General features: G+C 55.7%; 41 protein-coding genes and 1 pseudogene. 22 read left to right on the forward strand and 20 right to left on the reverse strand.

Going from position 1 to position 42,905, the window contains the following annotated elements; all coding sequences use genetic code 11:
• Positions 1-416 precede the first annotated feature (416 nt).
• The 4 genes from C466_RS15560 to C466_RS00005 all read left to right on the forward strand — a co-directional run bounded on the left by C466_RS15560 (position 417) and on the right by C466_RS00005 (position 5,692).
• The gene (locus tag C466_RS15560; protein WP_004595458.1) at positions 417-776 is read left to right on the forward strand and encodes a uracil-DNA glycosylase family protein; all 360 of its coding nucleotides are present in this window, start codon (positions 417-419) and stop codon (positions 774-776) included.
• A gap of 192 nt (positions 777-968) precedes the next feature.
• Positions 969-1,370 carry a hypothetical protein gene (locus tag C466_RS16300; RefSeq protein WP_152418540.1) on the forward strand — a complete coding sequence of 134 codons (402 nt, stop codon included), beginning with the start codon at positions 969-971 and terminating at the stop codon, positions 1,368-1,370.
• Complete coding sequence (locus C466_RS15565) at positions 1,367-3,031, forward strand: hypothetical protein (RefSeq protein ID WP_080510524.1); 1,665 nt, start codon at positions 1,367-1,369, stop codon at positions 3,029-3,031. Before C466_RS16300 ends, C466_RS15565 begins: the two co-directional genes overlap by 4 nt.
• Positions 3,032-4,345: 1,314 nt before the next feature.
• Positions 4,346-5,692 (forward strand): RNA-guided endonuclease InsQ/TnpB family protein, encoded by a 1,347-nt coding sequence (locus C466_RS00005; RefSeq protein ID WP_049911493.1) that lies wholly within the window; start codon positions 4,346-4,348, stop codon positions 5,690-5,692.
• A gap of 61 nt (positions 5,693-5,753) precedes the next feature.
• On the opposite strand, the gene C466_RS16835 is transcribed toward C466_RS00005, so the two are convergent.
• Entirely contained in the window at positions 5,754-5,927 is a 174-nt protein-coding gene (locus C466_RS16835) for a hypothetical protein (RefSeq protein WP_167320819.1), read from the reverse strand.
• 401 nt (positions 5,928-6,328) lie between these two features.
• Here C466_RS16835 and C466_RS00010 point away from each other — a divergent pair, with 401 nt between their 5' ends.
• From C466_RS00010 to C466_RS00025, 4 genes are all read left to right on the forward strand, one after another.
• On the forward strand, positions 6,329-8,005 hold the full coding sequence (locus C466_RS00010) for a hypothetical protein (RefSeq protein WP_004595455.1): 1,677 nt from the start codon (positions 6,329-6,331) through the stop codon (positions 8,003-8,005).
• A 245-nt stretch (positions 8,006-8,250) separates the two neighbouring features.
• Positions 8,251-9,381, forward strand: a complete 1,131-nt coding sequence (locus tag C466_RS00015) for a hypothetical protein (RefSeq protein WP_049908313.1) — start codon at positions 8,251-8,253, stop codon at positions 9,379-9,381.
• Between the two features lie 151 nt (positions 9,382-9,532).
• A complete protein-coding gene (locus C466_RS00020) occupies positions 9,533-10,639 on the forward strand; it encodes a S49 family peptidase (protein WP_049908312.1) in 1,107 nt (368 codons plus the stop codon).
• Positions 10,636-11,715, forward strand: coding sequence for a hypothetical protein (locus tag C466_RS00025; protein WP_004595452.1), 1,080 nt, complete (start codon positions 10,636-10,638; stop codon positions 11,713-11,715). Before C466_RS00020 ends, C466_RS00025 begins: the two co-directional genes overlap by 4 nt.
• Before the next feature lie 630 nt (positions 11,716-12,345).
• On the opposite strand, the gene C466_RS00030 is transcribed toward C466_RS00025, so the two are convergent.
• Positions 12,346-12,603 (reverse strand): PIN domain-containing protein, encoded by a 258-nt coding sequence (locus C466_RS00030; protein ID WP_004599420.1) that lies wholly within the window; start codon positions 12,601-12,603, stop codon positions 12,346-12,348.
• Between the two features lie 28 nt (positions 12,604-12,631).
• On the opposite strand from C466_RS00030, the gene C466_RS00035 reads away from it, so the two are divergent.
• A complete protein-coding gene (locus C466_RS00035; RefSeq protein ID WP_004595450.1) occupies positions 12,632-12,889 on the forward strand; it encodes a hypothetical protein in 258 nt (85 codons plus the stop codon).
• A 327-nt stretch (positions 12,890-13,216) separates the two neighbouring features.
• Positions 13,217-13,972: a glucose 1-dehydrogenase gene (locus C466_RS00040; protein ID WP_049908311.1), complete on the forward strand. Its 756-nt coding sequence runs from the start codon at positions 13,217-13,219 to the stop codon at positions 13,970-13,972.
• 465 nt (positions 13,973-14,437) lie between these two features.
• On the opposite strand, the gene C466_RS00045 is transcribed toward C466_RS00040, so the two are convergent.
• Positions 14,438-14,692: a type II toxin-antitoxin system HicA family toxin gene (locus C466_RS00045; RefSeq protein WP_004599423.1), complete on the reverse strand. Its 255-nt coding sequence runs from the start codon at positions 14,690-14,692 to the stop codon at positions 14,438-14,440.
• 4 nt (positions 14,693-14,696) lie between these two features.
• Positions 14,697-14,981 carry a type II toxin-antitoxin system HicB family antitoxin gene (locus tag C466_RS00050; protein ID WP_004595447.1) on the reverse strand — a complete coding sequence of 95 codons (285 nt, stop codon included), beginning with the start codon at positions 14,979-14,981 and terminating at the stop codon, positions 14,697-14,699.
• 504 nt (positions 14,982-15,485) lie between these two features.
• Here C466_RS00050 and C466_RS00055 point away from each other — a divergent pair.
• Positions 15,486-17,984, forward strand: coding sequence for a PAS domain S-box protein (locus C466_RS00055; RefSeq protein WP_004595446.1), 2,499 nt, complete (start codon positions 15,486-15,488; stop codon positions 17,982-17,984).
• A gap of 185 nt (positions 17,985-18,169) precedes the next feature.
• On the opposite strand, the gene C466_RS00060 is transcribed toward C466_RS00055, so the two are convergent.
• Both C466_RS00060 and C466_RS17530 read right to left on the reverse strand, forming a co-directional pair.
• A complete protein-coding gene (locus tag C466_RS00060) occupies positions 18,170-18,904 on the reverse strand; it encodes a CBS domain-containing protein (RefSeq protein WP_049908307.1) in 735 nt (244 codons plus the stop codon).
• A gap of 252 nt (positions 18,905-19,156) precedes the next feature.
• The gene (locus tag C466_RS17530) at positions 19,157-20,389 is read right to left on the reverse strand and encodes an AI-2E family transporter (protein WP_049911494.1); all 1,233 of its coding nucleotides are present in this window, start codon (positions 20,387-20,389) and stop codon (positions 19,157-19,159) included.
• A 317-nt stretch (positions 20,390-20,706) separates the two neighbouring features.
• On the opposite strand from C466_RS17530, the gene C466_RS00070 reads away from it, so the two are divergent.
• Positions 20,707-21,408, forward strand: a complete 702-nt coding sequence (locus C466_RS00070; RefSeq protein ID WP_193366031.1) for a hypothetical protein — start codon at positions 20,707-20,709, stop codon at positions 21,406-21,408.
• On the forward strand, positions 21,405-22,058 hold the full coding sequence (locus tag C466_RS00075; RefSeq protein ID WP_004595442.1) for a hypothetical protein: 654 nt from the start codon (positions 21,405-21,407) through the stop codon (positions 22,056-22,058). The genes C466_RS00070 and C466_RS00075 overlap by 4 nt, the downstream gene beginning before the upstream one ends.
• A 185-nt stretch (positions 22,059-22,243) precedes the next feature.
• Here the strand turns inward: C466_RS00075 and C466_RS17195 are convergent.
• Positions 22,244-22,401, reverse strand: a pseudogene (locus C466_RS17195) (RNA-guided endonuclease InsQ/TnpB family protein); the annotation flags it as partial.
• A 101-nt stretch (positions 22,402-22,502) separates the two neighbouring features.
• On the opposite strand from C466_RS17195, the gene C466_RS00080 reads away from it, so the two are divergent.
• On the forward strand, positions 22,503-23,012 hold the full coding sequence (locus tag C466_RS00080; RefSeq protein ID WP_004599428.1) for a hypothetical protein: 510 nt from the start codon (positions 22,503-22,505) through the stop codon (positions 23,010-23,012).
• A gap of 169 nt (positions 23,013-23,181) precedes the next feature.
• Here the strand turns inward: C466_RS00080 and C466_RS15585 are convergent, their stop codons facing one another.
• From C466_RS15585 to C466_RS00090, 3 genes are read right to left on the reverse strand one after another with little or no spacing between them, the layout of a single operon-like run.
• Entirely contained in the window at positions 23,182-23,979 is a 798-nt protein-coding gene (locus C466_RS15585; protein ID WP_050022934.1) for a polyprenyl synthetase, read from the reverse strand.
• 5 nt (positions 23,980-23,984) lie between these two features.
• Entirely contained in the window at positions 23,985-25,484 is a 1,500-nt protein-coding gene (locus C466_RS00085; protein ID WP_004595441.1) for an MATE family efflux transporter, read from the reverse strand.
• The gene (locus tag C466_RS00090) at positions 25,484-26,083 is read right to left on the reverse strand and encodes a TetR/AcrR family transcriptional regulator (RefSeq protein WP_004595440.1); all 600 of its coding nucleotides are present in this window, start codon (positions 26,081-26,083) and stop codon (positions 25,484-25,486) included. The genes C466_RS00085 and C466_RS00090 overlap by 1 nt, the downstream gene beginning before the upstream one ends.
• Before the next feature lie 172 nt (positions 26,084-26,255).
• On the opposite strand from C466_RS00090, the gene C466_RS00095 reads away from it, so the two are divergent.
• Positions 26,256-26,873: a TetR/AcrR family transcriptional regulator gene (locus C466_RS00095; protein ID WP_004595439.1), complete on the forward strand. Its 618-nt coding sequence runs from the start codon at positions 26,256-26,258 to the stop codon at positions 26,871-26,873.
• A 28-nt stretch (positions 26,874-26,901) separates the two neighbouring features.
• Here the strand turns inward: C466_RS00095 and C466_RS00100 are convergent, their stop codons facing one another.
• The 5 genes from C466_RS00100 to C466_RS00115 form a co-directional block, all read right to left on the reverse strand.
• The gene (locus C466_RS00100; RefSeq protein WP_004595438.1) at positions 26,902-28,143 is read right to left on the reverse strand and encodes an RNA-guided endonuclease InsQ/TnpB family protein; all 1,242 of its coding nucleotides are present in this window, start codon (positions 28,141-28,143) and stop codon (positions 26,902-26,904) included.
• 6 nt (positions 28,144-28,149) lie between these two features.
• Positions 28,150-28,554, reverse strand: coding sequence for an IS200/IS605 family transposase (tnpA, locus tag C466_RS00105; RefSeq protein WP_004595437.1), 405 nt, complete (start codon positions 28,552-28,554; stop codon positions 28,150-28,152).
• A 169-nt stretch (positions 28,555-28,723) separates the two neighbouring features.
• A complete protein-coding gene (locus tag C466_RS15590; protein WP_004595436.1) occupies positions 28,724-29,362 on the reverse strand; it encodes an IS6 family transposase in 639 nt (212 codons plus the stop codon).
• 1,133 nt (positions 29,363-30,495) lie between these two features.
• Complete coding sequence (locus tag C466_RS00110; protein WP_004599432.1) at positions 30,496-31,548, reverse strand: phytoene/squalene synthase family protein; 1,053 nt, start codon at positions 31,546-31,548, stop codon at positions 30,496-30,498.
• Between the two features lie 9 nt (positions 31,549-31,557).
• The gene (locus C466_RS00115) at positions 31,558-31,806 is read right to left on the reverse strand and encodes a hypothetical protein (RefSeq protein WP_159369607.1); all 249 of its coding nucleotides are present in this window, start codon (positions 31,804-31,806) and stop codon (positions 31,558-31,560) included.
• Positions 31,807-31,961: 155 nt separating this feature from the next.
• Between C466_RS00115 and C466_RS00120 the strand changes: the two genes are divergently transcribed.
• Complete coding sequence (locus C466_RS00120; protein WP_004595433.1) at positions 31,962-33,098, forward strand: mechanosensitive ion channel family protein; 1,137 nt, start codon at positions 31,962-31,964, stop codon at positions 33,096-33,098.
• Positions 33,099-33,206: 108 nt separating this feature from the next.
• Here the strand turns inward: C466_RS00120 and C466_RS00125 are convergent, their stop codons facing one another.
• Together C466_RS00125 and C466_RS15595 are read right to left on the reverse strand one after the other, a co-directional pair.
• The gene (locus C466_RS00125; protein WP_004595432.1) at positions 33,207-33,815 is read right to left on the reverse strand and encodes a TetR/AcrR family transcriptional regulator; all 609 of its coding nucleotides are present in this window, start codon (positions 33,813-33,815) and stop codon (positions 33,207-33,209) included.
• Positions 33,816-33,817: 2 nt separating this feature from the next.
• Complete coding sequence (locus C466_RS15595) at positions 33,818-34,270, reverse strand: zinc ribbon domain-containing protein (RefSeq protein ID WP_004595431.1); 453 nt, start codon at positions 34,268-34,270, stop codon at positions 33,818-33,820.
• Between the two features lie 225 nt (positions 34,271-34,495).
• Between C466_RS15595 and C466_RS15600 the strand changes: the two genes are divergently transcribed.
• The 3 genes from C466_RS15600 (at position 34,496) to C466_RS00135 (ending at position 37,097) form a co-directional block, all read left to right on the forward strand.
• Complete coding sequence (locus tag C466_RS15600) at positions 34,496-34,852, forward strand: HalOD1 output domain-containing protein (RefSeq protein WP_235271273.1); 357 nt, start codon at positions 34,496-34,498, stop codon at positions 34,850-34,852.
• Between the two features lie 189 nt (positions 34,853-35,041).
• On the forward strand, positions 35,042-35,923 hold the full coding sequence (locus tag C466_RS00130; protein ID WP_004595430.1) for a M48 family metallopeptidase: 882 nt from the start codon (positions 35,042-35,044) through the stop codon (positions 35,921-35,923).
• Between the two features lie 715 nt (positions 35,924-36,638).
• Entirely contained in the window at positions 36,639-37,097 is a 459-nt protein-coding gene (locus tag C466_RS00135) for a site-specific integrase (RefSeq protein WP_004595429.1), read from the forward strand.
• A 96-nt stretch (positions 37,098-37,193) separates the two neighbouring features.
• Here C466_RS00135 and C466_RS00140 read toward each other — a convergent pair whose 3' ends face one another.
• Positions 37,194-37,595, reverse strand: a complete 402-nt coding sequence (locus tag C466_RS00140; protein ID WP_239641152.1) for a hypothetical protein — start codon at positions 37,593-37,595, stop codon at positions 37,194-37,196.
• A 459-nt stretch (positions 37,596-38,054) separates the two neighbouring features.
• Here C466_RS00140 and C466_RS00145 point away from each other — a divergent pair, with 459 nt between their 5' ends.
• The gene (locus C466_RS00145) at positions 38,055-38,411 is read left to right on the forward strand and encodes a hypothetical protein (RefSeq protein WP_004595427.1); all 357 of its coding nucleotides are present in this window, start codon (positions 38,055-38,057) and stop codon (positions 38,409-38,411) included.
• Between the two features lie 78 nt (positions 38,412-38,489).
• Here C466_RS00145 and C466_RS00150 read toward each other — a convergent pair whose 3' ends face one another.
• Complete coding sequence (locus C466_RS00150) at positions 38,490-39,311, reverse strand: recombinase family protein (protein ID WP_193366032.1); 822 nt, start codon at positions 39,309-39,311, stop codon at positions 38,490-38,492.
• Positions 39,312-39,743: 432 nt separating this feature from the next.
• On the opposite strand from C466_RS00150, the gene C466_RS15610 reads away from it, so the two are divergent.
• Both C466_RS15610 and C466_RS15615 read left to right on the forward strand, forming a co-directional pair.
• The gene (locus C466_RS15610; protein ID WP_455428777.1) at positions 39,744-40,544 is read left to right on the forward strand and encodes a glycoside hydrolase family 16 protein; all 801 of its coding nucleotides are present in this window, start codon (positions 39,744-39,746) and stop codon (positions 40,542-40,544) included.
• A 780-nt stretch (positions 40,545-41,324) separates the two neighbouring features.
• Entirely contained in the window at positions 41,325-42,221 is an 897-nt protein-coding gene (locus tag C466_RS15615) for a glycosyltransferase family 2 protein (protein WP_239641153.1), read from the forward strand.
• A 187-nt stretch (positions 42,222-42,408) separates the two neighbouring features.
• Here the strand turns inward: C466_RS15615 and C466_RS00155 are convergent, their stop codons facing one another.
• On the reverse strand, positions 42,409-42,735 hold the full coding sequence (locus C466_RS00155; protein WP_004595424.1) for a uracil-DNA glycosylase family protein: 327 nt from the start codon (positions 42,733-42,735) through the stop codon (positions 42,409-42,411).
• Positions 42,736-42,905: the final 170 nt, after the last annotated feature.

Genomic DNA, 42,905 nt, shown 5'->3' on the forward strand with positions numbered 1-42,905 from the left:
GTGTCGGACACCGCTGACGCGGTGTCCTTGTCCTCTTCGACTCGACAGCAGCAGCTCAGCAGTATCAACAATCTCCTACAGAAGAGCGATAGGACACTTCACAGAGGAAGTGGAATGAGTACAACTGCTGAGTTGTACTGAGCTTCTGTCTCTTCGATTTGGACAACGACAGGGATACGTGATCGTCACCAATGCTAACGGTGAGCGTACCTCAGTTGGTACTAGGCGTCGGCCAGTCGGATGTAATACCGACCAGCTCGGCACTCATTTCCCAGAGCCGCCGTCGCACCGCCTGGTTCATCGCCTCGGGTGCGGGATCTGCGGGGCCATCGCTGCCAATATATTGCCCACTCACAGAGCCGTACGTCGGCTCCACCAGAAGCGTTTGGAGGCGTTCGGCGGCCGCCTGCTTTGAGGTGGCGACACCCGGAACCAGTCCGGCGATCCGAACCAGCAGCCGCGTTGGGAGCGACGCCTCGTATCAACACCTCCTCGAACGGGAACTCCGAGCGTTGGATCCGGATCTTGTGATCACCTTCGGCGGAAACGCGTGGCCGGCACTCCGACGCTCGACTGCGCCCGAACTCGTCGTGGATACCGACGCCGACCCGGAGAGCATTATGTCCATCCATGGGACACTCCACCGGATCTCCGATCCGATCGACACCCACGTACTCCCGCTAGCTCACATGAGTGGACAGGTCTGGTGGCGGTTTCCACCCGACGAGTACATCTCACGACTTAGCGAGGCGCTTGAACTTCTCGAACGCCAGTAGCGAAAACGACGGAGCGTGACACGCATCGTCTCAATATGGGATAGCGACTCAACTGATTGTGGGCAGTCACGTGTTTGGGCGGACTACATGTCGAGATAGGGGCCGCAAGCCCGAAATCTGGCACTGTAGCCGATTATCACGGACGTCAAATCTCAGTACCAGATTTAAATGCTTAGCAAATAGTGACTTGGTATGGCTGAAGTTCAAGCAATCTTTCTTGCTCTCTGTTTCCCGGTTCTTGCGGTGGGACTCCACGAACTGACCCACCTCGCAGTTGCCCGGATTGCCTGCCCGATTTCGATTGAACAGACTTCATGGGTCCCGTTCCGACTTCGTCTGGATTTTGAGAGGCTGCCAGCAAAGGCCACACTTCGGATGATTGCACTTGCCCCTCTATTTGTCGGCAGCGTGGCTGCTGCCATTGCTATGCAAACTGGAATTTGGCAACAGATTAAAATCGCCGATCCGTATTATCTCCATTATCTTATGACAGCGTACTGGTTCCTCTATATCATTCCCAGCCCTGCAGATATTCGACTAGCCATTTGGCCGTCGGTAGAAGATACACAACGTGTTCAGGTGAGTCCACAATGAGTGACCACCCAATCGGCACATCAGCGATAGACGACAATCGTGCTGTGTCGTCAGTCATCGGGGTCGTTATTTTGTTTGGGTTTTTGATTATCGCGCTTTCACTGTACCAGGTAGAAGTCGTTCCACAGCAGAACGCGGAGACTGAGTTCCAACACTCTGGGGAGGTCCGTAATGACCTCGTTGAGCTAAGAGCAGGGATTCTACAAGCAGGGAGCATCGATCAGCCACAGTATCAGACGGTTCAACTGGGTACTGTCTATTCAACCCGTGTATTCAGTATAAATCCTCCTGCGCCGGCTGGGACAATACGAACCAGCAAATCATATCCGATCACAATCGCATACGAATCTAACGGAACGGTGATCGAGACCATCCCAACACGATTTATTGAGTACCAACCAAGATACAATGAACTCGATCGCTCCCCGACTTGGTATGATGCGTCCGTGCTCTACCTTGATGCTCGTGACGAGGGCGGTGGAATCGCAGTAATTGAAGATCAGAACCTTGTCGATAGCGACGGTGAGGTACAAATTACGGCTCTCCAAAATGAGTTTCGCCGAAGCGGGACCGGCCAAGTCACTCTCGAACTCCGTCCAGCTGAAAGTGTTATTGGCGACATTCCCGAAACTGAGCTAAATGTTACTGTTCCAACGCGGTTGAGCAATGGAGAGTACTGGAACAGTACAGACATTTCAAATAATAAGTATAGCGTTACAGACGACGCAAACGACGACGGGATCCACAACCTAACGCTTGAGACAACCACCAGCAGTCTAACTATCGATACTGTCGGCGTACAGGAAGTACCTGAAGAGCCAGTTCAGAACAGCAATGCACGTATTGGTGGGCCACCCGGCGAGAACAAGCCCCCGGTGGTTGAAGAGCTAATCTACCAGAACGATGCCGTGGCCTACGACGGCAACGATCTCGATGCTGTCGCTGGTGGGGTAAACTTCTCGGTCACGAACCGCGTTGGCGAAGATGTCACGATCACTGATGTCAGAGTAGCACCGAGGGACAGCACCATTAGTGACCTCAGCGACGACGGATTACCGAATGGCGAACCCGTGACGAGTGAGGTATACGTTGCCGCGGACTTGGCCGATGCCTACGTTGATTACAATGATGGAACCGCCCTTCCGAAAACTGTCGATCTAGACACCGACGGGTTCACTAATAACGGGAACGCACAACTTTCGGACGGCGCAACGGCCACGTTCTACCTCTATGAGTTCACTAACGGCTTTTCATCTGTCGACATGAGCGGTGAGGACGTGGAAATCACGATTACGTACCAGCCAGCGAGCGGCGGAACCGAGACGAAGACGTTTACTATCACGCCAAACAGCGAGGGCGGCGGCAGTGGGGGTTCCGACCCAGTTATAAATAGTCTTAGTACTCAATCTCCCGGGGGATCCGGACAATATAAAGTGACGTACGATGTGTCGGACCCCGATTCTGATTTAGCTCAGATAGAATTCTCGTTGCGGGATTCTTCGAATAATGAACTTGATTCAATATCAGATTCGGGAATCTCTGGTGGAGCAGCAGCTGGCGAAACTGACAATCTCAACCCCGGTGGTAGTACTGCTGATTACGTTCGTGTTACTGTGACTGATGAAGCAGGTAACACAGCACAACAAGATGTTGATATATAACTGCTCATACTCTAGGATCTTGTGATTTACTTTATACAATTAGTGATTCCCAATCATTAAGTAGTGAATTTTTACAACATATTCTATCGAAGTGAAATCGCAACTAGTGTCGTTGGGGGGCTCTGTTGAAATCCCATTCGTCAGATAGACCTTCACCTGAAACAGCCGGTCGATAAATTCTCTGTACTGAGCGATTCCCGCTTGAGTGTGAGAGACCTTTGTTGACATCAACTCCGCCTGAAAGTGGGGGGATCCCGAGCGCTGGGATATTTGGGCTTGTAGTCTCCCTTTTTTTCGGTATCCGTCCGCTCTCGAAGATTGGCCTCGGTTCGCACTACATTCACGCTCTGTGTTCAGGATGTTTCCAAGAACATATCACTAATCGAGGATCCCAACAGGGCCGTTCAGATCAGAATGCGATGCCGGGGATGGCAACCCGGATCGCGTTGATCTACCCTTGGATTCGCGGGCAGGCGATTGGATGGGGGAGGGCAGATCGAACGAGAGCGGAGGGAGCAACCTCGCTCTCATCAGGGACCAATTGTCCCTACTGAGCCATAGTGGACAAACTCTTGAAATAATTTTTGATCTTGACTGAGACTCATCGTCCGCACAAGGAGCACGAGTCATCGAAGATTGCGGAGCCGGGCATGTCAACCGGCCCCGTGTTGCGCCGCCCTCACGTCGGGGTTGGGTGGGCCGACGGGTATGGATAGAGAGCGGCGTTTCTGAGAGCCGACCCGTGATGTGGGCGGAATGGGTCCGCTCTCGTCAGGGACCTATGGTCCCACTCGTCAGATTGTGAGTCGGTATTGAATAATTTGTGATTCATCCCGAGTAAGTTGGCGCATCACGACGAACTACCGATGAAAATTCGTGCTTATCAGGGTGATAGCTATTGGAAGTGTAGCTAGCTTCTTTCTCCCAACATATCTCCTCAAGATGAGGATGAGTCTGGCCTCGTTGAACCCCGTTTTGAGCCTCATCTCATCGAGTGTTAATGAACTACTCTCAATCGTGTTGACAAGCGCCTACGCACATATCTACACCCAAGGAATCGTGTCGTGAATCGGGCTTATGTCGGTGATTCAATTTTTTTGAATCGCATCGATAACGATCGCCGCGATCACGACTGGCTCCGTCGGTATCGAACTCGTATCGGTAAGAGGCTCTGTTGAAATCCTCAACTGAAGCGGTAGCGCGGAGTCCCCTTCCTCAAGGAGCGACCGGAGGGAACGAGTAGGGAGGGGAGGAGCGCGTTTGTGTTGGTCGCAAACACCAACCTATAAGTAGCCTATTGATCACATTGAACACGTGGCAGACGACTACGTGCGTCGGACGGCAATCACTCGTCTTGAAGTGACAGACGAGCAACGCGACCTCCTCGAAGACACAATCTCCGAGTGGAAGCGTGGATGCCAACTCGCCACGGACATGGCGTGGGGCAAATACAACGCGAAAAGCGACGTACAGCCCCTCGCATACGACGACGTGCGCGAACACACCGACCTCGGAAGTCAGCACGCGATTCTCGCCACCCATCAAGCCGCACAAGCCATCACCGGCTGTATCGAACGGAAGGCGAAGGACAAGAAGGTGAGTAAGCCCACCTTCACCGCACCCACGGTGAAATACGATACCCGGACCATGACGGTATTTGATGATGATATGGTGTCGCTCTCCACCANGAGTAAGCCCACCTTCACCGCACCCACGGTGAAATACGATACCCGGACCATGACGGTATTTGATGATGATATGGTGTCGCTCTCCACCACAGAGAGTCGCGTCCGGTGCGACCTCGCCCTTCCCGACGCCGACGATGGCTACCAACGGCAGTATCTCGACTCCGACCACTGGAGCGTCACGGAAAGCACGCTCACCGTCCGTGACGGCGACTACCTCTTGCACATCGGCTTTCGCCGACCGAAGACCGACACCGAACGGAACACCGCCGAGGACGGGACGGTCCTCGGGGTCGACCTCGGTATCGAAAACCTCGCCGTCACAAGCACTGCCTATTTCTTCAGCGGGCGGGAGTTGGCTCACAACCTCCGCGAGTTCGAGAAGATACGCGCCGGACTCCAACAGACCGGGACGAGGAGTGCCCACCGGACGCTCGAACGATCGAGCGGCCGTGGACTTCGCTACGTTCGGGATGTACTCCACCGAGCATCCAACGCTATCGTCTCGGAAGCGCTCCGGTACGAGTGCGACGTGATCGCGTTCGAGGACCTAACCAATATCCGCGACCGTACGAGAGCGTCGTGGGGACACAAGTGGGCGTTCCGAACGCTGTACGAGCAAGTGGAGTACAAAGCCGAAGCAGTCGGTATCTCGGTGAAGCAAGTTGGGTCAGCGTACACGTCGCAACGGTGCGCCGAATGTGGATTCACGGCAGACGAGAATCGCCGAACTCGCAACGACTTTCGATGTGTGAAGTGTGAGTCGGAAGCGAACGCAGACTACAACGCGGCGAAGAACATCGGGATGCGGTATGTCCGTCGAGGCCAACAGTCGTCTCGGCGGACGGGCGACAGTCAACTCGCCCTGAAGTCTGGAACGGTGACGCCAAGTGGCGGATTCACCGCCCACCCGGACGGGTTCGAGGCCGAGTTCATGGACAAGCCCCACCCTCAACGAGCGAAGTCAGTAGACTGAGCGAAGTAGGGTGGGGTAGTTGACTTGTGGCGGATATCCACTCGGCGGCGAGTAGGTTAAGCTACGCTGCGCGTTTCAGTATCTGTGGGACCACAACAACCTCGAGACCGGCGAGTGCGAGTGCGAACAGACGCGCTACGCCACTAAACACGGTAAACCCGATTACAGCGATAATCGCGGCGTTGATGAACGGAATTCCGTAGTGAAACACCGGTCGTTCGAGTACAGAGGGCATCAGTTTAATCTGTAACAGATCACAAATAAATGTTTATAAGAAGCAACGAGGGTAACTGCGGCGTCGGATCTGTCTCTTACGGGAGTACAAGGAGAAAGCCTCGCGCTTCAGCGCGAGGCGGATGTCAATCGTGACTCCTATCGCTGTAGTTTGTCGTGAAGGCGGTCCAGATACAGTCCTCAGCTACCAGCTGTTTCAGCCTATCTTCTGTTAGAAGGATGAGATTCCAACGAAGTCAGTTGTACAATATTTATTTGCTGGTAGAAATCACTCCATCTTGTGGTTCCATTAGGTTCCCTCTCTCAATCGGCGAGTTGCCCTGATTACTTGCGGATTCGAGTTGAGTAACTCATGGCTCCACACATACACGTTTCAGAGCCATAACCTCACGATCCAGATCAATGTCAACACGCCCTCCATCCGACGATCCAGACGAACAGTCATCCGATGATGAGCTCACCGACTGGCCACCAGACGACTCGGATCAGCACGAGTCGTCCCCACCGTGGATTCCGCTTGGTATTGTTGGAATCGTTGCTGTTGCCATAGGGTGGTTCTTCCGACCGTGGCTCCATGGACTCATCTACGCGGTATACACGACGCCGCTACTGCTGTTTGGTATCGTTACCGGTAGCATCGCTGCGTGGGCCACCGCACGGGCGGGTGGTGGCGTTGAGACGGTCGTCAACGCGCTCACCAGCAATGACCACACGATTACCCCACTTCGTGTCGGGGTAGTCGTCCTCGTGATCACTGCGTTTGCGCTGATGCCCATCGCCAACGCAGTTGCCGGCGTCACATTGAGCGACCAGACAATGAGTCAGGCAGCCACCGTTGAGCGACTCGACGATGTTGATGCCGATAATCCACGTATCGTCACGCGAGCGGTTGCCGATCGGTACGCATCGAACACGCTCAATCGGCCGCAGTACCGCGTCGGTGACACAGACATTAGCGTGGTGAACGGGACTCCCTACTGGGCGGCACCGCTCGCTCCGGATGGCCTCTTTAATACGATTACCAAACGACAGGCCGGGACCGTCCTCGTCGATATGACAACCCAGCAGGCGAATGTACGGTCCGTTGATGGCGAGCTCGAAACCGGCGTCGGAACGATCTTCCACCGAAACTACCGGTGGGAACTCCTCAAATCGCAGCCATATCTCGTTGACTACGGTGACCCCAAGATGGTCATTCACAACGATACCCAATATATCGCCGTCCCGTACTCGGAACCAACATTCCACCTGACGCCGCTTCCGCACTCTACACCACAGTGGGGAGGCGTCGCCATCATCGATCCAAGCGGGTCGATCGAAACGCTCTCTCCCTCCGAGGCTACAGCCAGCCCAATTCTCGACAATCAGCAGCTGTACCCTGAGAATTTGGCGCTTCAGTCGGTCGCTGCGACGAAGTACCGCAACGGAATTCTCAACACCTACACCAGTCACGAAGACGAAATCGAGATCGCACCGCTCCCCGGAGACGAAAATGACCAGCCGTTCTTTATCCTCTCTGAGTCAGGTCCGCAATACGTTGTCGCCGTCGAACCGTACGGCAACGCACAGGGACTTCAGGAACTGTGGACGATCGACGGCCAAAGCGGAGCCTTCGAACGCTACGTACCGGACGACTCGTTGTTCGGCCCACAGCGAGCAGCGGACCTCGTGAGACAATCAGCGCCACAGACAGACTGGGACCGCTTTACGCCGGCCGAGCCGATCCTCACAGTCATCGACGATCGAGAGTACTGGCAAGTACGCGTCGTCCCCGAGGACAACAGCGGGATCGCATACGTCGCGTTTGTCGACGCACGGTCCGGTGATGTGGATTCGTTTGAACAGACTGACGCAATCACTCAGTTCCTCAGAGGGGAGACCCCAGTTGAGACACCCACAGAGACGGACCCAACTGACACGACTGCGGGGACGCCGACAGTCATCGTCCAGCGAGTTGCTGAGAACGGCACTGTGATCGAGACAATGACAGTGTACGACGACGAATCGGTCGAGATCCGGACACCAACAAACAGCACTGCTGGCACAGAGAACGCGACCGCTAGAGCGCTAGGAAGCTAGACACAGTTGCGCATACGGAACTTCGAGGCGAAAGCCTCGCCTTCACGGCGGGGACGAAGCCGATAACAGGGCAACAACCGCCGAAATTAAGCCACAGCGCATGTCGAGTTGACATCATCCTCGCGCTAAAGCGCGAGGCTTCTCTTTATCAGCGGTCAAGGCGAATACCACGGGGATTGACCCCGAGGCGATTCACCGCGTTGCCACTCGGTAGTATTATTACTTGTCAGCAGTCACCTGAAATGATGCCCTCCAAACGGACGTTCGCGAAGCGCGTAGCCGCGCTCGCAGCGACTGGGTTTGGAATCGGTGGACAGATCGACGCTCTGACCTCCGAACCGCCGCCCGACTCGTCCCTCGCGGTTGGCTCGACCGAGGCCACCGTCGAGTCGGACGGAGAGACGCAGAGCGACCAGGCCGGCCTGGGATCCGATAGGCCACGCTCCGCGGTCGCCGCCGGAAGCTACGACCCGGCAGCAACCACGTCAAGTGCCGTCGACACCGTCGTGACGGGCCGGATCGATCCGGCAGTCCTGACAGCGACCGGGCTCCCAAGTGGGATCGGGGCTCGAGTTAAACGCCTCCTCGATCGGTACGAGAGCGTGTCGCTTGACGGCGTGCGACAGGCGGCCGGAAGCGCGGCGCTCACCGAGAAAGGACCAGAGGGGTGCGCGGTCGCTGTCGGTGACATCAACGCGTCGGAGCTCGCTGGGGAACTCGACGCTGACCCCGATGTGGCCCGCGAGGTGAAAGACGACTCCGGGTTCGCCCGGTTCCGAGCGCAGAACCAGGGGTCGGCGGTCGCCGTTGCGGCGGATGAACTCGTGGTGGCGTACGGCCCAACGCCTGCGGTTGCCGCGACACACCGCGACGCTGGACTCGACGGTGGCCGCGGGCGTCGGGCAGGAACGACTGCGAGCTTCGGGTCGCTTCCGCCCCTGCTCGACGGCGACGCGACAGTGTGTGTCGATCTGGGAGCGGACGCCCGGGAATATCTCAGGAGTCTGCTGGCCGACGCGCCGGTCGAGCTCCGAACCGCGGTCGACGCGTCGGCCGCAGTTGGAGCGTCACTCCGTGTGACCGACAAGGGGTCCGAAAGCGGCGGCGCGCCCGGAGACGGTGGCGGCGGCTCAGACGGTCCGAGCGTCGCGTTGCGGTACGGCGCGGTTGCGGACCCTCGTCGACTTGACAGGGAGACAGCTGAGGCGATCGCAAGGGCGGCCCGCGAGGGAGAGACTTCGCTGTCGGACGCGGCCGTCACCCGACACGGGCGGACCGTGATCGTCGACGCCGCCGCCGAGAGCGAGCTGTTCGCGTCCCACGCGTCGCTGCTCGACGCAGCCGTGGGCGACCCGATCGAGGTGACCGACGCGTGAGCGGCGGCGACGACCGCGGCGGCGTCTACCACGACACCGCCGATCGCGATAGAGGTACAGACGTATCGACGGACAAACGCGCATGCGAATCCACGATGACGACGATACAGCACACGACGCCGCGACCGCGGCACCGAACGAGGACGAATCGATGAGTTCCGACGACTCGCCGTCGAGAACACCGGACGACACCGACGACGCGAACGCCGCGGCGGACGATCGGTCGACCGACGCGCGCTCGCCGCCGACCGCCGAGCGATCGGCCTCCGGAGACACGAGCGCGACGGGGTTCGATCGGATCAAGACGCGACACGCGGTCGGCGTCGCGGTAATCCTCGCGGTGGCCGCGGGGCTGCTGGTCGCACCTGGCGTGTACGGCGCCGTGACGGGTCCCGACGGAACGGTTGCTGTGGTCGAAATCGACGGGACGATCGATTCAGCGACGGCCCAACACGTTGAGGACAACCTCCGCGACGCCCGCACGAACGACTCAATCGAAGCGGTTGTCCTTGAGGTTGACAGCGGAGGCGGCCTCCCCGCACAGAGCGAACGGATGTACGCCGCGGTCGACCGCACCGCGTCGGTGATGCCCGTCTACGCCGCCGTCGACACGCTCGGCGCGTCGGGCGCCTACCTCGCGATCGCGCCGGCCGACCGCATCTACGTTGCGCCCTCAGCGCAGGCGGTTGGCAGCGTCGGCGTCGCCGGCACCGCACCGGCCCCAAGCGGACCCAACGCCGGAACGACCGGGCCGGACAAACGCGGGAGCGACCCGAACACCCAACGCGAGCGCCGACAGACGCTCGCGAACCTCTTCTTGGAGAACGTGCTCGAACAGCGCGGGGAGGAGATCGAACTCGACCGCGAGGCGATCGCCCACGCCGACGCGTACCTCGGCACCGAGGCAGTTGAGAATGGCTTCGCCGACCGGTTTGGGTTCGTCGACGGCGCGGTCGCCGACGCTGCGAGCGAGGCGGGACTCGACGACTACGCGGTCGACACCCGCCGCACCGAGAGCCGCATCTCCGGCGGCATTCCGCTGTTGGAACAAGACGACGGTACGGTCGTCGTCGTCGACGGCTCCGAAAAGCAATTCGGCGACGGGCTGATACTCGCAGTCGCGCCGCAGGCATGGGACGAAACAGTCGGCGACGACGTGATCATGACGAGCTACACCGGACAGGTACCTGCAGACGGCGACGCAGCGGACGCGATGATCGACGACACGGCCACGGTCAACGGGGGTGACGGCGAATGAACGTCGACCTGCGAACGACGGTCGGCGCGTTCGCGCTGGTCTTCCTCGCGGTAGTCGGCGTCGCCGCCGTCGGCGGCGTCGTCCTCGACGGCGGATCGCCCGAGACCGACGCCGTCGTAGACGACCACTGGCAGTTGGACACGGTCGAGCCGGAGACCGTCAGCGAGGGCGGCGAGGTCGAAATGGAGAGCTCCGAACCGTCAAACACCGTTGTCGTTCACCTCAGCAGCGGAGCGAGCGGACTCGGCGGCGGCACGTCGATCCTCCCAATCGAAGACGGCGACGCGCCCACGGAAGCGGACATCGGGTCCCTCGGCGGCGTCCGGCGCGGTGTCGCACCGCTGACCGCAGCGCTCGTCGAGAACGGCCATGAGGTCCGGTTCTACGGTGGGGCCTTCGGCGCGGAACCGCTGCCATCGCTGCTCTCGGACGCGGACGCGTTCGTCACCACGAGTCCCAGCGCGCTGTCGGCGACCGACGCCGACGCGGTCGAGTCGTTCGTCGAAGCCGGCGGTCGGACGCTTGTGACGAGCGATCCGGGCGGCACCGGCGCGCTTACCGACTTCGGCTCGCCGTTTGGCGTCTACGGTAAGGCGGGGTACGTATACGACATGGAGCACAACGACGCGAACTACCTCAGCGTACTCGGCGAGCCGACCGGCTCGGGGTCGCTGACGGAAGGCGTTGAGGAGGCAGTCTTCCGCGGCGCCGCGCCGATCGGCGTGGCCGGTGGATCGACAACGTTCACCACCGCGAAGACGTCACAACTGTCAACGACTCGTGAGACCGGCTCCTACGGTGTCGCAGTCCGTAGCGACTCACTCGCAGTGTTCGGGGACTCGAGCTTCCTCGAACCGGAGAATGCCGGCCGCGCCGACAACAGCGTGCTGATCGGCAACATCGCGGACTTCCTCGTGACCGGACCGAACCCCGACGTGTCATTTGGACCGGGAGCCGGTCCGGGTGGGGCAGTTCCGCCGGGGGCAACGGTCCCACCGGGCGGGACGACGCCGCCACCTGAACCACCGGAGCCGTCGGGCAACGAGACTGACCCATCCGGCAACGCGACCGCGTAGTCAACGCCGATCCGTAACGCCGCGGTCGAGTTGATTTTGCCGTGAGTTTTGATGAACCGCCTCGGGGTCAAGCCTCAGGACACTCGCCTTGTTCATATTGTAGAAACAGTACCGCCATACTAAAACGCGATTCAGTGAAAAGCGCTACTGAGACCCCTACCAACACCCGGTACACCGAAACGCTCCATAACCTCTAATAGAACAGGAAACCGCCGAGCCGGCGCAGGAGGACGCTGATGATTTCCTTCAATCTTCGGACCCGTCGGGGAGCGGACCGAAATACGAGGCGCGTGGGGAGACCGTGCTGGCGTTCTACGAGTATCTATGCGACCACCTAGGTGAGCGCGTGTCGAAAAGCGACCTGGAAGACCTTCGAGGAACGCGACCTCGACGTCGCCTACCCGTCGTTCGGGGCATTCTGTGAGAATTGGGTGAAAAAAAAAAAAAAACAAGTCGCAAGGCCGTGACTCCAACACGCCCACGCAGCTGCCCGGCGTGGAGATGGGCAGCGACGACTGCCTCTACANAAAAAAAAAAAAACAAGTCGCAAGGCCGTGACTCCAACACGCCCACGCAGCTGCCCGGCGTGGAGATGGGCAGCGACGACTGCCTCTACATGTGCGAGAACAGCTACTCAAGATCCCTCAGGTCGATACTCTCCACTTCGGGGATATTAGGATAGAGCGTGTCTGTGGAGACGATAGGATCATCAAGTGTCTGGGCGGTTCCGAAATGGACGCCGTCAAAGATGTTCAACGAGTCGTACTGCGACCGCAGTTTGGCGGCGGCATCTAACGCATCGCCCCCGAGCGGGATCATCTCAATTCCCAAGTCGGCGATCTCCTGATAAGCGCGCACGACCCGATCACGTGGCCATTCGTCTTCCATCACGTACTGGAGTTCGATGCCGGTAGCGATGGACGTTTTCGGGGTATCTATCGTCTCCAGATCGGCCTCGCTGGCGAGTCAGTCGTCCTCCTTCAGTTCGGCGAGAATGACATTCAGATCAAGACACACGTTTGCGCTCCAGCCGCTCCTTGAGATCTTCATGAGCGCGCTCCACAGGCTGGTCGTGGACTCGCTTCAGGCGCTCCTCCCGAACAACCAGTCGAGCGCCGTACCGCAGCGCTTCGGACCGAGAGCCGAAGACGCCATCCTCAACAAGAGCGCCTAGGCGTTCTACCAACTCCGACGGGAGTGAAACTGGCACAGATTTTTTTCACTGCTCATATTTATACGCACTCTATACTATTGTCTAAATTCATCGCGTAGAGTAAGTTCTCAACAGCAGCCAGCGCACTTCGATCACTCTCCCTCACCGCTGAGGGCGTACTTGGTCTTCACTTGGCCACTGCTGTAGGTCTCGACACTGCACAGTCGCCAGTTGGTGTTCGTTAATGTTGATATACAGCCAATGCTGAATAAACTCTTACAGATAAGTATATTATAATTGTTTGTTAATAACTAACACTCCACGTGAAACAACGTGGTGGGAGACATTATGAACGGAATACAAGACGGAGTTGCGGTCGTCACTGGTGGTGGATCGGGAATTGGTCGACAGTCATCACTTCGGTTTGCCGAAGCAGGAGCAAACGTCGTTGTCGCCGATATCGACGAGGAGGGTGGCCACGAGACGGTTGAGATGATCACGAGTGACGGCGGCGAAGCGACGTTCGTCAAGACAAACGTCACCGACTCTGACGATGTTGACGCGATGGTACAGACGGCGCTTGACGAGTACGGCGGGCTTGACTTCGCACACAACAACGCCGGCATCGCAGATGAGGGTACCCGCCTTGCTGAATACGACGAAGCACAGTGGGATCGGATGATCGACGTGAATCTGAAAGGCGTTTGGCGATGTCTGAAAGCCGAGATCACAGAGATGGTTGAACGAGGTGGTGGCGCCATCGTCAACACTTCCTCGGTCGCTGGTGTGAGTGCGAACGGAAGCGCACACTACGCGGCCAGCAAACACGGTGTTATTGGACTGACTCGGCGGGCAACAGTTGATTACGCTAAAGATGGAATCCGGTTCAACGCTGTCTGTCCGGGTGTTATCGACACACCAATGGTCAAACAGGCGGGAGAGGACAACAGCGAAGAGATGGACCGCATTACTGCGGGTATCCCAGCAGGGCGCCTCGGTGAGCCAGAAGAGATAGCCGATACAGTCGTTTGGCTCTGTTCTGAGGATTCCTCCTACGTGATGGGACAGCCAATTATTGTCGACGGAGGGTTGCTTGCTCAGTAGCTGAACAAATATCGCAGCGGTGGCTTTCGTTACGGCGGCACCGTGGGGGGTGTTTTTTCATACTATACACCAGTTCCCGGGAGTTTCACACAATAGAAATAGCGATTTAATTCGACTTTGAAGCCCGTATACGGCTATTTACGGCGGCACTACGGTGTCTTCCCACCCCGCATTGCCGCCACAACATTCGTCTTTAGCTAAGACTGATAGTAATATTCAAAGCTCAGAATATAACTAAAGGTGTTGGGAAGGACAATTCCAGCCGGTGAGACGCTGTTCATCGTGAAAACAAGCGATTAGAAACGCTAAGATTGGTGTTTTCGGCATTTTGTCGAGGTGTACGAGCGAAATTCGACCGCAGATCACGGCTAGATAGTATTACTGTGAGTATTAGCTAAAGACGGATGGCCGCCACAATTACAATTCAGCAGTCGGTCATCACTGGACCGAAGAGGTCGGTATGAGCTACCTGTTACGCTTGATCCACGCACAGAATTCGTCGAAATCCTTTGCGCCGGCCTGCTCGGCGATGCTCCGCAACGTTCCCATATTGACCTCGTCGTGTAGAGGGACCGGAACAGTACGCGCGTCCGAATCGTGGTCTGCAGGCGGTTCCCAGCGGAGTATCGCATGGTCACCGTTCGTTCGGTCCCACTCGTAGATACCGCTGTTCACCATCACCTTCACGATCTCTTTGCCCGAAAACGTTCCTTTTGCCATACAGTCACTGGAACACGTCAGACTCGTCCAGTGACCCAGAGTTGTTCTGTTCCGGGTTAATCCCCATCGTACGGAGTTCCTCGTCGCTCGGCGACTCTCCAGCACCGTGATAGCCGGCGACGGCCTCGTCGAGGTTTTCGAGCGCAGCCTCCCGGGTCTTTCCTTGCGACGTGACACCGGTGTCTTCGTCACGAGCAATCCACACGTCTCCGCTCTCGCCAACAGACAGTGAAATGTTGACCGGCAGTATGGGCTCCTCATCGCCGGGGTCGTCGATGTGTGTACTCATGACTCTAGAGAGGCTTGGGAGTCGAATAAATCTGGTGTGTGTAGTGGATCGTGTTGTATTCGCTCTCTGTATTCGGCATGAGCTTGACGAACTACTAGCGGCCGAGGATTTCAACAGATCTGCCCCTAGATGTGTTAGAATCCTACTACTATGGATCTCAAATCCTGTTTGAAACGTTCAAGAATCCCCCGTTTTCTGTACGGTCGCTCTTCTGTAGGAGATTGTAGATTGTTGGTACAGTCGTCGCTAGTTGAGCGGGGGAACTAATCGACCTTCTAAGCATCTCTACCGTGAACTCCCAATTTGATTCACACACCGCAAACCGAAAGACCGCAGTCCATCAACAATGTGCTACGCAAAGGCTAACGGAGTCAGCGAGTGTCAGCTGTGCCGTCGAGTTTCCACCGCTATCCCAGTGAAACGCCGCGTGTCAGCGACCCTCCGAATTTCTGTCTTGAGAAATGCTTGAATAGTGTTATTATCCAGCCATGGTTGTATTGGTTCATGAACAGTGAAGCAAGCATCCACGTGCTTCATGTCGACGATGAACCAGACTTCGCTGAGTTAACTGCGGAGTTTCTGAAACGCGAGGATGATAACTTCACCGTCACGACAGCGACGAGCGCCAGTGAGGGGCTAGAACACCTTTCTTGTGGCGACTTTGACTGTATCGTCTCTGATTATGATATGCCTTCACAGAACGGTATTGAGTTTCTCAAATCTGTCCGAGAGAACTCCCCTGACCTGCCATTCGTGCTGTTTACGGGCAAGGGTTCTGAGGAGATTGCTGGTGAAGCTATCTCCGCTGGCGTGACTGACTATCTCCAGAAAAAGCGTGTGGCTGACCAGTATACTGTATTGGCGAACCGACTACGAAACGCCGTCGAACGATATCGTGCAGAGAAAGAGCGCAAACGGCAGCGCAAAGCCATTGAAACGGCGCAAGAAGGAATCAGCATCCTTAATGAGAACGATGAGTATATTTACGTCAATCAGGCCTACGCAGACATCTACGGATATGACCCCGACGAGATGGAGGGGGAACACTGGGAACTGGTCTACCCCGACAGCGACACAGCGATCGTACGGGACGTTATCCTGCCGACGGTTGCCGAGGACGGCTACTGGAGCGGAGAGACGACTGGGCTCCGGGCCGATGAGACGACCTTCGTCGAGGATCATACCGTTGCCCAGACGGACGCCAGTGAGCTAGTCTGTTCGGTACGGGATCGCTCTGTGGAACAGGAACAGGAGATGGCACTCACTCAATTTCGAACACTCGTCGAGACTCTCAACGACCCGGTCTACGTACTTGATGAAACAGGACACTTCGAATACGTGAACGACGCGTTCATCGAACTGGTTGGGTACGAGCGTGAGGAAATTATTGGAGCGTCACCAACACTAATCAAATCATCGGAGGTGGTCGACCGCTCGAAAAATCACCTTGGGCGGATTCTCTCGTCGGACGGTCCCGACAGCATACAGTTTGAGATCGAGATTCTGCCCAATCAAGGTGAGCCAATTCCCTGTGAGGATCACATGGGCGTCTTACCCTACGAAGGGGAGTCTTTCGAGGGGTCAGTTGGGATTTTGCGTGATATCAGCGAGCGTAAAGAGCGCAAACAAGAGCTTGAGCAGACAAATACTGTTCTTCGCACAATCGTCGAAAATCTGCCGATGGGCGTACTCGTTGAAGACGCTGAACGTGACGTACTCATGGCAAACGGCCAGTTGGGCGAAACACTTGGCGTTCCGATCGACAGTGAGGAAGTAATTGGACGCGACTGCGCCACAGCAGCTGAAGAATTTAAATCCCGATTCACCGACCCAGAGGCGTTCATCGAAGTGATTTCCGAGCGACTTGAACACCGGGAGCTGGTTCAAAACGAGGAACTCCAACTCACAGATGGCCGCGTGGTAGAGCGTGACTACGTGCCGTACACCCTACCCGAAGGTGAAGCGAACATATGGTTATATCGTGATGTCACGACTCGTAAGCAGCAAAATCAAGAACTTGAGCAGGCCAACGAGTTCCTTTCACAGACCCAGACCGTCGCAGACGTCGGTGGCTGGGAGCTTGACCGCCGAACAGAGTCACTCCGATGGACCGATGAAGTCTACCAGATTCACGGCGTCAACATGGACTTCGAACCAACAGTCGAGAACACAGTCGAGTTCTATCATCCCGAAGATCAGACAACGATTCAGGATGCCGTCGAGCGAGTGTTAACTGACGGGGAACCATGCGACTTGGAGTTACGCATCGTCACAGCTGACGATGAGGTGCGATGGGTTCGTACCCGTGGCGAGCCTTGGCGTGAGGATGGCAAAATCGTTGGTGTGCGCGGCACGTTTCAAGATATTACTCAGCGGATAGAACGCCAACAGAGACTAGAAGAGTTCGCCAGCGTTGTGTCACACGATCTTCGGAACCCGCTGAACGTTGCTACCGGACATCTTGACTTGGTGGCCGACGAGTGTGACAACGACCATCTCGACAGTGTCCGCCGAGCACTAGAGCGGATGGAGGCGCTGATTGAAGATCTTCTCATTTTGGCTCGGGATAATAAAGAGGTGAGTGACACTCAGCCGGTTGATCTCGCGACGATAGCTGACAGGTGCCAGGAGAACGTTCAGATGGAGCAGGGACGCGTAATTACTACCGTCGATCGAACCGTGTGGGCAGATAGCAGTCGTCTCAAGCAAGTATTTGAGAACCTGTTTCGAAACGCGGTTGAACACGGTGGGCCAGAAGTGACAGTGACGGTCGGAGAACTAACCGACGGGTTCTATGTTGAAGACGATGGGGCAGGCATTCCGACCGACGAACGCAACGCTGTCTTTGAGCTCGGCTACTCGCAGTCGGCAAATGGAACTGGGTTCGGACTGAATATTGTCAAACAGATTGTCGATGCTCACGACTGGCAGATTCGCGTTACGGACGGGACGGACGGTGGAGCACGGTTTGAGATCACGAACGTTAATTTCGTGAATAAATAGACGTTAAACTCTTGTGTAACACATTGCTGATGGACTGTAGTCTGGCGATTTGCGGGTGCGTGAATCAAATTGGGGGTCCACCAGTAGTTGAGACTGGCTCTTTCAATACATAGAGCCCAAGCCAGTTGCTCGATTTGCCGACAAGCCGTATGATACTCAGGACCCCCCGCGCACGAACTCAGAAGTCACACGGAGGAAAAGTACGACTGACCGAAGCGGAGCAGGTCTCGGTCAAATTCGTCCGGGTCGTCGACTCGAAAGTGGAAGAGCTGATTTCGCATATCCCCGATTTCAAGCACTAACTCGCGGATCACGTCCTGTTGATCATCAAAGAGCGACTCAAATTCCCCCCAATGAATCGAGATGAATTGGGCATAGTGTGCGTAACTGCAATGCTCGATCGACGCTGGCGTTGGCAGTGGGTGTTCCTCGTCGAACGTTTCGGCTAGCTGCTCCGACAGCGCATCACCGAACACTCGCGTGAAAATCTTGCGCAACTGCATCTCGATGGACTCGATCAACAGAAACGGCTCAAGCATCTGTTTCAGTCGTGTCAGGAGGTCGTAGTCGGTTAGAATCCGCCACTCGTCGTCTCGATCGACCACGATGTACGTGTATTCTGCGAGTGCATCGAATATGGCCAGAAGGTTCTCATCCTCGCTGATGGTGTGTGCATCTTCGACTGCTGCGCCGACCGAAATCTTATCGAGCGTTTTGTGTCCGACCTCCAGTTGATGGAATGCAAGGAGAGTCCGGACGACTGATCTGTAGGTGACAATCCCGACCAACTCGCCGTCGCGTTCGACACCGATCTGTGTGTAGCTGTGATCAGACATCTGACGGAGTGCCGATTCGAGCCCGAGATCGTATTCAACCGTCTGGAGTGTATTCCCGATAGGTAGGTCAGCGATTGTGTACACGGATGCTTAGAAGGTTGGCCCGTAGCTAACTATGTGTTTCCGTCTGTATCCAAATGACCGCTGTGTCCACGTAGTATTTGATGTCTCTAGGTGTTGGTCGGTAAGATGCGTCTCGGCTTCTGTTCACAGATATGGAGACAAACATTGCTATTAGCGGGCTATTCAGTAGTCCGAGAGACTTGATTGTTCATGTGGCTGTCNCTCGGCTTCTGTTCACAGATATGGAGACAAACATTGCTATTAGCGGGCTATTCAGTAGTCCGAGAGACTTGATTGTTCATGTGGCTGTCTGCCGGTGAGAACGTACGATGCAATAGTTCTAAAGAACTCTGCGAGGAGGACAAGCAGTATTGGGCCAAGAAAAATCCCGTAGAACCCGAACGCGATCGGTCCGAGAATATAGGCAAACATCAGTAGGCCCACATGTGTCCGGTTGCCGCTCACATACGGGCGGATTAGAAAGTCAGGAATCGTATCAACGACTACGAACGCCAAAACGAGAAACAGGATCACGAAGCCGAACGCGCTTGCCTGACCACTGGTGACAGCAGCTATCGCGAGAATTGCTCCGACAGGGAGGTACACAATTTTCATTCCCACAACTGGTATTAAACTTCCTGCTCCTGTGAGTGCGCCGACTAGGGGCGCAAATGGAACGTTTACTGCTCCTGGTGCAACGAGATTATATCCAGAAAAGACAAGAATTCCGATGATACCGGTCACAAATGCGTTTAAGATATTACCGAAGAGGATGGAAGACAGTTCATCATCAACAGCTACCGCGTATGACCCGACAACACCTGATTCATCAAAATTGTCGAGAAACCAGTCTACAAGTCGTGAGCCGTCAGTAAGCATATAATATGTCCCGGCCAGAAGAATGAATCCATGGAGTGCTGCGTTTGCGATGAACCCGACTGAACCGGTCAGCGTAGCAACCATTTGTTCGACCCATGTCTGAACTGCGGGGTCGTTGAGGATTGCTACGACTTCCTCAGGACTCAGCACAAGTATGTCACTGATTTCTAGCCCTACGAGTGGACCCGGAAGTCCACTTCCTTGTGCCGACTGTAGTGCAGACAGATATGCTACACCAGGNAGTGGACCCGGAAGTCCACTTCCTTGTGCCGACTGTAGTGCAGACAGATATGCTACACCAGGACCATCCCCGCCAGCGAGCCGTTGGATTTCGGGTACTACCAGTACAAGGGTGTATGTGAGCAAAAAGAGAAACGGCAGTAGGAAAATAGCAATTGTAACCATGGCAAGAACTTGACGGCGATAGGGAACGCGATGGCCTTGGAGTCGCGACGGAAGCGAGAGGCTCTTGAGTTTACGATAAATTGGGCGGCTTGCGTAGTAAAGAAAGATTGCAAATATGAGCGTTGCCTGAAACTGGATTAAAACAAAAACGACCGCAGCTACTAATCCTAACCCTCCAATTCCAAAGAGAATCCGCCGTCGTAGTCCTGAGCTATATTCCATTTACTTACTAATTGCCACATTACAAGAAAGGTATGTTGGTGTGGGGTGGGTGACTTTTTGTTCGGCAGGACTCAAGATTCTATTCCTCTAGCAAGTCCTATGTTGAAATTCCCCTAGGCGATATACTCTGATCAGATGTCGATTAGTACTGAGGTCATACCAAGCGAATCGGTGGCGAATTTTTTCAGCAATCAAGCGTGTGAATATTCACTAGCGTCGATAATTCATGGCTGAAAGATAGACGTGACGGGCAAAAGTGCGCCTGTCTGGCGTGTTGTAAAGGCAATCCATATCTGAGGGGCGGACCGAATATGAGTATGAATTCCGACGAATCCGCTTCGGAAGCCACAGATGGAAACTCTGGGGCTGAGATTGACGGAGTCGATCCGTCTGATTCCGAACTTGACGTTCTGGAAGGGGACGCTATCGGGGGTCGGCTGGGGCGGTTGCTCCGTAGCGGGCGGACGAACGCGTTGGTCGCGTGGGCGATGGTGACGGTGCTCGCGGGAGTGTTCGTTGAGAGCCTGTTCGACTTCGACCTCCTCCCGATGGCTATCATCGCCGCGATGATCATTGTTGTGGCCGCACCGGCGGTCGCGGCGCGAGACCCGAAAGTGATGCTCCCATGGGAGGTGCTCGGGCTCGCGCTGTTGCCGGTTCTGGTGCGTGCGCTCTTCGGGGGAGAAATGGGAACGTTCGCAGCGTATCTCGCGATCGCCGCGTTCGCGCTGATCATTACTGTGGAACTTCAGATGTTCACCACGCTACGCGTGACACACTGGTTCGCCGTGGTTTTCGTCGTGATGACGACGCTAGCAACGGCGGCGGCGTGGACGGTCCTACGATGGAACGCCGATCGGATGCTCGGTACCAACTTGCTGACGACCAACGAGGCGCTGATGATCGAGTGGCTCTACGTTACGCTGGCCGGGCTCGTCGCCGGGATCCTCTTCGACGCGTACTTCCGGCGGCGCGAAGCATATCTTCGCCGAGCGATAGGGTGGGTGGTGCGCCGATGAGTGTTCAGGGCACCCCCCGGGATCACTCGTCGCTTCGGACGCAGCGGCGGATTACGAGGGTGATGCAGGTTCTCTTGGTCGCTATCGTCGGCTACGGCGTGGTGTTCGGCCAGCCGAAGGCGATCACCAATGGTGGGATCGGTCTGTTCGTCACGTTCATTCCGGCGCTGCTTGAACGCAACTACAACATTCCTCCCAACCCATGGCTTGGCGTGTGGATTACGTCGGCGGTGTTCCTCCACACGCTTGGATCGGCATGGTTCTATGCGCTGATCCCGTGGTGGGATCACCTCACGCACGCTCTCTCGGCGTCGCTGGTCGCCGGCGCAGGATACACGACGCTACGAGCGATTGACCTCCACAGCGATAAAGTCGAGATCCCAGCGCGTTTCGCGTTTGTGTTCATCTTTGTGGTGGTACTCGCGTTCGGCGTCGTCTGGGAACTGTTCGAGTTCGCACTTGACATTGTCGCCGCCAAGACCGGGATCTCGATGCCGCTCGCTCAGCATGGGCTAGATGACACAGTTCTCGACCAGATGTACAATTCTGTAGGGGCGTTGATCGTGGCGACATTCGGACAGGCGCACCTCACTGGAGTCGCGGCGCGGATCCAAAAAGGTCTCTACGGGGCGTTAGACGAGGATTCGTGAACTACCTCGGGGACAAGCATCGAGGCATCACCGTTTTGAGTTCGCATTGCCACTAGTAGGTGAATTTAATTTCATCTGTCTTTCCCCAATTGAGGTCGGCTGGAATTGACACCCGAAACACTCGCTGTGTCCGTGGAGGTCGGTCGTTCTACCACGGCCCGACAACCCCCGTCGCACCGCAGATAGATTCCGGGGTCAACATTGGTCACCTCGTCGCTAGTGGTTCTGGATCGATGGTGGTGGGAGTGACAAATTGTAATCGCTACTCATCACGCCTGTATACCGCACGAACCTGTTGAATGTCCCACTCAGCCAAGTCAACGTCAGGGCGAGTCTGATACTCATACGATCGAACGCGTGTGAGTGATATTACGGAAGAGGTGGGAATCAGTACTAGTACGTTCTACCAGTTTTTTTGATTCGAGAGAGCAACTGTATCTTGTTGTGCTGGTCTCTGAGTGCGATCAGTTATTTGAAGATATTGAAGCAGCAGTCGGTGAGGTGGAGACGTCACAGGCGGAAGCTGAAATGATCCTGCGGACGACGCTTGAGCAAGTCCGATCGAACCCTCTTATCAGACGTCTGTTTGTGGAGGGTAAGATCCGACGGATCGACGAGTTGTTGAATGGAACAAACTACGATGATGCTACGGACACAGGAGACGGCAATAACACGGGCACGATTAGTGAAGGCGATAGCGACAACACACCCGACACAGGTGTCGAAGCAGATTTCCGCGTGTTACCGCAGCCGGAGGCATGGGTTGCGCGCGATGATGTCCGGATAGACGATCCGGACATCGTACGAGGACTCCTACGGTCGCTGCTGTTCGTCACGCAAGCCCGGGACACACCTGTCGTCCTGAACGAAACCTATGATGAGGTTGAGGAGGCACTAATCGACACGGTTATCACTGGATTGTTCGCAGATGAATCGATGTCTTCTACTGTCTGATTCGGAAATTCGGGTGAGTGAACGGTGAGTATTCGCCTACCGCTCTCAGCGGTTATAAAGGAATCTCACGCTGAATGCCACGCATTTCAGGGCGTGGTAGATTACAGTGTGGATCTGTCAGATGTCTATATAGTTAATTGAGTGCGTCGTAATTAGTAGCTCAGCTCTGTTAGTCGTGTCTCGTTACAGTCACATCGGCCAACGCTCGCAGACGCGTTACATCGACGGTCTCTGACAGGGTGTCGAGAGCCAGAGCAGCCTCATCTCGCCGCTGTTCTGCATACTGACGGAATTGTGACTCATCGAACGTGGGCGGGACAACCATCGCCTCGGTTGGATCCATATCGAGCACGTAGTTGATCTGTCGGGCGGTACTGAGCCCGCGACCGAGTCGTTCGCAGTGTCGGCGAACCGGTTCGTCGACACCAGCCAGTGTCGCTCCAAGGGCCGCCGCACCTTCACCGAGACTCCCCGCAGTGTCATCGAGAAATTTCGCTTGGTTGTGGTCTGTGAATCCGGCCGCGGTGTAGGTGCGCGCAAATGCCTCCGTGACGGTTTCGAGAGCTGTCGTCAGTATCTCGAAACACTCACTCGACGAAGAGTCGGGTCTTGAACCGAGTGACGAAAATGCCGCTGTATACAGGTAATCCCCGGCCAGCAGTGCTGCTGTCGGATCCGGCGTAAGCGAATACGCGTGTTTATCAGTGAGAGTGAGGAGTAGCCGATTTCGGAGACGAACGTATCCCCGGAGTAATTCGACCGCGGCGGCGTAAGGAAGGACATCCGCAAGGTCCTGGTGATCTGACAATGAATCGTATACGGTCACCACCAACTGTCCGTACCATCTGTCGGGGCTATCGTCTAGTACATCGTGAACGAGCGGAAGATTGGCCTCGTCCCCGGTGCTGAGCACCTGTTCAAAGTGGCGCTCGATCTGTGAGGGGTGAACAGGCTCTGTGTCAGTCATCGGTTTCAGTCATCACCTGCTGCTGTCTCGACACTGGTCTCGTCGAGGTCGACTTTGGATTCGGTCAAGTCACTCTCGCGCCACGTGCCGCGCCGGTACCATGAATAGGCGATGATCGCTCCAACGACGTTCGAAATCGCGAACGACAGCCAGATTCCGCGCTCACCGAGCGGTCCAGAGGCGATCCATGCAATCGGGAACCGGATAATCCCGAGCATCAGCACGGAGATCCCCGCCGCGGTGAGCGTCTTGCCGGCACCGCGGAAGCTGCCCGTATAGGCTCGCATAACCCCGATGAACCCGAAGGTCAACGCGACGTAGCGAAGGAACTGCGCGGCGATGTCGACGACCTCGGGGTCGGTCGTGAACACGTCGGCGATAGGTGCCGCGACGAAGAAGACAACGACCCCCGCGACTGTGAGGACGGTGAAGAGCACTTTCGACGCCAGCCCCGCCGCTTTTTCGACACGGTCCGGCTTGTCCGCACCCATATTTTGGCCGGTCATTGTCTCTACTCCCCGAGCAACCGCGATGGCGGGGAGGAAGATAACCGAGAAGACCCGCGTGCCGATACCGTAAGCAGCGACGACCGCGTCCGGAAAGAACGCGACAATGAACAGGAGCAGGTTCATCGACAGCGCTCGACCCATCCCCTCAATCGAAGCAGGTAACCCGATCCGGACGAGGCGTCGCAGATAGGAGAGGTTCGGAACCATATCACGGATGTGGATCTGGACGCCGCGTGTCCCACGGAACATGACTGCAAGGCCGACGACCAGCGCGAGCCCGCGGGAAAAGACAGTTGCAAGTGCCGCACCAGTAATACCGGAACCTTTGTAGCCGGTTACGGCGAATAGCGTGGATTCGAGACCACCAAGTCCGAACATCCCGAAAACGGGGTTGTTCTCGAACCCGAAGATTAGGAATGGGTCGATGACGATATTCAGGACGACCGACCCGAACATCACCAGCATCGGGGTGATGGTATCACCGTACCCTCGCATTAACGCGATGAACACCGCGAAACCGAACATAAACAGCAGCCCCAGTGAGATGACCTCCATGTAACTCGTCGCTAGCGGCAGGACGTCCTGTGACGCGCCCATTACTGCGAGGAAGTCTTCGATGGCGAAGTATCCGATGACGCCGAGGATCACCGACGCGATGACTGCGAAGGTCACGGTTTGAGACGCCGCGTACTCGGCTTCCCGCTCCTCGTCAGCGCCCGTGAACTGGGCGACGAGGACGCTTCCTGCGACTGAAATCCCCATTCCCAGTGAGATAAGCAGGAACACCATCGGGAACGCAAAACTGATCGCCGCTAGTGCATCGGTGCTGTACTGGCCCAGCCAAAACGTGTCCGCCAAATTGTACGCGGTCTGGAAGAGGTTCGTGACGACGATCGGCATCGAGAGAAAAAACAGTGGTTTCGCGATTCCACCCGATGTGAGGTCGAACTCTTCTGGGCCCTTGAAGAGCGAACCAATACGGCTGAACAACCCCATTACCGTCCAACCTCCGGTTGCTCGTCGGCGAGGAGATGTCGCTCGATGTATCTGGTCATCGTATCGTAGAGCTGGTCAGAGGACTGGTTGATTGTGACATGGCGAGTCTGTGCGCCGGTGATTGTCGTTGCGAGGAATTCTGCGTCGCGGGCCGGCTCGATGTCGTCGGCGAACTCACCGTCGTCCATGCCAGCCGCGAGTATTTCTCGCAACTGTTCGATCAGGAACTCATCGAAGTCGGTGAGACGTTCCTGTAGAGTCGAATTGTACGGGGCCTGTGCCTTCAGTTCGAGCATTGCGGTTCGGAACTCTCTCAGAGGCGGCTCAGCGTCGGTAGTCAGTAGAACCTGAAGGAGCTCTTCAAGCTGTTCGTTGGGCGTATCTCCCTCGGGAGAGTCCACTCGGTCGGTAAATCGCTCGTACAGGTCGTCGAGGAAGGCAACGAACAACTGGTCTTTTGAATCGTAGTGGTAGTGGATGGACGACTTGCTGGCGTCTGCTTCGGCAGCGATATCCTGGAGTGTAATATTTGCGTAGCCATGCTCGCAGAGGGCACGATACGTGGCGTCCAGGATCTCGGTGGCTGGGTCGTTTGCCATGTAGTCGATATCATACTTACTAATCGGTTAGTCAAAAGACTTCGGGAGTACAAAACTCAACCGGGAGCTATCGATACTTCCGTCCAACCTAACCGCTACGGGAGGATATCGAGCCAACGGTTCTGACGAGTGTGTCAAAACTGTTATTGGGAGCACGACGAATATTCTACTAATGGCCGACCCGCCGGACCGGACTTCGTCAGATTCTGACGAGGAGATTATGCGTGCGACCTATCGCGCGCTTCGCGACCACGGATACGCAGATCTCACGATCAAACGTATTGCCGAGGAGTATGGCAAATCGACCGCTGCCGTTCATTACCACTACGACACGAAAGATGACCTCCTTGTCGCGTTTCTGGATTATGTCCTTGACCAATTCGGCGAGACGATACATGAGGTTCAGACAACCGCCCCCGAACAGCGATTAGAACTTCTACTCGACAAACTGCTCGTTGCTCCGGAGGACCACCACGACTTGTTGATCGCAATGCTGGAGATGCGGAGTCAAGCGCCGTACAAGGAAGCGTTCGCCGACCGATTCCAGCAGAACGACGAGTACGTCCAGTACCTGCTTAGGACCGTGATTGATCACGGCATTAGTGAAGACATATTCACTGACGTTGACTCCGAACACGTAGCACGGGCACTCATGACCATCGTCGACGGGGGGCGCACTCGAGCAGTCGTTCTGGACGAGACTGAAACGCTCGCAACGGCCAGACGAACCGCGGACGAATACGTGAACGCAGTCCTCAGAGCTGACACAGGCGGAAGCGAAGATACATAGAACAGAGAGGCAGGTGAACTACCCTACCCTACTCGCTCACGGTTGACGCCGTTCGCTCCTTGAGGGTAGGGCTTCCTGCTTCCACGACGCGCTTTGCAGATACAGGCGTGTCCACAGGGAGCGCAGTCTCCACAGGCGTTGATTCGGAGTATCCCACTCCTACGTCTTCGAGGCCGCGAGAAAGGATGTTCCACGCCGCGTTCGCATCTCTGTCCGCCTCAAACCCGCAGGCGGGACAGGAGTGTTCACGGACCCACAACGGCTTGTCGGTCGAAACGCCGCACGACGCGCACGCCTTGGTCGTCCCTCTCGGGTTGACCGCGACGAAGTGCGTCCCTTCTCGCTCACACTTGTATTCGAGCAACGAGAGGAACGTTCGCCACGCGGCAGACGCAGTATTACGGCTGTTCGACGGAGTTTCCATCATCTCCTTCACATTCAGGTCTTCGACCGCCACGAGGTCGTATTCCCGAGCGTAGTACGCCGAGAGCTTGTGCAAGAAGTCACGGCGCTTCCGTCGGAGGTCGGCGTGACACTCCGCGACTCGACGCCGTTGCTTCTCGTAGTTGTTCGACCCGTGCTGTTTGCGCGAGAGCTTCCGTTTCTCGCGCTCCAAGCGGTCGCGTTCGTCTGAGAGGTCGAGCGACCCGACAGCCGTGCCGTCGGTGTCGTGGGCGTACTTGAGAATCCCCACGTCAATACCGACGCACTTCTCGGGGTTCTCAGACGGTTCGGGCGGTTCGCGGTCCATTTCGACGCCGAACGTGGCGAACCACTCGCCTGTCGGTTCTTTCTTGATTGTGACCTGTTTGAGGTTCGCGTCGTCGGGGATGGCGCGGTGAAGCCGAATCGGTATGTCCGCGAGTTTCGAGAGTGACAGCACAGTCTGACCGCCCTTCTTGTCGAGCTTGAAGCCAGACTGACTGTACGTGAAACTGCGGAACTCCCGTGGCGGCTTCCACTTGAGTTGACCGACGGCGTAGCCGTTCTCCTTGAGTTTGGAGAGGCCTTTGAGGTTGTCGAACAGGCGTTCCACGACGGTCTGGAGAACCTTCGAGTACACGTCCGAGAGGCCGTCCCACCACTTCTTGAGGTCGGGAATTTCCGACCGTAGGGTGGTCATGGACGGCAGATCGCCGTGTTCGTCTTGGTACTCGTTGAGACGGTAGAGCGTGTGGTTGTACAGTTGCCTACAAATGTCTCGGTGGCGGTCCAACTCCTCACGGTGGGCGTCGGACGGCTTGAGACGGTACTTGTAGGCGTAGTACATGACAATCTACTCCCGCTGGTCTTCGACGTACTGTTTCAGCACATCCAGCGATACCTGCCCCGTCGAGATGAGGCAGTACGAGTCGTTCCAGAACGAGTCGCCCCACAGTTCGGTTTTCAGTTCATCCTCGTACTCGTTACGGATACGGCGGGCGGTCGCGCCCTTGACCGTGTTGATGAACTTCACGAGGTCTGTGGTGGGTTTCGCTCGGAAGAGGATGTGAACGTGGTCGTCCTCGCCGTCGAGGTTGGTCACTTCGACACCGTAGTTGTCCGTGAACCCGCGGATGACCTCGTGAATGAATTGGGTTCGCTCCTCGGTTAGCACTCCGCGCCGATACTTCGTGGTGAGTATCAGGTGGTAGTGCAGGGAATACGTCGAGTGTGCTCCCGAGTCGAGGACGTACTCCATTGGGTTCGATCAATACTATACTACCCTACTGCAAAAACGTTGTGACTGCGTGGGTCTGTAGGCCTGCTACCGAATCGTGTATGAGAACTGTGCGGCGCTGTATCCCCTCCCTGCTCGCACCTCCCATTCGGTCGGCACTCGCTGAGGAAGGGGGCTTAGCGCGGTCGTGTTAACTTAAGCATCGGTTCCAGCAGACGGCGAAGGCTCGGAGCCATGATTCTGCCGCCGTCGGCTCCGCATTTCTGAATGTATTTGAAAATGAAGAGGTTCTGCGTTTTACTTCTCTAAAGATACGTTCGACAGCATTCCGATTTCCATGACGAGTAATTTGAAATCGGAGCGAGGTACGTGAGAGCGCAGCCGTGAGATGTCCGCCAGCATCAACCAGAAAGAGCGCGTCGTCAACGTGGTGTTTCTCTCTGAGATCGCGGAGAAACACCAAAGTAAATTGTTGGTTTTGAACGGGAAATACGTCAACATGGAGGAATTCGTTTGTACGAGGATCTACGGCGGCATACAGCCAGAATCGGTCTGAGTCGATCTGAATCGCAGTCTCGTCGACCGCAACGCGATTCGGGCTCGCACCGTCAGCTGGCTGTAGATCGGCCTTTTGAATCCAGTTGTGAATTGCTGTTCGACTTCGCTCGACACCCAACCTCTCAAGATACTGTTTGGTATTCGAAAGTGATAGGCCAGCAAGGTGGAGCTGAATACCGGTTTCAATGATCTCGTGGGGTGTCCGCTCTCGCTCCACAAACTCCAAGTCGATCCAATCAGTACAGACGTCGAGGCGGTTGGATTCGGACATAGAGCATTCGAAATACCAACCGCCTCGTTCTTAACTTAACATCGCCGCTTAGCGCCTACTTTCAGCTAAATACAGGACCCGAAGGGTATATTCTGGTTTTTGAATTCAAGCAGAGGTTAGGATAGCACGAGCATATGGTTCACCGCCACTATACATTACCTAGCATACAGTATCGTATTGAGTCTGCGGTAAACGGGGATTGGGACGGGAACGTCATCGTATACCAAACGTACCTCTGACCTCTCTGTCGATGATTCGTTGATTTGTGTTTCCGAAATCCGGCTTTGTTGAAATCCTCATTAGGAGATACATTTTGACTGGCTATCGTCAATACAGAAAATACACATCTCGTGGTCAGTCTTGATCTTCCTGTAACTTGTTACAAGAGGTGTATCAAATACAGAGAATGGACCACGTATCGGATCTGTTAAAATTCTCTACTAGTGAACTCCCAACTCATATGCGGTCAATACAAGCTGCTCGATGGCACGGAATCCTTGTGATCTCTTGTGCCCTATCTCCTGTTTCACGCTCTCTAAGGATAGCAGCGTTTCCCTCGAGTCAATTGCGCCTATCAGATTTAACCACAGACTCGCCGGCAGATTTATAACGATCAATACTTTAGTTTAGCTCGAGTGGTATGTATGACCACACCAATCAACGCGGAAGCGGAATCGTACTCCCCCCCGGACCACAACAATAAGACAGGTGAGAATCTGGTCTGGCCACTCCTTGAGTGTCTGGGTGGAGGCATCTCAGCTGGGGTTGTCTTACTGCTCTTGCTTCCGATGTTGGCAGATGTGATGAGCCCGCTTGGAGCGTTGGCCTCGACAGGGCTGGTCATCACAGTATTGTTCCTATGGATGTTATTGTGGACACTCACCGCAGTAACCCGCAAACGGGTTATCGGTGAACAGTCCCACTAATTGTGGTCGCTCAGCTGTGGGTACGCCATGTAATATTTTTTGACCGGTTGATTCGCACTCTTCAGTGACCGGGTGTTTCAGGTGAGAAATTGTCTGAAGAATAGGATTTCAACAGAGCCCTATCAACATATTCTTACAATGGTGTACGGACGGTGCTGTCCACTCAGATCCACGAACGCTTCCACTGATACAAGAATATGAACGTCGTTAGTTGAGGGCTTGGTGGTACGGTTTGTGCGCGATAGTTTTGCGGAGTTCAGCAATCGCGTTACGATCAGCGGTACTAGCCGCCTCCATCACGGCAATCACTTCTCGCCGTGATATCTTCACACCAGACTCGGTGAGTGCGTCCTCAGGGCGGGTGTGGAGTTCCCTGATTGTTCCCACGCCTAGCAAATACGGAATGGACCACGCGGCCATCGTATTACCGTGCGTGAGTGGCATCGCCTCGATGTACGTTTGGGCGTCATCGAGGAACGTCCCCGCGTAGGAGGCCGTCCGTTCGACAACGTTCGCAGCTGGTTCTCGATTGTCGGTGCGGAGGATAGACTCTTGATCGATCCCTTCGTCAGCGAGCCACTCGGCCGGGAGATAGACGTTGTTTTCCTCTGTGTAATCGTCGTACACGTCCTTCGAAACGTTCACCATCTGTAAGAGGAGTCCAAACTCGTCCGCTGTGTCGTACAGCCTTTGAGCGCGTTTCTGAGAGACGTTCCCCCGGGTGAGCAGATTCGTAATAAGCCTGCCGACGGTACCAGCAGCGTAGTAACAGTATTGTTCGAGTTCGGAGCGATCGTTGATACGGAGTCCACCAGTGTCTGCGTAGCGCTCAACGAACATCGCCATTCCGTCAACCATCTCCCGGACCAGCGGAATGACGGCCGTCTGTACGGATTCCGGCTGGTTAGTGAATGTCGCCCAGATTGTCGGAGACTGAGCGACGACGGACCAGTCGGCGCTGCGGTCGGCTGACGGTGGCAACCAACCGTCGACCGCTGCCCGGAACTCGTTCATCGTCCCGTTACTGGCGGGATAGAGCGCAGCATCGAACGTTCGTAGGAGCTTTACTTGCGATTCAGGTGAGACATGACCGGCGTCTTCGATGGTATCGGCGACGCGACATAGCAGATACCCCAGGCAGATGTGCGACGACATCGGCTCTTCCAGTACCTCAACGGTCAACGCGAAGGTACGCGAGACGTCCTGTACCGCTTCGTGACACCAGGCGATATCTGGCTCAGGAGATGGATCGGTCATCATTTTGGGAGCTTATACCGTAGTGAGGAAATAGACCCAGAACAGAAACCCAAATCCGCCGAGCCCGGCCATCACGATAGGCAGTACTGTTTTCTCTTGGGTATCGTATAACTTGTACCCGCAATACACGGCGAGGAGGCCAAACAAGGGGATAAACACGAGCGAGAGTATCGCCGTGATCATGCCAACGACGACATAGAGACGCCCCTCTTCGTTCCACACCTGTATCGTATTTTTCAACGAATTCTGTGACTCACTCATGGTTGCTGAATACCTGGCCTGTACACACTTACTAACTAATTAGTCAGGTATACTTAACTCCCTCGGATACTCTTCGCGAATGCCGTGCGAATCCACGATACTACCCAGACTATAACCCGTGGATTATCAAAGGAGATGTGCGAACACTCGTGTCTATGCTCTCGTTCTTCCTTGTCCCGCTTCAATCTAGCACGGAACTCACCGAAACGGTGGCAGTAGTCGCTGCAGCAGTCTTCATCGGCGCTGTGATCTGGTACCTCGGGAAGCGCCTGAAGACCCGACTTCGAACGGAGAACGCCGAGGTCGTCCGGGCGGGACTCCTCCTGATGGTGGCAAGCGTCGCCGCCGTCGTCTTGGTGCTCCGATGGAACGCGGCTGGGACCGCACTCTCGGTTGTTGGTGTGCTCGAATTCGGTATCGAGGCTGGTGTCCGCCTCCTGCTCACGATACTCCAGTTCATTGCCGCGTACACCGTTACCCGTATCCTGAAGCGGTTTCTCCTCGGCAGTGGCAGTTCGAAACACCGCGTAACGTCTGACCACCAGCGCCGGGTCGGCTACTACGTCAGTCAAGTCGTGATCTACGTCGTCGCCGTGTTTGGAACGTTCTCGCTGTGGGGTGTCCAGCTAAGCGATCTTCTGTTGGGAGCCGGCGTCCTGGGTATCGTTCTGGGGTTTGCAGCCCAAGAGACGCTCGGATCGATCCTCGCTGGGTTTATTCTCATGCTTTCGCGGCCCTTCGCCATCGGAGACTGGGTCCGAATCGGCGATCACGAAGGATTCATCACCGAGATCACCATCAACAACGTCCGCCTCCGTAATCTCGACGGTGAACACGTCGTGCTCCCGAACGAAGCCGTGAACAATCGAACCATCATCAATCGCAGCATCGAAGGGAAACTTCGGCTCCGGGTGGAAGTCGGGATCGATTACGACGTTGATCCCGACCATGCCGAATCTGTCGCTCTGGAGGCGCTCACGGAACTCGAGGAGATCATGAGTCAGCCCGCCCCGCAGGTACTCCCGGTTCGGTTCGACGATTCGGCCGTGATACTCGAACTGCGATTCTGGATCGACAAACCGACCCCACAACGGAAATGGCGAGCTACCCAAGTAGTCATCCACAATGTCAAGGCCGCGTTCCGACGCGAGGGAATCAAGATTCCGTTCCCGCAACGTGAACTTATGGGGAGGAAAGAGACTGGTGGCTTTCGAGTCGTTGACGACGAGTTGAGCGGCCAACCTGAGGCGGATTCACACTCGCCGACCTCATCGACAGATCGATCCGAGTGAGCGGGAGCAGTGTCCCTTCCTCGGTCACCGATTTCCTTCGAGTGGAGTTCGTGCCTCGGCGATCGCGTCCGCACGACTGAGATTTGTCACCCTATCTCCCCACTTGAGTCACGACCGGCACCTCAGTTCGGAGTCGATGTACGAGGCCAGCGAGACGCGTGCTGCCGCCGCGGCGCTTTTGCGGTCTGTCGTCACGCGACCGTACATCGCGCCGTTGACCGTCGCTAGGATATGCTCCGCGACCCGCGACGGGTCGACATCACGGAAAGTGTCGTCGTCGATGCCGCGTTCGACGATGCTCCGGACGGTGGCTGCCAGTCGTTCATCGATCTGCGTGAATTGCTCGCGAAATACCTCGTTCGTCACGGCTTGGGAACGGAGACCGACTAGCACCGCTTGGAGCTGTCGTTGCTCCTCGTCGGGCTGAAGCGGGAGGAGCTTCTCAATGACGTGCTCGAGATCCTCTGGCGGTTCGTCGCCTGTCTCTGTCTCGATCGTCTCTTCGAATCTATCGACGGCGAACTCGAGAAACGCGACCAGAAGGTCGTCTTTCGTGTCGTAGTGGTAGTAGATAGCAGCCTTCGATTTATCGAGTTCGTCGGCGATTCGGGAAATCGACAGGTCGGCGTAACCGTGCTTGAGTAGTGCTCGATAGGTGGCTTCCATAATCTCTTCTTCGGCGGTGCTCCAGTGCTGTTTGGGTGAATCAGAAGCCATAGTCAGTCCGATTGGTTCTCGTCGATTCGTTCCAGTTTGGAGACGTCGACAACGTTGAATTCGGTTGTACACCAGTGGCAGAATCCGAGATCGGGATCGACCGGCTTTCCGCAGGCAGGGCAAGCGGGAGATTCATCAGCCCCTGTTGATCCGACAGTATTGTTTGCTTGGAATCTATCGGGTTGTCTTCTAACTTTCGCGATGAGATACGCGTCAAGGACACTAGCGGCACTGATCAGGACTATCGGGAGAATCGAGAATGGATCGGTTAGCGTACCCGAACTAAGCGCGGATATCGTTGACTCGGGGACAAACAGAACTGAAGCAGCAACGGTGAGTCCTAGCCATCCAAGCGCTCTCAGCCAGCGCCGGAGGTAGAAGTGGCCAAGTCCGGTGACCACTGTTCCCAGAAGCGCAGCGAGTAGTGGATTGTTGCTGAACGAGACTCGTCCCATACTATTGACTAAACGTTCGGTAGGTGTTAAAACCTTCGTCTAACTGGAAAAGGCCATTGACAGAGGCACGATGAGATGCACTCTATATATCCGAGTAAACTAGTTTTAAGCGGTATACCCGGCAGATAGAGAATTGTGGCTGAGAATATTGTCAGGTTTGAGGCGGCCTACTCTCACGTGAGATGAGGGGAAAGATTGATACTTACCGAACGTTCAGTATGTGTTGTGGCGCAACCCGAAGCGCCCGAATACACAATGACCGATGAATCTCGGCCCGCTGACGAATTGACAGCATCGTGGCACGGCCGCTACCTAGCTCGCTGGGGCAATGATACACCCCTCTACGAAGCCGTCACCGACGCCGTATCAACCGTTACCGGCGATGCCCGTTCGGCAGTCGCCTCCCGCTACGATCGGACGCATGCGTTCGCGCTCAGTCAACTGTTCGGCGGAGCTGACGGATCGTCGACGCCATCGACTGGAGTGGTCAAGTTCGTTCTCTCCGAGTGTGTCGTCTCTGTTCACAGTGACGGGCAGCTCTTGGTCAGCCTCGCTGACCGTGAACGTAACGCAATTGACTAATCACACACATATGCAACGACTCACCGCGAACAGCAGACCCGATACAGAATTGACGGCCGGACTCGATCGAACAATCGTCACCCGGAGACTGAATCGGGTTGATAGACCAGCCAACGCCGAATCTGAGTATACTCCCGAGACCACCTCTACAACATAACACACATGAGACATATTGGACTTAAAATACGGATGGCCGTCGTCGGTACACTTCTCGCGGGATTCTACCTCGTGGCCGTCGCCGCAGCGATAGTCGCGTTCGGCGAGGGCATCCTCCCGATTGCTATCGTCGGCAGCATCCTCTTGATCGGAATCCAGTATAAAGTTGGCAAGTGGGCCGCGTTACGGAGCGTCGGGGCCGAAGACCTGTCTGAGACCCAATACGCAGAGATTCATCAGTTCGTTGAGCGCGTCTGTCGAGAGAAGGAGATGAAGAAACCGTCGTTGAAAATCGCCAGTATGGGCGTTCCGAATGCGTTCGCGGTCGGTCGCCGCGGAAACGGAACCGTGGTCATCTCTCAGGAACTCATTCAACTGCTTGACCGAAGCGAGCTCGAAGGCGTCATCGCCCACGAACTCGCCCACATCGACAATCGCGACGTCATCACGATGCAACTCGGTCAAGGCATCGCATCCATCGTCGCTATCGTTGCGCAGTACATCGTGTTGTTCACTGGCGAGAACGACCTCGCGGATTTCTTCCTCGCGGTCGTCGTCGGGAACATCGTCCAGTTCGTCGTGATGATCTTCGTGCTCGCGATTTCCCGGTACCGCGAATACGTCGCCGACGCCGACGCCAGGGATGTCATCGGGAAGGGCGAACCACTCGCTCGCGCGCTTGAGAAAATTCACCAGGGCAACCAGCAGGCCCAACAGTCGGCTGGACGTGCCCAGCGCAGCCCTGGGTCGGCTAATCGGCGCGGCCGCGGGCGGGGGAGGCAGCGCTCCCGCGACGCGAACGTTGATCAGCAGGTGAGCGCACTCTGTATCTCCAGCTCTGACCGTGGCTTCCTCCAACAAATTGTCTCCACGCACCCGCCCATGGAGAAGCGTATCCAGCGGCTCCGCTCGTAGATGCCCGGGGTCCGCGAACTCCTCGCAGTCGTTCTCGGCGTCCTGCTCGGCATTATGTTGATTGTCGCCCCACAAACAGCACTCCGACTGTCCGTATTCGTTGGCCCGAACCGTCGACGTCGTGGTGACTACGGCACAGACAAGCACGACTCGCTTTCCGACCAGTGGACGTGGCTCATTCGTGGACTCGGTGTCGTATGTCTCGCTATTGCGCTCTTTATCGCGTATCAAACGTATGCCTGACTGGTCCTAACACATCACTATCTCTATAGCTCCAGAGAAACTCATCGATAAGAGATACTGAGGTAGTGAATATGACGGTAACCCCGGAGTCTCGTCGGGTGGTCTTCCGACGGATCGCAAGACATTCGCATACTGATTGGCCGGCGTACGATTCGACACCGTTGTACGATCGGACGTCGCTTGCTGGTCTAGAATCGGACGTTCGTATCGTCTCTACAACGTGGTTCAGACACGATGATCATACCTCCGTCGAGCAATTCGTCTGCTCGCTCCCGTTGGCCTGTGCCATCTTTGACGCCGAGGATCGCTACACCGGGCCCACACGATACGAGATGTCTACGCTCTTTCGGGTGTTCGTACTGAAAGAACTCCACGGATAGGAGTACGAAACAGCTCTCGTCGACTACTTAGAGAACCGTCCTGTACTCTGTGAGCAACTGGGGTTCGAGACGCAGCCGGGGAGATCGTCGCCGTGACCGTCCCGTATCACAAGGACTGCCACCGCGCCTTCGAGGAGACCATCTGTAGCCACTGCCGGACCCTCGCCAAGGCGCGCGCACGAAACGCGGATGATGCCGACGCCGAGCCCGAAGACTTCTACGACGACTACTGGTCGCCGAAGTCGCACGCCGGCGGGCGGCAGATACCAGTGCTCCAAGAGCGGGGGCGAGACATCATCGAGCGCTTCCTCGAGGTCCAAGGCCAGTTCGACATGACCGACGAGACGGTCCGCCGGCGTCTCACCCGGCTGGCTGAAGTGACCGAAGGCATCGACCCCGACCGCATGATGCCGCAGTCGCTCCGCGCGTCGGCAGCGAACTATTGGATCATGCTCAACGGCTTCGACAATCACGGGTTGAAGATGCTGATAGGGTGGAAGTACCTCAGCACCGCGCAGTACTACGTGAGCTCCGAGTTCGCGCAGTTGTAGCACAAGATCTCCGCCGCGCTCGGCGAGCCGACAGACGGCCCGTACGATGTCGACCCTCAACCCGAGAGCTACGCGACGGTTCGGGAGAACGCAGACCTAATCGCCCTCGACCGTATCACGCCTCAGGGCGACGTCGCTCGACACAAGTACGACCACCTGCCGGACCCGCTCGAAGCTGAAGCGCGCGACCGGCAGCAGACCTTCGGCGCGTTCGCCGACGATCACGAAGCACCAGCTGCGTCCGACCCAGTCAGCGCGTGGACTCGGGCGCGACTCCTGCTCGAACACAGCGCGGCGAAGGCATCCGACAAGCTCGACTACCCACCATCTCGACGAAAGGCCGCAGGGATCGCCGTCGCGCTCGGCGCGTGGGCCGTCTTCGCCGGCGTCGTGTGGGGTACGACCGGCGCGTTCCATATCGACCCGGTGGCGGGTGAGGTACACGCCACGCCGGGAGCCGTCATCGGCCTCGCTATCGGGCTTGTCTACATCGGTCATGAGATCCCGGACCTCTGACGCGCTCGACATCGGTAACCGGCGCGTGGGTTTATATGGAACTCGCAGGCGTCTCTGCGATTGGAGCATGAACATGCTCATCGACGCGTTCATCGGTATGTTTGGACCGCACACAGTCTTCGCCGCGCTCGTGGTATTCATCATGTGGGTGATACAGTACACGCGCGGCTGATCCACCGGCGGCAAGCGCACCGTTCTGTCGCCCTGCCACAACATTTCCGTAAACCACCCTCATCGGCCGATAATCGGTCGGTTCGGTGTCTTGGGGGAAGAATCCAGGACACCCCTTCTGGTCCTGAATAATAATCTGTCGGGAAACGTGTCTGACACGGGTCGTTGAGCAGAATATATTAGGTAGCCGAAAGGTCTCCATCAGTAGAATAGATCGGGTCAAAGGAGTACCATGCCCCCGATCAAAAGTTGACCGCTCCGACCCTGACGATGCCCCCGATTTCAAATGGGACCGACAACATCGACTACATAATGTATGAGTCAGATCTTCAGGACGGGGTATCGAGCAGCATTATTGACGGCGAGGTGTCGTCGTTGAACCTCAGCATCACCGACAACGAGTTTGCTGTCATCGTTGATATTGGTGAGACTGACGCAGCTTACACGGCTGATGAAGCTCGTGAGCTAGCGAGGAGTCTCAAATCCATCTCGGATCAGCGATGGGACGTAGAAAACGATGACATCGTAGAGTACCTCCGCGACTTAGCCGACGTGGTTGACAACGAGAAGTCAGTAGATGAGGTAGAAGAGAAGTGGGAAAGTAGAGAGGTAGATATCTCGGTATGATAGAAACATAAATCATTGAGCCTGCCGTCAGGCAGGCCTACGATCGCTCGTGTGTCGGAGATTGAGGGGGTAGAAGCGCTAGCGGTTGTTAATGTCCGTGGCCTCCTCTAATCGCTCGACGCGTTCGCGCAGCTCTTCGAGGTTGGGATCCTCGGCACGTGCATCCTGTAGCGGACGGACGTCGGTGAGCGCCTCGTCGACGCGGTCGTCTTCAGCTTCGCCGCCGAGGTAGAGGTCGCGCCGATCTTGGTGGAGACTCCGGAGCGTCGACTCGGCGATGCCGGTGTCGCCGGCGACAGTCGCGAACGACTCACCGCGGTCGACACGGGTGAGGGCCTCCCGGACGTGTAGGAACTCGGCCGGATCAACGCGGAGGTAGCCGTCCTCGACGACGAACCCTGCTGGCGGCCTCCCGGTCCACTTTCCGGCGGACTGTGCGGCGCGGACGCCCGACCGGATTCGCTGGAGCTTTTGCTGGTGTTCTATCTGTGCGAGGTCGCCCATCAACCGAGCGACCATGCTGTATATCGTCTGCTGGAGCTCCCCGTCGTCGACGTGGATCTTTAACCCGACGTCGAGGGCCTCGACGCCGGTGTCATGTTCTAAGCAGTGTTGGATGAACTCGTGAATCTCAGTCGGACCGAGCCGAGAAAGTCGGCTAATTTCGTGAACGACCACGAGGTCGAACTGTCCCGTCTCGACATCATCGAGGAGTCGGTTGTACACCTCGCGAGTGTCGGTGTCGGCAGCGCCAGAGACAATTTCGGGATACTCCTCAATGTCCTTGACACCGAGACGTTCCAGGTGTTCGCGCGCCTCGTCGAGCTGCCGAGACACGTCTTGGTCCGATGTCGAAACCCGGGCGTAGATTGCTGCGTCTGAGGGTCCGTTTTCGCTCACGTTTTCGAGGACGTGCTATTGTATTAAACAAGTGGGGGTTACTGCGGTTCCGCGTTTACCACTACCTTCTAGACACAATTGAGATTAACTAGCCCGTTCTGGGGATGATGATACAGTAGCATATATTTTAAATACGCTATATTAGATCGTGTAATATTTAGAGAATGAATTCAGTACAGATTTTATGAAGTATTCTCTGATATTGAATAGTAAATAAAATTAATACACCAGCAGTCTTGTCACCGTATCATGAACTCCGGTCGGATACCTCGCCGGACAACTCTCACCGCGTTGGGAACGGCTTTCGGATCGGGGTGTCTCGGAACAACCCAAGAGAGAATAATGGAGGACATTACACCGACAGCCTCTGGGCCCGATGGGAACTGGACAGTCGTCGTTGAGGAANGTCTCGGAACAACCCAAGAGAGAATAATGGAGGACATTACACCGACAGCCTCTGGGCCCGATGGGAACTGGACAGTCGTCGTTGAGGAAGATTGGGAGCAGTTCGATACTGACCGGTGGGGCGTTGGATTCATAGATCGCGAAGACCGGATTCCCAAGGACGATGCGACTGTGAGTTCCGATCACGTGTTCGTGGAAAACGAACAGTGTATTTTACAGGTGGAGTCTGAAGGGACGGGCCCTTCCGGCTGTTACCAAGGAGTGATCAATTCGAGTGTGGGAAACGAGCCTCACCATCCGCCGGATGGCATTCCGATCGACCCCTCTCCCGGCCAATATGTGGAGGCTCGTCTCAAACTACCGGGCCGGATTGGAGTGTTGCCCGCGTTCTGGATGCACCCGGCGAACATGAACTGGCCCCCTGAAATTGATGTTGTTGAACTGTTTCAACAGGGGGATAACCCGGAGGCAGAACGCCGCTCACTACACGTAGACGTTCACTGGAGTTCATCGGGTGAGCCCGACGACAGAGACACGCATGAACACGCTCCTTCGTCGGTAGACGTTGGCAAAGATCTCAGCGAGAGCTTCAATACGTACGGCTGTGCGTGGTTCGAAGACTGCGTCGAATGGTATTTTAATCGACGACAAATCGCGACGCGCTCAACGCCACCAGCAATGACAGCTTCACTTACTGCACCTACGGCCCGGCCATTTGGGCTCGTGTTCTCAAATCATGTCAACCGAATTGGCAAAGCAGACCTTGATCAAGCATGGACGGAACAGCTCGTTATTGACTGGGTCAAAGTGTCTGCTCTACGGTCTTGAAGACAAATCGTTGTTCTCTATGGTCTATTTTTCCGCTTCGGTTCAGTGATTCTGTCCCGTCTCTGCTGCCCGCACTATTTCTTCGGCAGCCTGCTTATCGATTTTTATTTGTGCTATCTTCCGTGTTATCTGTTAGTGTAAATAGTAAAAAACTGACATCGTGTGAAAGTTAATATCTCTGATATAGTGAATTAGCTGTACTGGTCGCATTCGTCAGTTCCAGGGGTTGAGACGGTGATTAAAAACGCTAAGGAATACAAGCTGGATATGAAGTACTTAAAATAGCGTTGTACAGATCGTTCAGTCTATGTGCTTTATCACCAGATTAATATTCAGATGGGTGTTATTTATCATGTGTATACCTGTCTCAACTCAAGCCCTCAACGAGTGAGAGAATGGAAATTATATTCAGTAAGTGTAATTTCTCGTGATCTACTTAATCTATCTGATTATTATGTAGGAATAGACTATTCCTCTGACCACAAGTGATTTTAGATGTCATTGATAAGATTAGTACCGGTTAACTTACAATTTAGTGGTGTAGATACCGGGGCAACAATCCTCCTGTGGACAGTCCTTAGCCTCTACTTAGCTGGTAGTCTTTACTGGATTTATGAGATGCTCAGATATGGTATCTGGTACACTCCGCCAGCTCGCCGGTACGGTCCAAGACACGCACAAGTGCGTATCTTGACTGTGAATGCCGAGTCAGTCGTCCGCGAGACTGTTCGCCGCCTCCCCAATTCTTTCGACGACAGATACGTCATTGCTGAGGAGCCGATGGAAGTTCCCGGTGCGACAGTTCAGGTGGTGCCGGACAGCTTTGAGTGCGAAGCGACAAATAAAGGCCGAGCGCTAGAGTGGGCGCGACAATCGATCTCCTGTGATCGTGAGTTTGTCCTTTATCTCGATGAGGATAGCCACATAACCGAGTTCGGTGGCTTCCCAGACGCCGATATTATACAGTTTAATGAATACCCCCGACAAACGGGAAGTTTGATCACGTATCTCTGTGAAATAAATCGGATCGGATTTCAGGTTGAGCAGCGGTCGTTTCCTCGTCTCAAGATCCCACTCTATGCTTGGGGCGGAGGACTAGCAGTCCGGACATCCTTAGAAAAGACGGTTACTTGGGATTATGAGACAGTCATTGAAGATACATTATTTCTTTGGCGAGCATTCAAAAAAGTTGACCGCGACGTATCCTTCGCGTTCATCCCTGATCGAGTTTCCAACCAAGCCCCTCCTAGCATTCAATCGATGTTCCGACAACGTCGTCGCTGGATTGCCGGGAGTCGTGAAGACAACAATATCCTCTCTCTCGATAGGATTCTAATGTACGGCATTCGTGACCTATCATGGTCGATGACTGGCGTGATTCCAGTACTGGCCGCAGTGACTTTTTTACCTGGAATTGATATTTTTTTCTCAGAGCCGTACCGAATCATTTCGTTCATTCTGCTTGGGTTTATGTACGTCTGGATAATGATCGGTGTTCTGCGTTACCGCCCGACAGCCCGCATCGCTGTCGCAACCATGGTACTCGCACCAATTACAACAATCCTTCACTCGATTGGAGCGCTTTGGGGTGTCTTATCTACGCCAGACACGTTTGAAGTGACCGACAAAATAGACGAGAGCAGTCGATCTGAGGAATCGAACGCAGAACAAAACTGATTGAGAGTGTATGGCTGAGGTCCATGAAGTACACAACTTGGAGTGAGGCGGTCTACGAATGTAGTACCAACATTCAGGCTTGCGGCCCCTATCTCGACATGTAGTCCGCCCAAACTCGTGACTGCCCACAATCTGTAGAGTCGCTATCTCATATCGAGACGATGCGTGTCACGCTCCGTCGTTTTCGCTACTGGCGTTCGAGCACTTCAAGCGCCTTGCTGAGTCGCGAGATGTACTCCTCAGGTGGGAACCGCCACCAGACCTGCCCACTCATATGAGCCAGCGGGAGTACGTGGGTATTGACCGGTTCGGAGATACGGTGGAGTATCCCGTGGATGGCCATGATACTCTCTGGGTCGGCGTCCGTCTCCATGACGGGCTCCGGCGTGGTCGAGCGTCGGAGTGCCGGCCACGCGTTTCCGCCGAAGGTGATCACAAGATCCGGATCCAACGCCCGGAGTTGATAATCCTTCTCAGGATCCACATCTGCCTGCTGCAACTTGTCCGAAATCATCACAAACAAATTCAAAAAACAGATTGATAACATCTTGCCTATCTCGGGAAGTTTGAGGAGGTATCTATCACATCTCCATATAGAGTACGAAGAGGGCCACACCAACAGCGAGGATGCTGATTAGTTCCCGAATAAGACCTAGATCCATGATCAGTACTTCACAAAGCCGC

This window comes from Halorubrum distributum JCM 10118 (assembly GCF_000337335.1).
Classification (GTDB): domain Archaea; phylum Halobacteriota; class Halobacteria; order Halobacteriales; family Haloferacaceae; genus Halorubrum; species Halorubrum distributum.

Coding starts and splice junctions, on each gene's coding strand:
- C466_RS15595 (WP_004595431.1), bottom strand. CDS start 34,270: ATGGGACGAGTCTCGTTCAGCAACAATCCACTACTCGCTGCGCTTCTG.
- C466_RS00020 (WP_049908312.1), top strand. CDS start 9,533: ATGAGTTCCGACGACTCGCCGTCGAGAACACCGGACGACACCGACGAC.
- C466_RS16835 (WP_167320819.1), bottom strand. CDS start 5,927: ATGCCCTCTGTACTCGAACGACCGGTGTTTCACTACGGAATTCCGTTC.
- C466_RS00100 (WP_004595438.1), bottom strand. CDS start 28,143: ATGTACTACGCCTACAAGTACCGTCTCAAGCCGTCCGACGCCCACCGT.
- C466_RS00010 (WP_004595455.1), top strand. CDS start 6,329: ATGTCAACACGCCCTCCATCCGACGATCCAGACGAACAGTCATCCGAT.
- C466_RS00115 (WP_159369607.1), bottom strand. CDS start 31,806: ATGAGTGAGTCACAGAATTCGTTGAAAAATACGATACAGGTGTGGAAC.
- C466_RS00130 (WP_004595430.1), top strand. CDS start 35,042: ATGGCCGTCGTCGGTACACTTCTCGCGGGATTCTACCTCGTGGCCGTC.
- tnpA (WP_004595437.1), bottom strand. CDS start 28,554: ATGGAGTACGTCCTCGACTCGGGAGCACACTCGACGTATTCCCTGCAC.
- C466_RS00095 (WP_004595439.1), top strand. CDS start 26,256: ATGGCCGACCCGCCGGACCGGACTTCGTCAGATTCTGACGAGGAGATT.
- C466_RS16300 (WP_152418540.1), top strand. CDS start 969: ATGGCTGAAGTTCAAGCAATCTTTCTTGCTCTCTGTTTCCCGGTTCTT.
- C466_RS00030 (WP_004599420.1), bottom strand. CDS start 12,603: ATGGAAGACGAATGGCCACGTGATCGGGTCGTGCGCGCTTATCAGGAG.
- C466_RS00035 (WP_004595450.1), top strand. CDS start 12,632: ATGGACGTTTTCGGGGTATCTATCGTCTCCAGATCGGCCTCGCTGGCG.
- C466_RS00155 (WP_004595424.1), bottom strand. CDS start 42,735: ATGATTTCGGACAAGTTGCAGCAGGCAGATGTGGATCCTGAGAAGGAT.
- C466_RS00110 (WP_004599432.1), bottom strand. CDS start 31,548: ATGATGACCGATCCATCTCCTGAGCCAGATATCGCCTGGTGTCACGAA.
- C466_RS00140 (WP_239641152.1), bottom strand. CDS start 37,595: ATGACCGATGTAGACAAGCCCGATAGCGAGGCCGATGACGGCTCCCGG.
- C466_RS00050 (WP_004595447.1), bottom strand. CDS start 14,981: ATGAGTACACACATCGACGACCCCGGCGATGAGGAGCCCATACTGCCG.
- C466_RS15590 (WP_004595436.1), bottom strand. CDS start 29,362: ATGTCCGAATCCAACCGCCTCGACGTCTGTACTGATTGGATCGACTTG.
- C466_RS15615 (WP_239641153.1), top strand. CDS start 41,325: ATGGAAGTTCCCGGTGCGACAGTTCAGGTGGTGCCGGACAGCTTTGAG.
- C466_RS15610 (WP_455428777.1), top strand. CDS start 39,744: ATGGAGGACATTACACCGACAGCCTCTGGGCCCGATGGGAACTGGACA.
- C466_RS00045 (WP_004599423.1), bottom strand. CDS start 14,692: ATGGCAAAAGGAACGTTTTCGGGCAAAGAGATCGTGAAGGTGATGGTG.
- C466_RS15585 (WP_050022934.1), bottom strand. CDS start 23,979: ATGACTGACACAGAGCCTGTTCACCCCTCACAGATCGAGCGCCACTTT.
- C466_RS00075 (WP_004595442.1), top strand. CDS start 21,405: ATGAGTGTTCAGGGCACCCCCCGGGATCACTCGTCGCTTCGGACGCAG.
- C466_RS00085 (WP_004595441.1), bottom strand. CDS start 25,484: ATGGGGTTGTTCAGCCGTATTGGTTCGCTCTTCAAGGGCCCAGAAGAG.
- C466_RS00025 (WP_004595452.1), top strand. CDS start 10,636: ATGAACGTCGACCTGCGAACGACGGTCGGCGCGTTCGCGCTGGTCTTC.
- C466_RS00090 (WP_004595440.1), bottom strand. CDS start 26,083: ATGGCAAACGACCCAGCCACCGAGATCCTGGACGCCACGTATCGTGCC.
- C466_RS00125 (WP_004595432.1), bottom strand. CDS start 33,815: ATGGCTTCTGATTCACCCAAACAGCACTGGAGCACCGCCGAAGAAGAG.
- C466_RS00040 (WP_049908311.1), top strand. CDS start 13,217: ATGAACGGAATACAAGACGGAGTTGCGGTCGTCACTGGTGGTGGATCG.
- C466_RS15565 (WP_080510524.1), top strand. CDS start 1,367: ATGAGTGACCACCCAATCGGCACATCAGCGATAGACGACAATCGTGCT.
- C466_RS00055 (WP_004595446.1), top strand. CDS start 15,486: ATGAACAGTGAAGCAAGCATCCACGTGCTTCATGTCGACGATGAACCA.
- C466_RS00145 (WP_004595427.1), top strand. CDS start 38,055: ATGCCCCCGATTTCAAATGGGACCGACAACATCGACTACATAATGTAT.
- C466_RS00015 (WP_049908313.1), top strand. CDS start 8,251: ATGCCCTCCAAACGGACGTTCGCGAAGCGCGTAGCCGCGCTCGCAGCG.
- C466_RS00120 (WP_004595433.1), top strand. CDS start 31,962: ATGCTCTCGTTCTTCCTTGTCCCGCTTCAATCTAGCACGGAACTCACC.
- C466_RS00070 (WP_193366031.1), top strand. CDS start 20,707: ATGAATTCCGACGAATCCGCTTCGGAAGCCACAGATGGAAACTCTGGG.